The organism is Pseudomonas sp. Z1-14 (genome assembly GCF_051132005.1).
Classification (GTDB): domain Bacteria; phylum Pseudomonadota; class Gammaproteobacteria; order Pseudomonadales; family Pseudomonadaceae; genus Aquipseudomonas.
This window is the reverse complement of record NZ_CP071646.1, coordinates 5,546,702-5,604,372: the sequence shown is the minus strand read 5'-3', so window position 1 is coordinate 5,604,372 and position 57,671 is coordinate 5,546,702. Positions and strand designations below refer to the sequence as shown.

General features: G+C 61.8%; 47 protein-coding genes and 2 tRNA genes (2 of these 49 running past the window's edge). 34 read left to right on the top strand and 15 right to left on the bottom strand.

The features are described from left to right. Both parC and J3P89_RS25760 read left to right on the top strand, forming a co-directional pair. Window positions 1-1,526, top strand: the 3' portion of a protein-coding gene (gene parC, locus J3P89_RS25765; RefSeq protein WP_305497226.1) for a DNA topoisomerase IV subunit A. The gene continues 739 nt to the left of window position 1, outside the view; the window shows 1,526 of its 2,265 coding nt (coding positions 740-2,265); the start codon falls outside the window, past its left edge; it ends in the stop codon at window positions 1,524-1,526. 177 nt (window positions 1,527-1,703) lie between these two features. After that, the gene (locus J3P89_RS25760) at window positions 1,704-2,408 is read left to right on the top strand and encodes a PqiC family protein (protein ID WP_305497225.1); all 705 of its coding nucleotides are present in this window, start codon (window positions 1,704-1,706) and stop codon (window positions 2,406-2,408) included. A gap of 445 nt (window positions 2,409-2,853) precedes the next feature. Here J3P89_RS25760 and J3P89_RS25755 read toward each other — a convergent pair whose 3' ends face one another. Then, on the bottom strand, window positions 2,854-4,371 hold the full coding sequence (locus J3P89_RS25755) for an AhpA/YtjB family protein (protein ID WP_434696050.1): 1,518 nt from the start codon (window positions 4,369-4,371) through the stop codon (window positions 2,854-2,856). 133 nt (window positions 4,372-4,504) lie between these two features. Between J3P89_RS25755 and serB the strand changes: the two genes are divergently transcribed. Beyond that, entirely contained in the window at window positions 4,505-5,719 is a 1,215-nt protein-coding gene (gene serB, locus J3P89_RS25750; protein ID WP_434696049.1) for a phosphoserine phosphatase SerB, read from the top strand. Window positions 5,720-5,795: 76 nt separating this feature from the next. Here serB and J3P89_RS25745 read toward each other — a convergent pair whose 3' ends face one another. The 4 genes from J3P89_RS25745 to J3P89_RS25730 all read right to left on the bottom strand — a co-directional run bounded on the left by J3P89_RS25745 (window position 5,796) and on the right by J3P89_RS25730 (window position 10,959). Beyond that, on the bottom strand, window positions 5,796-7,556 hold the full coding sequence (locus tag J3P89_RS25745; protein WP_434696048.1) for a molecular chaperone: 1,761 nt from the start codon (window positions 7,554-7,556) through the stop codon (window positions 5,796-5,798). Between the two features lie 126 nt (window positions 7,557-7,682). Then, complete coding sequence (asd, locus tag J3P89_RS25740; RefSeq protein WP_434696047.1) at window positions 7,683-8,543, bottom strand: archaetidylserine decarboxylase; 861 nt, start codon at window positions 8,541-8,543, stop codon at window positions 7,683-7,685. A gap of 19 nt (window positions 8,544-8,562) precedes the next feature. Continuing rightward, window positions 8,563-9,378: a rhodanese-like domain-containing protein gene (locus tag J3P89_RS25735; RefSeq protein WP_434696046.1), complete on the bottom strand. Its 816-nt coding sequence runs from the start codon at window positions 9,376-9,378 to the stop codon at window positions 8,563-8,565. A gap of 42 nt (window positions 9,379-9,420) precedes the next feature. Then, window positions 9,421-10,959: an HDOD domain-containing protein gene (locus tag J3P89_RS25730; RefSeq protein ID WP_434696045.1), complete on the bottom strand. Its 1,539-nt coding sequence runs from the start codon at window positions 10,957-10,959 to the stop codon at window positions 9,421-9,423. A gap of 167 nt (window positions 10,960-11,126) precedes the next feature. Between J3P89_RS25730 and motA the strand changes: the two genes are divergently transcribed. Together motA and motB are read left to right on the top strand one after the other, a co-directional pair. Continuing rightward, window positions 11,127-11,978, top strand: a complete 852-nt coding sequence (gene motA / locus J3P89_RS25725; protein WP_305497215.1) for a flagellar motor stator protein MotA — start codon at window positions 11,127-11,129, stop codon at window positions 11,976-11,978. 3 nt (window positions 11,979-11,981) lie between these two features. Next, window positions 11,982-13,028, top strand: a complete 1,047-nt coding sequence (gene motB, locus J3P89_RS25720) for a flagellar motor protein MotB (protein WP_434696044.1) — start codon at window positions 11,982-11,984, stop codon at window positions 13,026-13,028. 219 nt (window positions 13,029-13,247) lie between these two features. On the opposite strand, the gene rsgA is transcribed toward motB, so the two are convergent. Then, window positions 13,248-14,279: a small ribosomal subunit biogenesis GTPase RsgA gene (rsgA, locus tag J3P89_RS25715; RefSeq protein ID WP_217861119.1), complete on the bottom strand. Its 1,032-nt coding sequence runs from the start codon at window positions 14,277-14,279 to the stop codon at window positions 13,248-13,250. Window positions 14,280-14,388: 109 nt separating this feature from the next. Between rsgA and orn the strand changes: the two genes are divergently transcribed. Beyond that, on the top strand, window positions 14,389-14,931 hold the full coding sequence (gene orn, locus J3P89_RS25710) for an oligoribonuclease (protein ID WP_305497212.1): 543 nt from the start codon (window positions 14,389-14,391) through the stop codon (window positions 14,929-14,931). A gap of 244 nt (window positions 14,932-15,175) precedes the next feature. Further along, window positions 15,176-15,787 carry a trimeric intracellular cation channel family protein gene (locus J3P89_RS25705; protein ID WP_305497211.1) on the top strand — a complete coding sequence of 204 codons (612 nt, stop codon included), beginning with the start codon at window positions 15,176-15,178 and terminating at the stop codon, window positions 15,785-15,787. On the opposite strand, the gene queG is transcribed toward J3P89_RS25705, so the two are convergent. Next, window positions 15,769-16,848: a tRNA epoxyqueuosine(34) reductase QueG gene (gene queG, locus J3P89_RS25700; RefSeq protein WP_434696043.1), complete on the bottom strand. Its 1,080-nt coding sequence runs from the start codon at window positions 16,846-16,848 to the stop codon at window positions 15,769-15,771. The two genes, J3P89_RS25705 and queG, sit on opposite strands and share 19 nt — an antisense overlap. A gap of 63 nt (window positions 16,849-16,911) precedes the next feature. Between queG and J3P89_RS25695 the strand changes: the two genes are divergently transcribed. The 12 genes from J3P89_RS25695 to J3P89_RS25640 all read left to right on the top strand — a co-directional run bounded on the left by J3P89_RS25695 (window position 16,912) and on the right by J3P89_RS25640 (window position 31,919). Further along, window positions 16,912-18,411, top strand: a complete 1,500-nt coding sequence (locus J3P89_RS25695) for an NAD(P)H-hydrate dehydratase (RefSeq protein ID WP_434696042.1) — start codon at window positions 16,912-16,914, stop codon at window positions 18,409-18,411. Beyond that, window positions 18,399-18,866 (top strand): tRNA (adenosine(37)-N6)-threonylcarbamoyltransferase complex ATPase subunit type 1 TsaE, encoded by a 468-nt coding sequence (gene tsaE / locus J3P89_RS25690; RefSeq protein WP_434602654.1) that lies wholly within the window; start codon window positions 18,399-18,401, stop codon window positions 18,864-18,866. Before J3P89_RS25695 ends, tsaE begins: the two co-directional genes overlap by 13 nt. A gap of 3 nt (window positions 18,867-18,869) precedes the next feature. Beyond that, window positions 18,870-20,300 carry an N-acetylmuramoyl-L-alanine amidase gene (locus tag J3P89_RS25685; RefSeq protein WP_370871022.1) on the top strand — a complete coding sequence of 477 codons (1,431 nt, stop codon included), beginning with the start codon at window positions 18,870-18,872 and terminating at the stop codon, window positions 20,298-20,300. Then, on the top strand, window positions 20,297-22,210 hold the full coding sequence (gene mutL / locus J3P89_RS25680) for a DNA mismatch repair endonuclease MutL (RefSeq protein ID WP_434696041.1): 1,914 nt from the start codon (window positions 20,297-20,299) through the stop codon (window positions 22,208-22,210). The genes J3P89_RS25685 and mutL overlap by 4 nt, the downstream gene beginning before the upstream one ends. Continuing rightward, the gene (miaA, locus tag J3P89_RS25675) at window positions 22,210-23,181 is read left to right on the top strand and encodes a tRNA (adenosine(37)-N6)-dimethylallyltransferase MiaA (RefSeq protein WP_434696040.1); all 972 of its coding nucleotides are present in this window, start codon (window positions 22,210-22,212) and stop codon (window positions 23,179-23,181) included. Before mutL ends, miaA begins: the two co-directional genes overlap by 1 nt. Before the next feature lie 91 nt (window positions 23,182-23,272). Beyond that, window positions 23,273-23,533 (top strand): RNA chaperone Hfq, encoded by a 261-nt coding sequence (hfq, locus tag J3P89_RS25670; RefSeq protein ID WP_058546527.1) that lies wholly within the window; start codon window positions 23,273-23,275, stop codon window positions 23,531-23,533. 12 nt (window positions 23,534-23,545) lie between these two features. Beyond that, on the top strand, window positions 23,546-24,847 hold the full coding sequence (hflX, locus tag J3P89_RS25665) for a ribosome rescue GTPase HflX (RefSeq protein ID WP_434696039.1): 1,302 nt from the start codon (window positions 23,546-23,548) through the stop codon (window positions 24,845-24,847). An 85-nt stretch (window positions 24,848-24,932) separates the two neighbouring features. Next, window positions 24,933-26,108 carry an FtsH protease activity modulator HflK gene (gene hflK, locus J3P89_RS25660; protein WP_434570002.1) on the top strand — a complete coding sequence of 392 codons (1,176 nt, stop codon included), beginning with the start codon at window positions 24,933-24,935 and terminating at the stop codon, window positions 26,106-26,108. Next, window positions 26,108-26,977, top strand: coding sequence for a protease modulator HflC (gene hflC / locus J3P89_RS25655; protein ID WP_305497195.1), 870 nt, complete (start codon window positions 26,108-26,110; stop codon window positions 26,975-26,977). The genes hflK and hflC overlap by 1 nt, the downstream gene beginning before the upstream one ends. Before the next feature lie 321 nt (window positions 26,978-27,298). Further along, a complete protein-coding gene (locus tag J3P89_RS25650) occupies window positions 27,299-28,486 on the top strand; it encodes an ATP phosphoribosyltransferase regulatory subunit (RefSeq protein ID WP_434696038.1) in 1,188 nt (395 codons plus the stop codon). A 54-nt stretch (window positions 28,487-28,540) separates the two neighbouring features. Further along, the gene (locus tag J3P89_RS25645; protein ID WP_003186407.1) at window positions 28,541-29,833 is read left to right on the top strand and encodes an adenylosuccinate synthase; all 1,293 of its coding nucleotides are present in this window, start codon (window positions 28,541-28,543) and stop codon (window positions 29,831-29,833) included. A gap of 151 nt (window positions 29,834-29,984) precedes the next feature. Next, complete coding sequence (locus J3P89_RS25640; protein ID WP_434570000.1) at window positions 29,985-31,919, top strand: methyl-accepting chemotaxis protein; 1,935 nt, start codon at window positions 29,985-29,987, stop codon at window positions 31,917-31,919. A gap of 395 nt (window positions 31,920-32,314) precedes the next feature. Here the strand turns inward: J3P89_RS25640 and J3P89_RS25635 are convergent, their stop codons facing one another. The 4 genes from J3P89_RS25635 to J3P89_RS25620 form a co-directional block, all read right to left on the bottom strand. Beyond that, entirely contained in the window at window positions 32,315-33,880 is a 1,566-nt protein-coding gene (locus tag J3P89_RS25635; RefSeq protein ID WP_434696036.1) for an ABC transporter permease, read from the bottom strand. Next, window positions 33,880-34,890, bottom strand: a complete 1,011-nt coding sequence (locus tag J3P89_RS25630) for an extracellular solute-binding protein (RefSeq protein ID WP_434696035.1) — start codon at window positions 34,888-34,890, stop codon at window positions 33,880-33,882. Before J3P89_RS25630 ends, J3P89_RS25635 begins: the two co-directional genes overlap by 1 nt. A 285-nt stretch (window positions 34,891-35,175) precedes the next feature. Further along, a tRNA-Leu gene (locus tag J3P89_RS25625) sits at window positions 35,176-35,262 on the bottom strand. Between the two features lie 175 nt (window positions 35,263-35,437). Next, window positions 35,438-35,524, bottom strand: a tRNA-Leu gene (locus J3P89_RS25620). Window positions 35,525-35,750: 226 nt separating this feature from the next. Between J3P89_RS25620 and rnr the strand changes: the two genes are divergently transcribed. The 14 genes from rnr (at window position 35,751) to J3P89_RS25550 (ending at window position 54,784) form a co-directional block, all read left to right on the top strand. Further along, entirely contained in the window at window positions 35,751-38,369 is a 2,619-nt protein-coding gene (gene rnr / locus J3P89_RS25615) for a ribonuclease R (RefSeq protein ID WP_434696034.1), read from the top strand. After that, entirely contained in the window at window positions 38,366-39,127 is a 762-nt protein-coding gene (gene rlmB, locus J3P89_RS25610; RefSeq protein ID WP_434569997.1) for a 23S rRNA (guanosine(2251)-2'-O)-methyltransferase RlmB, read from the top strand. The genes rnr and rlmB overlap by 4 nt, the downstream gene beginning before the upstream one ends. Window positions 39,128-39,430: 303 nt before the next feature. Continuing rightward, on the top strand, window positions 39,431-39,859 hold the full coding sequence (gene rpsF, locus J3P89_RS25605; protein ID WP_003186395.1) for a 30S ribosomal protein S6: 429 nt from the start codon (window positions 39,431-39,433) through the stop codon (window positions 39,857-39,859). 28 nt (window positions 39,860-39,887) lie between these two features. Further along, window positions 39,888-40,118, top strand: a complete 231-nt coding sequence (gene rpsR / locus J3P89_RS25600) for a 30S ribosomal protein S18 (RefSeq protein ID WP_002551829.1) — start codon at window positions 39,888-39,890, stop codon at window positions 40,116-40,118. A 36-nt stretch (window positions 40,119-40,154) separates the two neighbouring features. Next, window positions 40,155-41,048, top strand: coding sequence for a hypothetical protein (locus tag J3P89_RS25595; RefSeq protein ID WP_434696033.1), 894 nt, complete (start codon window positions 40,155-40,157; stop codon window positions 41,046-41,048). 18 nt (window positions 41,049-41,066) lie between these two features. Next, window positions 41,067-41,513, top strand: a complete 447-nt coding sequence (gene rplI, locus J3P89_RS25590; protein ID WP_003186385.1) for a 50S ribosomal protein L9 — start codon at window positions 41,067-41,069, stop codon at window positions 41,511-41,513. A gap of 117 nt (window positions 41,514-41,630) precedes the next feature. Beyond that, window positions 41,631-43,028 carry a replicative DNA helicase gene (gene dnaB / locus J3P89_RS25585; RefSeq protein ID WP_014336312.1) on the top strand — a complete coding sequence of 466 codons (1,398 nt, stop codon included), beginning with the start codon at window positions 41,631-41,633 and terminating at the stop codon, window positions 43,026-43,028. Between the two features lie 206 nt (window positions 43,029-43,234). After that, window positions 43,235-45,535: a YgiQ family radical SAM protein gene (locus tag J3P89_RS25580; RefSeq protein ID WP_434696032.1), complete on the top strand. Its 2,301-nt coding sequence runs from the start codon at window positions 43,235-43,237 to the stop codon at window positions 45,533-45,535. Window positions 45,536-45,837: 302 nt separating this feature from the next. Beyond that, window positions 45,838-46,758 (top strand): NAD synthetase, encoded by a 921-nt coding sequence (locus tag J3P89_RS25575; RefSeq protein WP_434696031.1) that lies wholly within the window; start codon window positions 45,838-45,840, stop codon window positions 46,756-46,758. Further along, the gene (locus J3P89_RS25570) at window positions 46,755-47,216 is read left to right on the top strand and encodes a hypothetical protein (protein ID WP_434696030.1); all 462 of its coding nucleotides are present in this window, start codon (window positions 46,755-46,757) and stop codon (window positions 47,214-47,216) included. Before J3P89_RS25575 ends, J3P89_RS25570 begins: the two co-directional genes overlap by 4 nt. A gap of 175 nt (window positions 47,217-47,391) precedes the next feature. Then, complete coding sequence (locus J3P89_RS25565) at window positions 47,392-50,685, top strand: DUF2126 domain-containing protein (protein ID WP_434696029.1); 3,294 nt, start codon at window positions 47,392-47,394, stop codon at window positions 50,683-50,685. 208 nt (window positions 50,686-50,893) lie between these two features. Further along, window positions 50,894-53,380: a circularly permuted type 2 ATP-grasp protein gene (locus J3P89_RS25560; protein WP_434696028.1), complete on the top strand. Its 2,487-nt coding sequence runs from the start codon at window positions 50,894-50,896 to the stop codon at window positions 53,378-53,380. Further along, window positions 53,380-54,273, top strand: a complete 894-nt coding sequence (locus J3P89_RS25555; RefSeq protein ID WP_434696027.1) for a transglutaminase family protein — start codon at window positions 53,380-53,382, stop codon at window positions 54,271-54,273. Before J3P89_RS25560 ends, J3P89_RS25555 begins: the two co-directional genes overlap by 1 nt. Before the next feature lie 133 nt (window positions 54,274-54,406). Beyond that, the gene (locus J3P89_RS25550; RefSeq protein ID WP_434626361.1) at window positions 54,407-54,784 is read left to right on the top strand and encodes an NUDIX hydrolase; all 378 of its coding nucleotides are present in this window, start codon (window positions 54,407-54,409) and stop codon (window positions 54,782-54,784) included. A gap of 73 nt (window positions 54,785-54,857) precedes the next feature. On the opposite strand, the gene J3P89_RS25545 is transcribed toward J3P89_RS25550, so the two are convergent. Both J3P89_RS25545 and J3P89_RS25540 read right to left on the bottom strand, forming a co-directional pair. After that, window positions 54,858-55,043, bottom strand: coding sequence for a hypothetical protein (locus J3P89_RS25545; protein WP_434569990.1), 186 nt, complete (start codon window positions 55,041-55,043; stop codon window positions 54,858-54,860). Window positions 55,044-55,111: 68 nt separating this feature from the next. Then, a complete protein-coding gene (locus J3P89_RS25540; protein ID WP_434696026.1) occupies window positions 55,112-55,699 on the bottom strand; it encodes a TIGR00730 family Rossman fold protein in 588 nt (195 codons plus the stop codon). 341 nt (window positions 55,700-56,040) lie between these two features. Between J3P89_RS25540 and azu the strand changes: the two genes are divergently transcribed. Continuing rightward, a complete protein-coding gene (gene azu, locus J3P89_RS25535; RefSeq protein WP_434696025.1) occupies window positions 56,041-56,487 on the top strand; it encodes an azurin in 447 nt (148 codons plus the stop codon). Between the two features lie 184 nt (window positions 56,488-56,671). On the opposite strand, the gene nadE is transcribed toward azu, so the two are convergent. After that, complete coding sequence (gene nadE / locus J3P89_RS25530; protein WP_434626359.1) at window positions 56,672-57,499, bottom strand: ammonia-dependent NAD(+) synthetase; 828 nt, start codon at window positions 57,497-57,499, stop codon at window positions 56,672-56,674. A gap of 4 nt (window positions 57,500-57,503) precedes the next feature. Then, window positions 57,504-57,671, bottom strand: the final stretch of a protein-coding gene (pncB, locus tag J3P89_RS25525) for a nicotinate phosphoribosyltransferase (protein ID WP_434696024.1). 1,059 nt of this gene lie beyond the right edge of the window; only the last 168 of its 1,227 coding nucleotides appear in the window; its start codon lies beyond the right edge, outside the window; the stop codon is at window positions 57,504-57,506.

The window sequence follows — 57,671 nt, the reverse complement described above, 5'->3', positions numbered from 1 at the left end:
GCATGCGCGCCGTCTATCACGTTGAAGACGGTGACATTATCGTCACCGCGCTGCCGCATCAGGTTTCCGGGGCAAAAGTCCTGGAGCAGATTGCTGCGATGATGCAGGCAAAACCGTCGAAAGCGCCGCAGGTTGCTGACTTGCGCGACGAATCCGATCACGAGAATCCCTGCCGCATCGTGATCATTCCGGTGAACAGCCGGGTCGATCACGATGCGCTGATGCAGCACTTGTTCGCCAGCACCGATCTGGAATCCAGCTATCGGGTGAACATCAACATCATCGGCCTGGACGGCAAGCCGCAGCTGAAAAACCTGCGGGCATTGCTCGTGGAATGGCTCGAATTCCGGGTTAAGACGGTGCGTCGGCGCCTGCAATTTCGCCTGGACAAGGTCGAGCGTCGCCTGCATCTGTTGGACGGCTTGCTGATTGCCTACCTCAACCTCGATGAAGTGATCCACATCATCCGCACCGAGGAGCATCCCAAGGCCAGCCTGATCGAGCGCTTCGCCCTCAGTGAAATCCAGGCCGACTACATCCTCGACACGCGCCTGCGCCAACTGGCCCGCCTGGAAGAAATGAAGCTGCGTGCCGAGCAGGATGAATTGCTCAAGGAACAGGCCAAGCTGCAAGCCTTGCTGGGCAGCGAAGCCAAACTGAAGAAACTGGTACGCACCGAGTTGCTCAAGGACGCCGAAACCTACGGCGATGACCGTCGTTCGCCGATTGTCGAGCGTGCCGAGGCCAAGGCCTTGAGCGAGCACGATCTGTTGCCGAACGAGAAAGTCACCGTTGTACTGTCGGAAAAAGGCTGGGTGCGCTCCGCCAAGGGCCATGACATCGACGCTGCCGGGCTTTCCTACAAGGCCGGGGACGGCTTCAAGGCCTTGGCGCCGGGGCGCTCGAACCAGTTCGCGGTGTTCATCGACTCCACTGGGCGCAGCTATTCGGTGCCGGCCCACACCTTGCCATCGGCGCGTGGCCAGGGTGAACCGCTGACCGGACGATTAACACCTCCGCCGGGTGCAACTTTTGAATGTGTGCTGATGCCTGATGATGACGGGCTGTACGTTATCGCGTCGGACGCCGGCTACGGGTTCGTCGTCAAGGGTGAAGACCTGCAAGCCAAGAACAAGGCGGGCAAGGCGTTGTTGAGCCTGCCGAACAACGCCAAGGTCATTGCCCCGCGCCCGGTCAGCGATCGCGATAACAACTGGCTGGCTTCGGTGACGACCGAAGGTCGGTTGCTGGTCTTCAAGATCAGCGACCTGCCACAGCTTGGGAAAGGCAAAGGCAACAAGATCATCGGGATTCCTGGCGAACGGGTGGCGAGTCGCGAAGAATTTGTCACGGATATTGCAGTGTTACCTGAAGGTGCCACGCTTGTGCTGCAGGCTGGAAAGCGTACGCTTTCACTGAAAGCGGACGATCTTGAGCATTACAAAGGTGAACGCGGTCGGCGGGGCAACAAGCTTCCAAGGGGTTTTCAACGGGTGGATGCACTGCTCGTCGAAAACCTCAATTGACCGTGCTAGAGGGCTCGGTCTGCGATTAAAAGCCGCAGATCGGAACTTTGGCGCTGGAGTCGGAACGCATATTCACGGATGATAGGCCCTTTCAAGCGCCGGCGTAGCCGAGCGTTCTTCATAATGACCGAGTATTTTCACTGTGGTAAGCCTTGTGGCTGCCACCTGGACGGGACGATGACTGCTCTGCGCCTACCTATTTTGTGGCTCGCCGGCCTGCTTGGCCTGGCGGGCTGCAGCATGCACCAGCCGGTGTCGCTGTATCAGCTGGACAGCGGTACCCCGGCCCAGCCTGCGCAAAGCACAGGCATGGCGGTTTTGCTGGGCCCTGTATTGATTGCCGACTACCTGCAACGCGAAACTCTCCTCCAACGCCAACCGGACGGCAGCCTGCAAGCCGCCACGGACGGTCGTTGGGCCGGCAGCCTGTCCTCGGACATCGACCAGCTGCTGCTGCGCCAGGTCGCCGGTCACCTGGACAGTCAGCGCGTGGTGCTGGCGCCGGCTACCCAAGGCTTCACCCCGGATGTGCAGGTCCTGCTGTCGATTACCCGCCTGGACTCGGGTGAATCACAACCGGCGGTACTCGATGCCCAATGGCGGTTGATTGACCGTCGCGGCAAGGTGCGCGAGAACCGCATCGTTCATCTGCAAGAGCAACACGCCGGCACCACGGCGGCGCAGGTTCAGGCCCAGGGTGTGCTGCTGCAACGACTGGCCGAACAGCTGTCCGTCTCGCTCAAGCCGCTGGCCAACCAGCCTCCTATCGCTGAAGTTCCACGCAAGCCCGCTCCCGCCCCGGCCAAGCCGGCAGGAAAGGAAAAGGACAAGATTCCGATGGCCCTGCCGATTCGGACGGACATGGAAGTGTTCCGGTTCTGACGGTTGGTATGGATGCAAGACAAAGCCCGCGTTGATGCGGGCTTTGTTGTTTCTGCTCTTTGGATTCGTGGCGCCTTTCCCGGCCCTTTCGCGAGCAGGCTCGCTCCCACAGGGGGAGGGCGGCAAGCCACAGATCCACTGTGGGAGCGAGCCTGCTCGCGAAGAGGCCATCGAAGCCAACAAAAAAGCCCGCTGACAATCACTCATCACCCACAGGGGGAGGGCGGCAAGCCACAGATCCAGTGTGGGAGCGAGCTTGCTCGCGAAGAGGTCACCGAAGCCAACAAAAAGCCCGCAGACAATCATTCATCTCCCACAGGGGGAGGGCGGCAAGCCACAGATCCAGTGTGGGAGCGAGCCTGCTCGCGAAGAGGCCATCGAAGCCAATAAAAAGCCCGCAGACAATCACTCATCTGCGGGCTTCGTTTATGCCTGGCAACGGAACTCAGGTCTGGCGCTCATGCATTCGCGCCAGTTGCCGTTCCAGCATCGACGGATATGGCTCCATCAGTCGTTCCACACAGCAGGCGCCCTCGGGGCTGGCGATCGGACGGATGCGTGCGCGTTGGCGGATCAGCGCATCGTCATTGATCTTGCGTTCCACCAGCAGCAGGTTGCGGCTGTGTTGGGAAAGGGCCAGGGCGTCCTGGGCGGTTTCGGTCAGCAGCAGGTCGATCTGGCTCAGGCCGAACAAGCCATCGCCCAAGCTCAGGCCCAGCTGCAGTTGCAGAGTGATGCCGCTGTCGGCGACTTCGATCTGCAATTGATGACCCAGCGCCCGCAGCAATTCGCCGCAGCAGATGGCGTTGGTCAGGTAGTCGTCGCCGCTGTCCTCGGTGTGGAACAGCATCAGCGTGCTGCCGTCGTTCAGGGTGTGCAGTTCGCCCTGATAAAGCGATGCGGCCTGGTCGAGGCAGTCGCGATAGCGTTCGAGCAGTTCTTTCAGGCGAGCCTGGGGCAGGCGCCGCAATTGGTCCTGGGCGCCCAGTTGCACGGCCAGTACGGCGCTGTGCTGAGGCTGGTTCGAGGCGACAGGGCGGGCGAGCGGTTGTGGTTCGCCGACAATCGAATCGTCGCGCAAGTCGGCAAAGGCCTCGTCGTCATCGTCGTCTTCGACAGTGCGCACCACATGTCGCGGCGCGGGGCGGGCAGCGGGCAGCGGCGCGCTTTCGTCGAACCCCGGGTCGCGCAGGTTGCGCACCTCGAAGCCCGGCTCCGCATCGTCCTCGTCAACGTAGTCGATGTCTTCAGGTTCCGGCACGGGTTCCGGCTCCGGCGCGAAGCTGGCGTGCAGCTGCCGGGCCAGGTCGCCGATTTCATCCTGGCGCTGGGTGGCTGGCGTGTGTTCGTCGATGTCTCGCAGCCAGACGCGCAACTGCAACAGCGGCGTGGATATATGCCGCCCCAGGCGCAAGCTCAACGCCAGGGCCAATGCCAGCAGGATCGCGCTGAGGATGCCCATGCTTTGCAGGCTGATGGTCATGGGTTGCTGGAACTGGTCCATGTCCAGGCTGATGCGCAGTTGGCCGGCGGTCACGTCCTGGAAGGTGATCTTGCTCTGGTACATGCCGCCGGTTTCGCCGAGCAAGCCTGGCTTGGGACGCTGGCCGGCCTCGGCGAGGATGCGGTTGTCCACGCTGTAGATGGCAGCGTGGGCCACCAGCTTGTTCTTGGTCAGGTTGTTGAGCAGCACATTGAGACTGAGGATGTCGTTGGACACCAGCAGCTCGGTGGCGGACGTGGCGGTCTGGGTGGTCAGGCTTTCGCCCAGGGCATCCGCCTGCTCGTGCATGGCCTGCTTGAATTGCAGGCCCATCACGCAGGCATAGATGACCAGGGCCAAGGCGACCAGGATCACGTTATGGCTGGCAATGCGCAATGCGATCGGCACGCGGCGATGGCGCAATGCACGGAAGATCAGCAGGAAGAAGTTGTCGGTTTTGACTGGCGTGGGCCGGTTCACTGAGCTCGGCTCTTTGTCCGTGAAATTGACGCGCAGTATAGCGACAGCCCCATGACCGGCAAAGCACTGGCGGTGCCCGATGGTCACTGAATGTGGGTAGAATGCGGTTTTTTTCCACCTGCGGGGGTGCGCCTTGCGCGAAATCGTCCTGATAAACATCACTGGCAGCGACCGTCCGGGTCTGACTGCGGCCATTACCGGCGTTCTGGCCCAGGGTGGTGTGAACATTCTCGACATCGGTCAGGCGGTGATCCACGACACGCTGTCGTTTGGCATCCTGGTTGAAATCCCGGACGCCGAACACAGCAAATCGGTGCTCAAGGACATCCTGTTCACCGCATACAAGCTTGATCAGCAGGTGCGTTTCACCCCGGTGTCCGAGGAAGATTACCAACAGTGGGTGGCTGGCCAGGGCAAGAAACGCCATATCGTGACGCTGTTGACCCGCAAGGTGACCGCCGAGCAGTTGCAGCGTGTCAGTTCGATCACCGCCCAATACGGCTTGAATATCGATCACATCGACCGACTGTCCGGGCGCATGCCGCTGGATACTCCGGCCGATCAAGGCAAGGGCTGCATCGAGTTTTCCGTGCGCGGCGAACCCGCCGATCCCCAGGCTTTGCGCGCCGAGTTCCTCAGTGTGGCGCAGGAGCTGAACGTTGACATCGCCTTCCAGGAGGATTCGCTGTTTCGCCGCAACCGTCGCCTGGCGGTGTTCGACATGGACTCGACGTTGATCGAAGCCGAGGTCATCGATGAGTTGGCCAAGGCTGCCGGCGTGGGCGACAAGGTGTCGGCGATTACCGAGCGGGCGATGGCCGGCGAGCTGGATTTCCGCGCCAGCTTCAAGGAGCGCCTGGCGTTGCTCAAAGGCCTGGATGTCAGTGTGCTCGACTCGATCGGTGCCTCGTTGCGCCTGACCGAAGGCGCCGAAACCTTGTTCGCCGAGCTCAAGCGCCTGGGTTACAAGACCGCCATCCTGTCCGGCGGCTTCACTTATTTTGCCAAACAGCTGCAGGCCAGACTCGGCATCGACTACGTGTTCGCCAACGAACTGGAAGTGGTGGATGGCAAGGTCACCGGCGTGGCTGTCGAGCCGATCGTCGATGCCCAGCGCAAGGCGGACTTGCTGCGTGAGCTGGCCGCGAAAGAAGGCCTTCGACTGGAGCAGGCCATCGCGGTCGGTGACGGCGCCAACGACTTGCCGATGCTTGCGATCGCCGGGCTGGGCGTGGCGTTCCGGGCCAAACCGCTGGTCAAGCAATCAGCCAGGCAGGCCATTTCGACCCTGGGGTTGGATGGGGTGCTGTATTTGCTGGGCTTCAGGGATCGCGACGGGCAGGTTTGAGCCCTGCATCGATTTCCCAGGCATACGCTCTTGTGGGGAGGGAGCAAGCTCCCTCGCCACGGGAGCTGGTCGCTTCCTAGAGTGACTTCCACAGCGAATCAAAATCGCCTTCCTTGTCACTGCCATCCCCGCCGGTGCCTGAGTCTTCGGGGTGATAAGCAAACTGATTGAAGCTGTGGGTGCTGGTCACGCGCCGATCCAGCGAGGCTCGTCTTTCCTGTCCGTTGGTATTGATCAACACTCGCTGGCCTTCCTGGAAGGGCAGGCGCGGAGCGATCATCGTGGGCGGCAGGTCGATCGCGCTGATTTCCGGCAGCAGCAGCCCCCGCAAGTAGTGGCCTTGCTCGTTCTGCTCGCGCGCCAATTGCACGCCGCAAGGCTGGGCATGGGGAGCTACCAGTTCAATGCCCATTTGCATCGCACCGTTGCGCACCTGCCGGATCCAGCGGACCACGGCGATACTCCAGGCCTGGTCGCTGGTGTCACGAATCCCGACCATCTCCCCGGCCTGCAATTGCTCCGGCACTTCCTTCGGCCAGCCGAGGCAGTACCCACCCGGGCTGTGATTGATGATCGGCAGCTCAAAGGTCGGGAAATGATGCTGGTTGTCGGAACTGGCGCCGTCGTCATCGGCCGGGTTGACCGGATACTCGATTTCCTCGTAGGGCAAGAGGTCGCTGTCGCCAGCTGGCGCGGCGTCGAACGCCTGGTTCCAGGTGTCGTTGGTTTTGGTCGGCGAGGCCTCGAACCGGGCCTTGCGCATGGCCGGGTTCTTCAGGATTTCGCTGAAGGAACGTTCGCCCCCAAGGTAATAGTGCAGCGCGCTCATGCCCACGCACAGGGTCAGCGTGCCGTTGCCTTCGGTGCGTTGGAAGCTGCGTTCGGCAGCTTCGCCCCAGGCCGCTTGCAGATGATGCAAGGTGTCGGCACTCATGCCGGCAGGTACCGCCAGGGACGAGTCGCCAGGTTGCGCCAGGTGAGCGCTGATGGCACGTACCAGGGGCTGGGGATCGAACCCCTGCAGGCTGGGTTGCTGTTCGGCGCGAAATTTGGAGCGATAGCGCGGCCCTACATCCAGTTGTGGTGCGACGGCAAACAGGCTGGCGGCGGTGACGGCCGGGTCGAGCTTGACGCTCTGGCTCCACGGCTCCAGCACCTCGGCCAGCCGGGCGATCTGGCTCTGGCGTAACTGGTTGCTGCGCGACGCGCCCAGCAGCAGGGCGACGACGTAGGTCTGCTCGGCATCCAATTGAGGGACCTGGCTGGCCAGCTCATCGCCCACGCTGAGGTGTTGCAACCGATGCTGGCAGGCGATCCGGTACAGCTGGTGCAAATCGAGCCATAAACCTTCAGGCACGGGGCTGTATAGCTGGCTGGCTCGCAACAGCGTGCCGTCGAGGGCATGTATCGCCCGTTGCAGCGCTGTCGCCAGCAGGCGCGCCCGGTCCTTGGTGAATTTTGGCGAGATGCGCGCAACGATTTGTTTGTATCCCATCGCCAAATGAGTCTGCAGGGCCTGGCTCAGGTTGACGATCTTGCGCGAGCGCTCATCCAGCACGATGGCCTGTTGCAGGAAGTGTCGCTCCAGGTGCTTGCAGACGTAATAAACCTCGGGCCGCAACAGTTCGAGCAGTTGCAGGCGGTTTTCACTCGGGGTGAGCAACTGGTTCAGTTCACCGAGGGCCTGGTACAGCAGGCGCGCGGTTTCACCGATGTTGGCCTTGGGCAGGTTGCCGATCCAGCGCTTGAGATCGCGTGGCGTGGCATCGCAGAAGGACAGGCGCGACTGGGTCGGTGTCGAGACGCGCAGTAACTGGAGAGGGCTGGTCTCATTCATGCCGTGGATGGGCTCCGGCGGGAAATGAAGGGAATGTTTCCAACTCTAGCAGGTGTGGGCGAAAGATCATGCTGCGGCGACACCTGGCGCCGGCGATGGCAGCGACCGAATTCGCTGCCTCGGTGATCAAGCCTTGGGTAATGCCAGTCCTTGACCCATCTTCACCGGCGAGCCGGCTACAAGGTCGTCGGCCCACTTCACTTGATCCGGCCCGAACAGCACGATAGCGGTCGAACCCAGTTTGAAGCGGCCCAGCTCGGCACCCTTCGCCAGGTGAATCGGCGCACGGGCGGCTTCGTCATAACGGAAGGTCTTGAGTTCGCGCTTGGGCGGTGTCACCAGGCCGGCCCAGACCGTCTCGATGGACGCCACGATCATTGCACCCACCAGCACCACGGCCATCGGCCCGCGTTCGGTGTCGAAAATGCACGCTACGCGTTCGTTGCGGGCGAACAGCTCCGGAACGTTTTCGGCTGTGGTCTGGTTGACCGAGAAAATGCGCCCCGGGATATAGACCATTTCCCGCAGCGTGCCGGCCAACGGCATGTGCACGCGGTGGTAATCCTTGGGCGACAGGTAAATCGTCGCGAAGTCGCCGCCCATGAATGGCGCCGCGTTGGCCGCATCGCCGCCGAGCAGTTCCAGCACGCTGAAGCTGTGGCCCTTGGCCTGGAACACGCGGCCATGCTCGATCGGGCCGAGCTGGCTGACGGCGCCGTCGGCGGGGCTCAGAATCGCGCCTGGGGTTTGATCCAGGGGGCGGGCACCGTCTTTCAGCGCGCGGGTGAAGAAAGCGTTGAAGTGCTCATAGGCGCTCAGGTCTTCCACCAGGGCCTGGGACATATCCACTTGGTAGCGCTTGGCGAACCAGGCCGTAAAGGCGTTCTTGAACCAGCGCACGCGGCATTCGGCGATGCAGCCGGCGAGGCGCGACAGCAAGTGGTGCGGCAGCAGGTATTGGGAAAGGATGAACAAGCGGTTCTTCATTAAATGTCCTTAGGAATCTTCAAAGCTCGATCGGGGTGTCAGGGTGGTTGCCCCATTCGCCCCAGGAACCGGCGTAGCCTTTGACTCGCGGATAACCGAGCGCCTTGGCCACCAGATAGGTGAAGCCAGAGCGGTGATGAGTCTGGCAGTGGGTAACGATTTCCTTGTCGGGTGTAATACCCAACTGTTCGAGGATCTCGGGCATGTCCTTGCGAATGCGCAGGTTGCGCGTCGGGTCCATGCCGGCGGTCCATTCGAAGTTCACCGCGCCGGGAATATGGCCGCCCCTGGCCGCGACGACTTTTTCGCCGGAGTACTCCAGCGGGCCGCGTGCATCCCAGATGGCCAGGTCGGCAGCGCCGAGGCGGCCTTGCAGGTATTCGCGGGTGGCAGTGGGTTCGTCGTGCAGCACAAGGCTCACCGGGCCTGCGCCGGGCGCGGGCATTTCAGTGGACACCGGCAGGCCCTCATCCAGCCAGGACAGCAAGCCACCGTCGAGGTAGTGGTAATTCGAATGACCGATCACGTCCAACAGCCAGATGAAGCGCCCGGCCCAACCACCGCCTTCATCGTCATACACCACGTAGACGGCGTTGGGGTTGTGTCCGAGTTCGCCGAACAGCGCCTCAAGGTCGGCTTTTGCCGGCAACAGGCCTGGGGCCGGAGGCTGACCCAGTTGCGTGCGCTTGGGATCGACGAAACGCGCGCCGGGGATGTGCCCGTTGCTGTAGCGGGCCGCGCTGGTGAGGTCCACCAGAATCAGCTCGGGAGCATCGAGGCGCGGCCGCAGTTCGCTCGGTTCGATTACCAGCGGCAAGCCAGAGAAGTCAGGCATGTGAGGCCTCCTGGGGCGCAAAGGGAAAGGATTGTAGCAAGTTCAGCGGCCGCGGTTGGTGAAGCTGTGCAGGGCGCGCTCGATGCACTGCACGGTTTTACCGAAAGCTTGTACCGTCACATCCGAAAACGGTCCGCCGCCCTGGTCTACCGCCACCAGCATAATCACTCGACCGTTACAGGCCAGAGAGCGCAGCAGCAAGTGTTCGCCGCGAAACAGGCTGCGCAGGCCCGCTGGCAGCAATGCCGAATATTGGGCGTTGTTTTGCGGGGTCAGGCGAACCTGGGCCTGCTGGGCAAGTAATCGTTGCAAAATTTTGCTTTGGCTGATGGAGAAGCTCATGGCCGCCGCTTCCTTGGGCAAACCGGCAGTCTGATGCACGCGTACGCTGGTCTGGCTGCGGTCGGCCATCAAGATCATGACCCGGCGCATGCCACATGCCGCTAGCGCATCCCGTGCCGAGGTGGTCAGGTGCATGGCGTTGCGGAACGGGCTCGGCTCCACCAGCAACGCGGCGCATTGTCTGCGCCATTGGCTCAGGTCCTGGGCGCTGGGCGGGGCGGCGGGCAGCAAACCTGGGTGGACCCGCTTGCTGCCCGGCGGCCAGATCAGCGCCACGGCGGGATGCCAGAGGTCCGGCATGGCGTGCTGGCGCGCGCTGTTGGCGGCCTGTTGATGAAGCTGTTGCTGAATGTCGTCCATCGGCATCTGCAGATACAGGCTGGTGAGGTATTGCCAGCGGGCACTGTGCGGGCTGTCCCACGCCTGCTGTGCCGAAAGTGCCAGGCCGTTGGCCAGCAGCACGGTGTTGGCTGGCTGATTGAGCCAGCGCCGCAGGGTCGGGTCGTCGTCCAGGCGATTCTGTTGGCGCAGTGGATGCTCACTGTCGCGCGCAATGCGCAGCACTTTGACCAGTTCGCGACGCTCGTTGAGCAGCAGGCGATAGCCCTGCGCTACCCAGATCGGCAGGCGCCAGGTCTCCACCAATGCCAGGCAGATTTTCAGCAGGCTGACGCCGAACAGTTCACGCTCCACTTCGCCGGCTGGCTGGCCTTTATGAACGACGCGCAGCTCCCATTCCCCGAGCAATCGTGGATGAGTCAGGGCCAGCGGCCAGAGCGGTGACAGGAACAGCAGGCTGCCCCAATGGATGTCTTGCCACAGCCGCGCCAGGCGGCTGGCAAAAAAACCGTTGGCCTGTTGCGTGGCGTGCTGGCTGATCAATTGCAACTGGCGCAGGGCCAAGGGAATCTGCTGCCCCGGCAGTGAGGGCAGGCGAGCAAGCAGTTCTTCGGTGCGCTTGAGGCCGAGGCGGTTGATGGCCACCTCAAGGTTTTCCGCCGGTTCCGCCAGGGTACCGTGCGTGTGGTGGTTGGCTTCGCGGATGACGCTCAGGGCCAGCGCGGGGCTGTCCTGCATCAGTTCGGCGATGTCACGCAGCGAGCGGCGACTGTCGCCAATCGCCTTGCAGACCAGGTCGTGGCTGGCCTGGGGTACCGGCAGGTGCACGCCCTCGAGCAGCTTTACCCAGCCTTCGAGGGTGGTCGGTCTTGGAGTTGGGACGTTCGTTTCGTTAGCCATGGTTGGACGTGATCATCGCATGGGGTATCTACGCCCGGAACGGGGCAAAATTGGCTTTTCGCCGGAACTGGCTATAGTCTGGCGCAGTTTTGCCGATAAGTAGAAGAAGAGATTTTTCAGCTTCCGAATATGACCTTGAACCCGACTTAAATAAGTACTTTCTATCTATGGCTAAAATTATCGGCATCATCGTCGTGTTCGCGAGCGTGCTCGGCGGATACGTGCTCTCCCATGGCAAGATTGCCGCGCTGGTCCAGCCTTTCGAGGTGTTGATCATCGGCGGTGCCGCCCTTGGTGCATTCCTGCAGGCCAACCCTGGCTATATGACAATGCATGTGCTCAAGAAATCCTTGAGCATGTTCGGCTCGCGTTTCAGCCACACCTTCTATCTCGAGGTGCTGGGGCTGGTCTACGAGATCCTCAACAAAAGCCGCCGCGAAGGCATGATGGCGATCGAGGGTGACATCGAAGACGCCGCCGCCAGCCCGATCTTCGCCAAGTACCCCTCGGTGCTGAAAGACGAGCGCATGACGGCGTTCATCTGTGACTACCTGCGCATCATGTCGTCCGGCAACATGGCCCCCCACGAGCTTGAAGGTTTGTTCGACATGGAGCTGTACAGCCTCAAGGAAGACCTTGAACACCCGTCTCATGCAGTCAACGGCATCGCCGACGGCATGCCCGGCTTCGGTATCGTTGCGGCGGTATTGGGCATCGTGGTGACCATGGCATCCCTGGGTGAAGGCGATCAGGCGTCCATCGGCCTGCACGTGGGCGCGGCATTGGTGGGTACTTTCTTCGGTATTCTGGCGGCGTACGGTTTCTTCGGCCCGCTGGCCCATTCCCTGGCGCATGACGCCAAGGAAGAACTCAACGTCTATGAGGCCATCAAGGCCTCCCTGGTGGCTTCGGCCTCGGGCATGCCGCCGTCCCTGGCGGTGGAGTTCGGTCGCAAGGTCCTGTACCCGGCGCACCGTCCAAGCTTCGCCGAGCTGGAACAAGCGGTTCGCGGTCGTTAAGCCATGGAAAATAACCAGCCCATTATAGTCAAGCGCGTCAAGCGCATTGCCGGCGGGCACCACGGGGGCGCCTGGAAAATTGCCTTCGCCGACTTCGCCACGGCGATGATGGCGTTCTTCCTGGTGCTGTGGCTGCTGTCCACCGCGACCCCGGAACAGAAAATCGCCATTGCCGGTTACTTCAAGGATCCGATCGGTTTTTCCGAGAGCGGCACACCGTACATCATCGACCTGGGCGGCTCGCCGGTCCTGGCGCCGGAAAATACCCTCAACCCCGAGGTCAAATCCCAGCCTCAGCCTGACAAGGCGACTGTCGACGCCAATGAGGCCGAGGGCATGGCCGAGCAGGTCGAGCGCGAACGCCTGGAATTGCTCCTGCAGGAATTGCAGAACAAGGTTGAAGAGAACCCGGAACTGCAGAAATTCAAGGACCAGATCCTTTTCGAGATCACACCGAACGGCCTGCGCATCCAGATCATGGACGCTGATAACCGTCCGATGTTCGACTCTGGCAGTGCGCGCCTGAAGCCGTATTTCGAAGACATCCTGCTGGCCATGGCCGATACCATCAAAGCGGTGCCGAACAAGATCAGCATCAGTGGCCACACCGATGCCAAGCCTTACGTCGGCAAAGGCGACTTCGGTAACTGGGAACTGTCGGCCAACCGGGCCAACGCGGCACGGCGTGCCCTGGTGGCGGGCAGCTATCCGGATGAGCAGGTGGCGCGGGTCGTCGGTTATGCGTCTTCGGCACTGTTCGATCGCAAGGATCCGTTCAACCCGGTCAACCGCCGCATCGACATCGTGGTGTTGACCAAGAAAGCCCAGAAAGCCATCGAAGGTTCGCAAACCGACGATCCGGTTCCAGACCCGGCCCCGGGCGAGGGAGCGCCGGGCGAAGTGCCTACATCGCCCGCCACGCCTGGCGCGGCCGCCGATCCGAACGCGCTGCCGGCGGACCAGCAACCAGTGCCGGCCCATGAGTTGCGCGAGCGCCTGAACCTGTTCGACGACGCCGCGCCGAAACCGGCGGAGCCGCCAGCGCAGTGACCCAATAAAAAGCCGACATCATTGTCGGCTTTTTTATGAGCACTGTTCAGTTGAGACTTGCTTGCTTTTTGTGGCGAGGGAGCTTGCTCCCGCTCGGCTGCGCAGCAGTCGCAAAACCGGCCGATCCGGTCTGTCTGAAGAACAGCCGGGCCTGCTTCGCAGGCCAGCGGGAGCAAGCTCCCTCGCCACAGGAGAGATCAGCCTTGCATTGCCTGCAGGTCAGTAACTGCTTTCCGGCAAGCTCGCGATGATCGAGCGGTAGCTGTTCATCCGTTGTTGATGCACGCGGCCTTCTTCCAGCGCCTTGAGCAAGGCGCAGCCGGGTTCGCGGTCGTGCTTGCAGTCGCGGAAGCGGCAGGTGCCGATCAGGTCGTTGAACTCGATGAACCCGGCTTCGACATCCGCCCGGCTGACGTGGCCCAGGCCAAACTCGCGGATGCCCGGCGAGTCGATCAGCTCACCGCCGCCGGGAAAGTGGAACAGCCGCGCGGTGGTGGTGGTGTGGGTGCCCTGGCCGGACAGCTCGGACAACGGCCCGACGCGGGTCTCGACTTCCGGCAGCAGGCTGTTGACCAATGAAGACTTGCCGACCCCGGACTGGCCGACGAACACGCTGATGCGCCCGTCGAGTTGCTGCTGCAATTGCTCCATGCCGTTGCCGTGGTGGGCCGAGACTTCCAGCACCGGGTAACCCAGATCCCGATAGACCGACAGCAGGGCGTTCAGCGCCGGGGCGTTGTGTTCGTCGATCAGGTCGAACTTGTTGAGCAACAGCAACGGGCGGATGCCGGCGTGTTCGGCCGCCACCAGGTAACGGTCGATCAGGTTGGCGTGGGGCTCAGGCAGCGGGGCGAAGACAATCACGATCATGTCGACGTTGGCCGCCACCGGCTTGAGCTGGCCCCGGCTGTCCGGGCGGCACAGCTCGGTGTGGCGCGGCAGTTGCGCGACGATCACGCCGATGCCCTGGTTGCCGGCCCGCCAGACCACCTGGTCGCCGGTCACCAGCGCCGGCAGGTTGGCCCGCAAATGGCAACGGAATACCTGGCCGGCCAACTCGCCTTCCTGGGCCTCGACCTCGACCTGGACGCCGAAATGCGCGATCACCAGTCCCGTCTGCTCAGGGCCCAGGTCTCCGCCCTCCAGGGCCTCGACGGCACTGGATTCACGTTTGGCTGCGCGGGCGGCGCGCTCGCCCTGGATCTTTTCGATGCGCCAGTTCTGACGACGATTGAGTTGGCGTTTGGCCATGGGTGTTCCGTATGAAGAAATGCAGCGAATAGGGTAAAACGGCGGCGAGTTTAGCACGCCCGACCGGTTGCCTAGGCTAAACTGCGCAGCTAAGCCGAGGAGCTCCCCCATGCAAAACCCGCAGAACCTGATCTGGATCGACCTGGAAATGACCGGTCTGAACCCTGACACCGACGTCATCATCGAAATGGCCACCATCGTCACCGACAGCGATCTCAACACCCTGGCCGAGGGCCCGGTGATTGCGATCCACCACAGTGATGAGGTGCTGGCCGGCATGGACGAGTGGAACACCCGCCAGCACGGCGGCTCGGGCCTGACCCAACGGGTGCGCGAGAGCAGGATCAGCATGGCCGAGGCCGAAGCTCAGACCATCGCCTTCCTGGAACAATGGGTGCCAAGGGGCAAGTCGCCGATCTGTGGCAACAGCATCTGCCAGGACCGTCGCTTCCTTTATACCCACATGAAATCCCTGGAAAGCTACTTCCATTACCGCAACCTGGATGTCTCCACGCTCAAGGAGCTGGCCGCCCGCTGGGCGCCAGAGGTGCGTGACAGTTTCCAGAAGGGCAGCACCCATCTGGCCCTGGATGACATCCGCGAATCCATCGCCGAGTTGCAGCATTATCGCAAGCACTTCATCAAGTTCTGATCGAAAGCGCTCTTGTGGCAAGGGCCCGCTCTTGTGGCGAGGGAGCTTGCTCCCGCTGGCCTGCGAAGCAGGCCCCAACCATTTTCAGGTAAGCCGAGTTGTCCGGTTTGCGACTGCTGCGCAGCCGAGCGGGAGCAAGCTCCCTCGCCACAGGGGATCCTCTTAGCCAGGGTCGGCGCCGCGCCCTCTTTTGGTGCCTGCCCAAACTGGCTAGACTGCGCGCCTTCCCGCAAGGACTGCCACCATGTTGCTGATGCTGTATCTGATCGCCATTACCGCCGAAGCCATGACCGGCGCCTTGTCTGCCGGGCGGCGTGGCATGGACTGGTTCGGCGTGGTGCTGATCGCCTGTATCACGGCGCTGGGTGGCGGCTCGGTGCGCGACGTGCTGCTGGGGCATTACCCGCTGACCTGGGTCAAGCATCCGGAATACCTGGTGCTGACGACCGCGGCGGCCATGTTGACGGTATTCCTCGCGCGCTGGATGCGTCACCTGCGCTCGCTGTTCCTGGTGCTCGATGCCGTCGGGCTGGTGGCGTTTACCTTGATCGGCTGCATGACCGCGCTGGAAATGGGCCATGGCATGTTGGTGGCCTCGGTCAGTGGGGTGATTACCGGGGTTTTTGGCGGCATTCTCCGGGATATCTTCTGTAACGACATCCCGTTGATTTTCCGTCGCGAACTCTATGCCAGCGTCTCGTTCGCCGCTGCGTGGTGCTACCTGCTGTGTGTCTACCTGCAATTACCCAGCGAGCAGGCGATTCTGATCACCCTGTTTGGTGGTTTCCTGCTGCGGCTCCTGGCGATCCGGTTTCACTGGGAAATGCCCAAGTTCGTCTATAACGACGAAGTCTGACGCTCGGCATGTTGGCGCAGCGCCCATTGCACATGTTCCTGCACCAGGGCTGACGGATAATCCTGTCGAGCCTTCAACGCCTCCAGCACGGGAATTGTCGTCGGCGCGTTGCCAAGCCCCACCGCCAGGTTACGCAGCCAGCGCTCATAACCGGCGCGGCGTAATGGCGAACCTTCGGTGCTGCTGAGAAACCTGTTCTCATCCCACATGAACAGCTCGGCCAGTTCGGCATTGTCCAAGTTGTGGCGTGGCTTGAAGTCGCCTTCCGCGGAGGGCCGGGCGAAGCGATTCCACGGACAGACGATCTGGCAGTCATCGCAACCGAACACCCGATTGCCGATCAGCGGCCGCAGCTCCTCGGGGATAGCGCTTTTCAGTTCGATCGTGAGGTAGGAGATGCAACGCCGGGCATCCAATACGTAGGGACCAACGAAGGCGTTGGTCGGGCAGATGTCCAGGCAGGCGGTGCATTTTCCGCAATGCTCGGTGCCGTGGGGCGGGTCCACCGGCAACGGCAGGTCGATGAACAGTTCGCTGAGGAAGAAATAGCTCCCGGCCTTGCGGTTCAACACCAGGGTGTTTTTGCCGATCCAGCCCAGCCCTGCCTGTTCGGCTATGGCTTTTTCCAGCACTGGTGCGCTGTCGACGAACGCGCGATAGCCGAAGGGGCCGATGGCTGCCTGGATTTTTTCTGCCAATTGCTGCACGCGTTTACGGATCAATTTGTGGTAATCGCGGCCCAACGCATAACGCGAGACGTAGGCTTTTTCCGGTTCGCCAAGCAATTGCGCCATTCGGGTGTCGCCCGGCAGGTAGTCCATGCGCAGGGACACCACCCGCAGTGTGCCCGGAACCAGTTCTTCCGGGTGCGAGCGTTTGCTGCCGTGGGCGCCCATGTAATCCATTTCGCCGTGGTAGCCGGCTTCGAGCCAGCGTTGCAAGTGCTGCTCATGCTCGCCAAGGTCCAGGCCGCTGATGCCGACTTGCTGGAAACCCAGCTCGCGGCCCCAGTCCTTGATGGATTGGGCGAGGGCGGGGAGGTCTGTGGGAATGGCAGGCATGAGGCGAGAGAAACCGGAGCTGAGATGCGTATAATTCTGCCAGACATCGGAGCCCGAAGACGCATGCCGCAGACTAAAGATGAATTTCCCGACGCGCTGTACAGTGCCGCGCAAGTCCGGGCCCTCGACGCACAACTGATCGCGGCGGGCACCAGCGGCTTCGAATTGATGCAGCGCGCCGCCCGCGCCACCTGGCGAGCGATCGTCCGGCGCTGGCCTGAAGCCGGCGAGTTGACCGTCTTCGCCGGCCATGGCAACAACGCCGGCGATGGCTACCTGGTGGCGACTCTTGCCCGGCGTGCCGGCTGGGCGGTCCGGGTACTGGCGGTAGGCGAGCCCCGGCGGTTGCTGGGTGATGCCGCCAATGCCCATGCCGAAGCCGTGGCGGTCGGTGTGCCGGTGGAACCTTGGTCGGATGATTGCGAATTGCGCGGTGTTCTGCTCGACGCGTTGCTCGGCACCGGGGCGAGCGGTGACATTCGAGAACCGTATGTCCGGGCAATCGACACCATCAATGTCAGTGGGTTACCGGTCGCTGCGGTGGATATCCCTTCCGGGTTGTGTGCCGACACCGGTCGGGTGCTGGGTACCGCAGTGACGGCGGACCTGACCGTGACCTTCATTGGCCTGAAGCTCGGTCTGTTCACCGGCGATGCGGCGGATCGGGTGGGAGAGTTGGTATTCAACGACCTGCACGCGGACCCGGACCTCGTTGACGCGGCGCCGGCCAACGCTCGATTGCTCTTGCCGCATAATTTGCCGCGTCTGCCGCCCCGTGCGCCTTCAGCCCACAAGGGCAGGTTTGGTCATGTGCTGTTGATTGGCGGCGACCGCGGTTTTGGCGGCGCCATCCAGATGAGCGCCGAAAGCGCCTTGCGCAGCGGTGCGGGGATGGTTTCGATGGCGACCCGCAGCGAGCATGTGGCCGCCGCGCTGGTGCGTTTGCCCGAGGTGATGGTGCAAGGCACCCATTCGGCTAACCAGTTGATGGGGCTGCTCAAACAGGCCAGCGTGCTGGTGGTGGGGCCGGGCCTGGGCCAGGCCGCTTGGGGGCGCAGCCTGTTGTCGGCGGCGGCCAATGCGTCGCTGCCGCAGGTGTGGGATGCCGATGCGCTGAATTTGTTGAGCCATGGCGTGGTCAGTCTGCCGGAACAGTGCATCATCACCCCGCATCCAGGCGAGGCCGCGCGACTGCTGGGGATTTCCACCGTGCAGGTGCAGGCCGATCGTCCAGCGGCGGCCCACGCATTGAGCAAAAAATACCGAGCCAGCGTGATTCTCAAAGGCGCCGGTAGCCTGATCGCCGGCCCGGACGGGCGCCTGGCGGTTTGCGGTCAGGGTCATCCGGCGATGGCCACCGCTGGCCTGGGGGATGTACTCGCTGGCGTGGCCGGCGCTTTGCTGGCCCAGGGAATGGAAGGATTCGAAGCCGCGTGCCTGGCCGTCTGGCTGCATGCCAATGCCGGGGTCCAGGTCGGTCGCTCGGGCCGCGGATTGGCCGCGACCGATCTGATTCCGGCCATTCGTCAGTTGTTGGAGGAGCACTCACCGTGTCTGAAGTAACCCTGTACGTGGCGGACGAACAAGCCATGACACAATTTGGCGCCCGCATCGCGCAGATCACCGCAGGCCATGGTCTGATTTTTCTCGAAGGTGACCTCGGCGCGGGGAAAACCACCCTGTCCCGTGGCATCATTCGCGGCCTCGGGCATGTCGGCTCGGTCAAGAGCCCCACGTTCACGTTGGTCGAGCCCTACGAGATCGGTGATACCCGCGCCTTCCATTTCGACTTGTATCGACTGGTCGATCCTGAGGAGCTGGAGTTTCTCGGGATCCGTGATTATTTCGAAGATGACGCCTTGTGCCTGATCGAATGGCCTCAGAAGGGTGCAGGCTTTTTGCCAAAGCCCGACCTGACCATTACCATTGGCGCGCAGAACGGCGGGCGTTCGCTGAAACTGACGCCGCAAGGCTCGCGTGGCGAGTCGTGGTGTGCCGCTCTGGCACTGGAAAACTAATTGATGATGGGGTTTGGTATGCGCTTTCGCGCGGTGGTTGCTGTCGTAGGACTGTTGCTTACGGCACTGGCCGTCGATGCTGTGGCTGAGACAAAGGTCAACAGTGTTCGCCTCTGGCGGGCGCCGGACAACACCCGGCTGGTGTTCGACCTGACAGGCCCGGTGCAGCACAGCGTGTTCACCCTCGCGGCCCCGGATCGCCTGGTGATCGACATCAACGGTGCATCCCTGGGCGCGCCGCTGAACGTGCCCACGGCCAACACGCCGATTACCGCGATGCGTTCGGCCCAGCGCACGCCCACCGACCTGCGAGTGGTCATCGACCTGAAACAGGCCGTGACCCCGAAGAGTTTCACCCTCGCGCCCAATGCCCAGTACGGTAACCGGTTGGTGGTGGATCTGTTCGATAACCCGGCCGACGCCGCGCCTGCGCCACCGCCCCCGACCAAGGTCGCGACGGTGCCTGCCGTGCCGGTCACACCCACCGAGCCTGCGCTCAAGCTGCCACCGGCGCCAGCCGGCAAACGCGACATCATCGTGGTCATCGATGCCGGCCACGGCGGCGAAGACCCTGGCGCCTCGGGCTCGCGCGGTCAGCGTGAGAAAGACGTGGTGCTGGCCATCGCCCGGGAGTTGCAGCGCCAGGTCAACGGCATGAAGGGCTTTCGCGCCGAGCTGACCCGCACCGGCGACTACTTCATTCCGTTGCGTGGCCGCACCGAGATCGCCCGCAAGAAAGGTGCGGACCTGTTCGTCTCGATCCACGCCGACGCCGCGCCTTCGAAGGCTGCGTTCGGCGCCTCGGTATTCGCCTTGTCCGATCGTGGCGCCACCTCCGAGACCGCGCGCTGGCTGGCCGACAGTGAAAACCGCTCCGACCTGATCGGCGGCGCCGGCAACGTCAGCCTCGACGACAAGGACCGGATGCTCGCCGGCGTGTTGCTGGATCTGTCGATGACCGCCTCGTTGACGTCAAGCCTCAACGTTGGGCAAAAGGTCCTGAGCAACATCGGCCGCGTTACCCCGCTGCACAAGCAACGCGTCGAACAGGCCGGATTCATGGTGCTCAAGTCGCCGGACATCCCGTCGATCCTCGTGGAAACCGGGTTTATCTCCAACGCCAACGAAGCCTCGAAACTGTCCTCGGCGAGCCACCAGCAGGCCCTGGCCCGTTCCATCAGCAGCGGTGTGCGGCAGTTCTTCCAGCAGAACCCGCCGCCGGGTACCTACATCGCCTGGCTGCGCGATTCGGGCAAGATTGCCCAGGGACCGCGGGATCATCGCGTCAGTCCTGGCGAAACCCTGGCGATGATCGCGGTGCGCTACCAGGTGTCGCCCGCTACCTTGCGCAGCGCCAATAACCTGCAGAGTGACGAGCTGAAGATCGGCCAGACCCTGACCATTCCCGGCAACGAAGTGGCGGTCAAGCAATGACGGATGAAGTGATTGGCGGCAACGCTCGCATCGAACTGCTCAGCCCGCGACTGGCGAACCAGATTGCTGCCGGTGAGGTGGTCGAGCGCCCGGCGTCGGTCATCAAGGAGCTGCTGGAAAACAGCCTCGACTCCGGTGCCAAGCGCATCGACGTCGATGTCGAGCAAGGTGGCGTCAAGTTGCTGCGGGTGCGCGATGACGGTCGCGGCATTCCCGCCGACGACCTGCCGCTGGCGCTGGCGCGTCACGCCACCAGCAAGATCCGCGACCTGGAAGACCTTGAGCGGGTCATGAGCCTGGGGTTTCGTGGCGAGGCGCTGGCGTCCATCAGCTCGGTGTCGCGCCTGACGCTGACGTCCCGCACCCGCGATGCCGACCAGGCCTGGCAGGTCGAGACCGAAGGCCGCGACATGGCTTCTCGAGTCCAGCCCGCCGCCCATCCGGTGGGCACCTCGGTGGAAGTGCGCGACCTGTTCTTCAATACCCCGGCCCGGCGCAAGTTCCTCAAGGCCGAGAAAACCGAGTTCGATCATTTGCAGGAAGTCATCAAGCGCCTGGCCCTGGCGCGTTTTGACGTGGCGTTCCATTTGCGCCATAACGGCAAGACCATCCTCAGCCTGCACGAGGCCCACGATGATGCGGCCCGTGCCCGACGCGTGGGCGCGGTGTGCGGTGCGGGTTTCCTCGAGCAGGCATTGCCCATCGAGGTGGAGCGCAATGGCCTGCACCTGTGGGGCTGGGTCGGCTTGCCGACGTTCTCCCGCAGCCAGGCGGACTTGCAGTATTTCTATGTGAATGGCCGCGCGGTGCGCGACAAGCTCGTGGCCCACGCGGTGCGCCAGGCTTATCGCGATGTGCTGTTCAACGGTCGGCATCCGACCTTCGTGCTGTTTTTCGAGGTCGACCCTTCGGTGGTGGACGTCAACGTGCACCCGACCAAGCACGAAGTGCGGTTCCGTGACGGGCGCATGGTCCATGACTTCCTTTACGGCACTTTGCATCGCGCCCTGGGCGACGTGCGTCCTGAAGATCAATTGGCGGCCCCGGCGGCGGTGGCCGGCATGGTCCGGCCAAGCGGACTGGAAGCTGGCGAATTCGGTCCCCAGGGCGAAATGCGCCTGGCGGCCAACGCGCTGCTTGAGCAGTCTCAGCCCCAGCCGGTCTATAACACGGCCGGCAACGGCGCCGGCAGCGGCTATCAATACCAATACACGCCGCGTCCTCAGTCGAATGTGCCGGCGGCGGAGGCCCAGGCTGCCTATCGCGAGTTTTTCAAGCCGCTGCCGGAGGCCGGTGCGGCGGCATTGCCCGATGGCCAGGGCGATATCCCGCCGCTAGGCTATGCCCTGGCGCAGCTCAAAGGCATCTACATTCTTTCCGAAAACGCCCAGGGCCTGGTCCTGGTGGACATGCATGCCGCCCATGAGCGGATCATGTACGAGCGGCTGAAGATCGCCATGGCCAGCGAAGGCTTGAGCGGGCAACCGCTGCTGGTGCCCGAGTCCCTGGCTGTCAGTCAGCGCGAAGCCGATTGCGCCGATGAGCATGTGAGCTGGTTCCAGCGCCTGGGCTTCGAGTTGCAGCGCCTGGGCCCGGAGACCCTGGCGATCCGGCAGATCCCGGCCTTGCTGAAACAGGCCGAGGCCAATCGCCTGGTCAGCGACGTGCTGGCGGACCTGATGGAGTATGGCACCAGTGACCGGATCCAGGCGCATCTGAACGAACTGCTCGGCACCATGGCCTGCCACGGCGCAATCCGCGCCAACCGGCGCCTGGCCCTGCCGGAAATGAACGGTCTGCTGCGGGACATGGAAAACACCGAACGCAGCGGTCAATGCAACCATGGCCGGCCGACCTGGACCCAATTGGGCCTGGACGACCTGGACAAACTGTTCCTGCGCGGTCGCTGATGAGCCAGCTCCCTCCAGCGATCTTCCTGATGGGGCCGACGGCTGCCGGCAAGACCGACCTGGCCATCGAACTGACCAAGGTGCTGCCCTGCGAGTTGATCAGCGTCGACTCGGCGTTGGTCTATCGGGGCATGGACATCGGCACCGCCAAGCCATCGAAACAACTGCTGGCCGAATTTCCCCACCGCCTGATCGATATCCTCGACCCGGCCGACGCTTACTCGGCAGCCGATTTCCGGCGTGATGCGCTCCAGGCCATGGCCGAGATCACCGCGCGGGGCAAGATTCCGCTGCTGGTGGGCGGCACCATGCTCTATTACAAGGCTTTGGTCGACGGGCTGGCGGACATGCCGGCGGCCGATCCCGAGGTGCGCGCGCAGATCGAAGAAGAGGCTGCGCGCCTTGGCTGGCAAGCGCTTCACGAGCAATTGGCGCTGATCGATCCCGAGTCGGCGGCGCGTATTCACCCCAACGACCCGCAGCGGCTCAGCCGAGCGCTGGAGGTTTATCGGGTCAGCGGCCAGAGCATGACGGCCCTGCGCCAGCGACAATCTGCGCAAAGTACTGAAGCAGCCGCTTCGGGACTGCAACAATTGCCCTATACTGTCGCGAATCTGGCCATCGCTCCGGCGAACCGGCAAGTGTTGCATCAGCGTATTGAACAAAGATTCACATTGATGTTGGAACAGGGGTTCATAGACGAGGTCGTAGCCCTGCGTGAGCGAAGTGACCTGCATGCCGGGTTGCCGTCTATACGTGCGGTAGGTTATCGACAAGTCTGGGATTACCTGGACGGCAAGCTGACGTCAGCCGAGATGCGCGAGCGTGGGATTATCGCCACGCGCCAATTGGCGAAGCGCCAGTTCACCTGGTTGCGCAGCTGGACTGACTTGCATTGGCTCGACAGCCTTGATTGCGACAATCTGCCACGCGCCTTGAAATACCTTGGGACCATCTCCATATTGAGCTGAGTCCTTGCAATTGCCGTCTATCCTTGGGGGTGTGACGGCCCAAGCCATCTGATTCCGATTTTTATAATTGATCCTTAAAGGAGTGCGGCACATGTCAAAAGGGCATTCGCTACAAGACCCTTACTTGAACACTTTACGTAAAGAAAAAGTTGGGGTGTCCATCTATCTGGTCAACGGGATCAAACTGCAAGGCACGATCGAGTCTTTCGACCAGTTCGTCATCCTGCTGAAAAACACCGTCAGCCAGATGGTCTACAAACACGCTATCTCGACGGTAGTGCCGGTTCGTCCAATTCGTCTGCCTAGCGCAACCGAATCCGAAGGCGCTGACGCTGAGCCGGGTAACGCTTGATAGGAGCCTCCTTTGTTCTTTGAGCGCCACGGTGGTGGTGAACGGACTATTCTCGTTCACTTGGAAGGACAGGACCCTGAGGCGCGCGAAGATCCGCAGGAGTTTCAGGAATTGGCAATTTCGGCCGGCGCCGAGACCGTCGCGTTTGTCAACGTGCCGCGTCATCGGCCAACCGCCAAATTCCTGATCGGCAGTGGCAAGGTCGAGGAGTTGCGCGACCTGGTCAAGGCCGAGCACATCGATCTGGTGATTTTCAATCACATCCTTACGCCCAGTCAGGAACGTAACCTCGAACGTGTCTTCGAGTGTCGCGTGATCGACCGCACCGGGCTGATTCTCGATATCTTTGCCCAACGCGCGCGTACCCATGAAGGCAAGCTCCAGGTCGAACTGGCCCAGCTTGAGCACATGAGCACACGGCTGGTTCGCGGCTGGACTCACCTCGAGCGCCAGAAAGGCGGTATCGGCCTGCGTGGCCCGGGTGAAACCCAACTGGAAACCGACCGGCGCCTGCTGCGGGTTCGCCTGCGCCAGATCAAGGGGCGGCTGGAGAAGGTCCGCAGCCAGCGCGAGCAGTCGCGACGCGGCCGCAAGCGGGCGGACATCCCGACGGTTTCACTGGTGGGGTATACCAACGCCGGCAAATCGACGCTGTTCAATCACGTTACCCACTCCGACGTCTACGCGGCCGACCAGTTGTTCGCCACGCTCGACCCGACCCTGCGCCGGCTCGATCTGGACGACCTCGGGCCGATCGTGCTGGCCGACACCGTGGGCTTCATCCGGCACCTGCCGCATAAACTGGTCGAGGCTTTCCGGGCTACGCTCGAAGAGTCGAGCAACTCCGACCTGCTGCTGCATGTGATCGATGCTGCCGAGCCGGACCGGATGCTGCAGATCGAGCAGGTCATGGTGGTGCTGGGCGAGATCGGGGCGCAGGACTTGCCGATCCTCGAGGTATACAACAAACTCGATTTGCTCGAGGGCGTGGAACCGCAGATCCAGCGCGATGCCGACGGCAAGCCGCAGCGGGTCTGGCTGTCGGCGCGTGATGGCAGCGGCTTGGACCTGCTCAAGCAGGCCGTGGCGGAGCTGCTGGGCGACGACCTGTTTGTCGGCACCCTGAAGCTGCCACAGCGTTTTGCCCGGCTGCGTGCCCAGTTCTTCGAGCTGGGGGCGGTGCAGAAAGAAGAACACGACGAAGACGGTGTCTGCCTGCTGGCCGTTCGCCTGCCTCGGTCGGAACTGAACCGGCTGGTCAGTCGTGAAGGGCTGCAACCGATGGAATTCATCGAGCAACACACTTTGCAATAAAAGCCTGAGAAAGCTGTGTCAGGCATTCTGTAGCATTGGCCGGCGCGCCGTGGGTGCGTCTTTGCTTTATCAGATGGAGAGCGCTATGGCTTGGAATGAGCCGGGTGGCAACTCGAACAACCAGGATCCCTGGGGCGGCAAGCGTCGTAACAACGGCGACCGCAAGGGACCACCGGATCTCGACGAGGCCTTCCGCAAGCTGCAGGAAAGCCTGAACGGTTTGTTCGGTGGTGGTAAGAAACGCGGTGACGATGGCGGCAGCCGTCCGGGCAGAGGCGGTGGTTTCGGCCTGCTCGGCATCGGTCTTGTCGTGCTTGCGGCTGTCTGGCTGTACAGCGCGGTGTATGTCGTGGACGAGCAGGAGCAAGCCGTGGTGCTGCGCTTCGGCAAGTACTACGAAACCGTCGGCCCGGGCTTGAACATCTATTTCCCGCCGATCGACCAGAAGTACATGGAGAACGTCACGCGTGAGCGTGCCTACACCAAGCAGGGCCAGATGCTCACCGAGGACGAGAACATCGTCGAAGTGCCGCTGACCGTGCAGTACAAGATCACCAACCTGCAGGACTTCGTGCTGAACGTCGACCAGCCGGAAATCAGCCTGCAACACGCGACTGAGAGTGCCTTGCGCCATGTGGTGGGCTCCACCGCCATGGACCAGGTGCTGACCGAAGGTCGCGAGCTGATGGCCAGCGAAATCAAGGAGCGTCTGCAACGCTTCCTCGACACCTATCGCACCGGTATCACCGTCACCCAGGTCAACGTGCAGAGCGCAGCGGCACCGCGTGAAGTCCAGGAAGCCTTCGACGACGTGATCCGTGCCCGTGAAGACGAGCAGCGTTCGCGCAACCAGGCCGAAACCTACGCCAACGGCGTCGTGCCGGAAGCTCGTGGCCAGGCCCAGCGCATCATCGAGGATGCCAACGGCTATCGCGACGAAGTGGTTTCCCGCGCCAAGGGTGAGGCTGATCGCTTCACCAAGCTGGTGGCCGAGTATCGCAAGGCTCCTGAAGTGACCCGCCAGCGTCTGTACCTGGACACCATGCAGGAAGTCTTCAGTAACACCAGCAAGGTCCTCGTGACCGGCAACAAGAATGGCCAGAGCAATCTGCTGTACCTGCCGCTGGACAAGATGGTCGAGAGCGGTCGCAACACCGGCACGCCGTCAACCGGCGCGGCGGCAGCCGCCAGCAATGAAGCCAATGCCCGCGCGGCGGCGGACCTGCAGCAACAGCAAGCACGTACCAGGGAGAGTCGCTGATGAGCAATAAATCGCTGATCGCCCTTATTGTCGGTGTCGTCGTGGCGATCGCTGCCTGGAACTGCTTCTACATCGTGGCTCAGACCGAGCGTGCGGTGTTGCTGCAGTTCGGTCGCGTGGTCCAGGCTGATGTCCAGCCGGGGCTGCATGTGAAAGTGCCGTACGTCAACAAGGTGCGCAAGTTCGACGCCCGCCTGATGACGCTGGACGCGCCGACGCAACGCTTCCTGACGCTGGAAAAGAAAGCCGTGATGGTCGATGCCTATGCCAAGTGGCGCGTGAAAGATGCCGAGCGCTTCTACACTGCTACGTCCGGCCTCAAGCAGATCGCTGACGAACGTCTGTCCCGTCGCCTGGAATCGGGTCTGCGTGACCAGTTCGGTAAGCGTACCCTGCATGAAGTGGTCTCCGGTGAGCGCGATGCGCTCATGTCCGACATCACCCGTTCGCTGAACACGATGGCGGAAAAAGAGCTGGGTATCGAAGTGGTCGATGTCCGCGTCAAGGCCATCGACCTGCCGAAGGAAGTGAACCGCAGCGTGTTCGAGCGCATGAGCACCGAGCGTGAGCGTGAAGCCCGCGAGCACCGTGCCAAGGGTAACGAGCTGGCTGAAGGCATCCGTGCCGACGCCGATCGCCAACGCCGTGTGCTGCTGGCCGAAGCCTATCGCGAATCGGAAGAAGTCCGTGGTGATGGCGATGCCCAGGCCGCTGCGATCTACGCCAAGGCCTACGGCCAGGACCAGGAGTTCTACGCGTTCTATCGTAGCCTGCGCGCCTACCGTGAAAGCTTCGCGAACAAGTCCGACGTTCTGGTCCTGGACCCAAGCAGCGACTTTTTCCACTACCTGGAAAAGGCCAAGCCTTGATGCGACGTTGACCTGAAGCACTCCGCCCGGCGGCTAAAACGTCGGGCGGGGTGATCCTTTGGGAAAACGTGTGTATGATGCGGCAGCCGGGAAATTCCCGGCTTTTTTGCGTCTGCACGTTCGATTGTGGTGTTGGTTGCAGGCGTCGGGTGAAATGACCCGACAGGTTTTTCGAGGAAAGTGCCTGGCGAGGCCGATTCAAGGCCATTCGTCACGTCGCCCTTGCGCGTGGTTTGCGGTTTTTCGCATGGCGCGGGCATTTTCTGCTTCACTCAAGGCCAGCCCGAAAGTTGGCCGCCCGGATCATAGGGGAATGGCGTAATGGCAACGGTAGACCGCTGGCTGCTGCCAGATGGCATCGAAGAAGTACTGCCACCGGAGGCCGCGCGTATCGAAGTAGCGCGTCGGCAGGTGTTGGATCTGTTCCAGAGCTGGGGTTACGAGTTTGTCGTGACCCCGCATATCGAGTACCTGGAATCCCTGCTGACCGGCGCGGGCCAGGACCTGGATCTGCGCACCTTCAAGGTCATCGATCCGCAGTCGGGTCGGCAGATGGGCTTTCGGGCCGACATCACGCCACAAGTGGCGCGCATCGATGCCCACACCCTGCGTCGTGAAGGTCCGAGCCGCCTGTGCTATGCCGGCAGTGTCCTGCATGCCTTGGCGCGTGCCTTGTCGTCTTCGCGCAGCCCGATCCAGCTGGGCGCCGAGCTGTACGGCGACGCGAGCCCGAGCAGCGACGTGGAAGTCATCAGCCTGATGCTGGCCATGCTGCAACTGGCTGACGTGCCGGATGTCCACATGGACCTGGGCCATGTAGGCATCTACCGCGGCCTGGCGCGTGCGGCCGGCCTGTCCGGCGAAGTGGAACAGCAGTTGTTCGATGCGTTGCAGCGCAAGGCCATCGACGAAGTCATCAGCCTGACCGAAGGCCTGCCGACACAATTATCCGGCATGCTGCGGGCATTGGTGGATCTGTGTGGCGGCCGTGAGGTGCTGGGCGCCGCTCGCGAGCGTCTGGCCGGTGCGCCGGCCCCTGTGCTGGCGGCCCTTGATGACTTGTTGGCGATTGCTGAGCGTCTGTCGGTGCGTTTCCCGGAGCTGCCGTTGTATTTCGACCTGGGTGAACTGCGCGGTTATCACTACCACACCGGCGTGGTGTTCGCGGTGTTCGTACCGGGCGTTGGCCAGTCCATCGCCCAAGGCGGTCGCTACGACGACATCGGTGCCGATTTCGGTCGTGCCCGTCCGGCGACCGGCTTCTCTACCGATTTGAAAACCCTGGTGACCCTGGGGCGTGCTGAGATCGAGTTACCGTCTGGCGGTATCTGGATGCCTGACAGTACGGATGCGGCACTCTGGCAGATCGTCTGCCAGTTGCGCGGTGAGGGTCAGCGTGTCGTCCAGGCATTGCCTGGGCAACCTTTGGCCGCCGCCCGTGAAGCGGACTGCGACCGGCAATTGATTCAGCAGAACGGGCTTTGGCAAGTATTGCCGCTGGCTTCTTGAGTTTTCCTGCCGGCCATCGCCGGCACCAAGTTTGCGCGAATGAGGACAAGTGTTATGGGTAAGAATGTCGTAGTCCTGGGCACCCAGTGGGGTGATGAGGGCAAAGGCAAGATCGTTGATCTGCTGACCGAACATGCTGCCGCCGTAGTGCGCTACCAGGGTGGCCACAACGCAGGTCACACCTTGGTGATCGACGGTGAGAAAACCGTTCTGCACCTGATCCCCTCGGGCGTGCTGCGCGAAGGCGTGCAGTGTCTGATCGGCAACGGCGTGGTGGTTGCCCCCGACGCCCTGCTGCGGGAAATCATCAAGCTGGAAGAGAAGGGTGTACCGGTGCGCGAGCGCCTGCGCATCAGCCCGTCCTGCCCGCTGATCCTGTCCTATCACGTTGCGCTGGACCAGGCCCGTGAAAAGGCCCGTGGCGAGCTGAAGATCGGCACCACCGGTCGCGGCATCGGCCCGGCCTATGAAGACAAGGTCGCCCGTCGCGGCCTGCGCATTGGCGACCTGTTCCACCGCGAACGTTTCGCCGCCAAGCTGGGCGAGTTGCTGGACTACCACAACTTTGTCCTGGTCAATTACTACAAAGAGCCGGCCATCGACTTCCAGAAGACCCTGGACGAGTGCATGGAATACGCCGAGCTGCTCAAGCCAATGATGCTCGACGTTACCGCCGAGCTGCACGAGCTGCGCCGTGCCGGCAAGGACATCATGTTCGAAGGCGCCCAGGGTTCGCTGCTGGATATCGACCACGGCACCTACCCGTACGTCACCAGCTCCAACACCACCGCTGGCGGCATCGCCACCGGTTCGGGTTTTGGCCCGATGTACCTGGACTACATCCTCGGCATCACCAAGGCCTACACCACCCGCGTCGGTTCGGGCCCGTTCCCGACCGAGCTGTTCGACGACGTCGGTGCCTTCCTGGCCAAGCGCGGCCACGAGTTCGGTGCCACCACCGGCCGTGCCCGTCGTTGCGGCTGGTTCGATGCCGTCATCCTGCGTCGCGCCATTGACGTCAACAGCATCTCGGGCCTGTGCCTGACCAAGCTGGACGTGCTGGACGGCCTGGAAACCATCAACATCTGCGTGGGCTACAAGAACCAGGACGGCGCCGTCATCGACGCACCGACCGATGCAGACAGCTACATTGGCCTGGAGCCGGTGTACGAGCAGATGCCAGGCTGGACCGAATCGACCGTGGGCGCCAAGACCCTGGAAGAGCTGCCCGTGGCGGCCCGCAACTACATCAAGCGCGTCGAAGAGCTGGTCGGTGCGCCGATCGACATTATTTCGACGGGGCCGGACCGCAACGAAACCATCGTTCTGCGTCATCCTTTCGCCTGATAAGTCGTTGATGTAACACACAAAGGACCCTCGTTTGGGTCCTTTGTCGTCTCTGTCTGTCAGACGGCACGACCTTTGCTACGCACCTTTGATAATAAGTACTTCTTGTGAAGTGCCATCAATTTACTGGCGTTAGTAGAGGGATTCCCCTGTGTCGGCCGTTCTCTCACTGTTACAAAGCCGTTTGCTGCGGCCTGTTTTCGTTACGCTCGGTATCGCCCTTTTGGTGCAGGTACTGGTCGCCGTTGCGCTGACCCGAAGCACGGTCACTGCGCTGGAGGCCGACCTGAACGCGCGCCTGGGGGCTGACAGCCAGAAACTCGCCGGTGAGCTGGAGCAGGCCGGGCGTGAAGTCACCTCCAGCCTCGATAGCCTTTCCGCCAGCACCCGCCAACGGTTAAACGCCGGTTTGTCCTCGCGGCTGAAGGAGGAACAGGCCCATCTGCGTGCGACTCTGGAAAAAGACCTGAGGGATTCCGCCAATGATATGGCGCAGCTTTTGGCCTCGGTCGCGCCTCGCGCCATGTGGGACAGCGACGTGCCGACCCTTTCCGAATTCGCCCGCCGCGCCCAGCGCAATCCCAACGTGTTGTTCGTCATCTATGACGACGCTGCCGGCGAACACCTGACTCGTTATCTGAACCGGGAAAACCCGATCAACAAGGCCCTGCTGGAAAAAGGCAAGGGCGAGCGGGCACTGGACAAGGTGCTGGACGCGGCGAAGAACGACCCGTCGGTCTATTACCTCGAAGCGTCGATCAACCCTAACGGTGTGGAAATTGGCAAAGTGCTGATGGGCGTTTCTACCGCCTCGGTGGAAACCGATCTGAAAGCGCTGGACCAACGCTTCTCCGCATTGATCGCCAGCAGTGACCAATTGGTCGGTGACAGCCTCAAGGGCGCAGCCGCCGACAGCGCCACCGCCATGCGTGGCCGCCTGGGCTCGGCGCAGGCAACCGCCACGCAAATGCAGACCAATACCGCCGCCACCGTGCAGGAGGCTGCGGGAACGTTGCGCTGGCGCATCGGCCTGGGCCTGGCGCTGGTCGGGTTCGGCGTGCTGGCATTGCTGGCCGTGGTGCTGGGGCGGCGAGTGGTCAATCGCTTGAAGCTGTTGATTGCAGCGATGAACGACCTGGCGGCGGGCGAGGGCGATCTGACCAAGCGTGTACAGATCAGCAGCAAGGATGAAATTGGCGACATGGCTTCGGCGGTCAATCGTTTTGTCGACAAGTTGCAACCTATCGTGCGTGAAGCGGGTGACGTGGCCCAGCGCACCGGCCAGGAAATCGGTGCGATGACCCTGCGCAACTCCGGCGCCGACGCGGCGGCCGGCATGCAGCGCGACGAGGTGGCCGAGAGCCTGCGGGCCCTGTCGCAGATGGCTGATGAGGCGCAATCGGAAAGCCAGGCGATGCAAGCAGCCTTGCAGCAGGTCGTGGAGATTCGACAGGCCACCGATGAAACGACCCGCACCGCGGCCAAGGTCGGCGGCTTGATCGAAGCGCTGGCCGGACAGGTCGACACCGGGGCGAAGGTCATCGAGCGGTTGGCCCAGCAGAGCGAGCAGATCGAAGTGGTCCTGACGGTTATCCATGGCATCGCCGAGCAAACCAACCTGCTGGCGTTGAACGCGGCCATCGAAGCGGCGCGGGCAGGCGAAACCGGGCGCGGATTTGCGGTGGTGGCGGACGAGGTGCGGGCACTGGCCAGCAAGACCCAGAGTTCGACCGGCGACATCCAGGCGCATATCGTCGCCTTGCAACAAGGTGCGCGCGAAGCGGTGGCTGCGATCGGCCAGGCTGGACGACAAGCGAACGAGGGTCTGGCGGTGCTGCGAGACAGCGCGCGCCTGCAGCAATCAGTGCAGGCTTCGGTCGAGCAGGTCCATGCGGCCATCGGCCTGGCGACCCAGGCAGCGGCGCATCAGGCCCAGGGCGCCCAAGCGGTGCGCGGACGGGTGGAAACCATCCACGCCCAGGCCGAAAAAGCCGCCCAGGCGGTGGTCGAGACCACTGCCAGCGGTAAGGTGTTAGACAGTCTGGCGGCGCAGTTGAAGGCGAGCCTGGGGCAGTTCAGGGCCTGATCAGGTGGAGGCGATGACGGGCTGACAGTTTGACCGGGTACATATCCGTTGCTGTAGTAACGGCTGCTTAGGGTTCCGCCCTGACGGCGGCTCACTTTTATGAAGCGCAAAAGTAAGCAAAACGCTTTTGCCCCACCACTCGGTGCCTCGCTTGGGCTCGGCATGCCCTCACTCCGGCATTGCTCCGTGGGCCCGCCGCGAAGGGCCGTCCCTGGCCCAGCGCGGCTATCCCGGCATCCATGCCGGGATGCCCACTGCGCAATACCTGCGTTCGGCCAGCGTGGTTAACGGGGCGCCGAGATCAACATCCACGGCGAGGCGGCCTGACAGCCGACCTGGCTCTTCGGTTGTATTCCAATCCCATTGTGGGAGCGAGCCTGCTCGCGAAAGCGATTTCAGCGGCTCAGATACATCCGCGTCGTCAGCAAATAGACCGGCAACCCCGACACCAGGATAAGCAGCGCCGCGTAAGGCGCCGCTGCCGCAAATTCGACGTTCGAGGTATGTGCCCAGACCGCTGTCGCCAGGGTGTTGAGCCCGGTCGGGCTGAGCAGCAAAGTAGCAGTCAGTTCTTTCATCGCGTCCAGGAACACCAGTGCAAATGCCGCCCCCAGCGCCGGGAAGATAATCGGCAAGGTCACCCGGCAAAACGCACTGAAAGACGAAGCCCCCAGCGTGCGAGCCGCCTCTTCCAGCTGCGGCGCGGCCTTGTTCAGCGCCGTGCGCACCGGCGCCTGGGCCAGCGGCAGGAACAGCAGCGCGTAGGCAATCAGCAGCAAACCCGAGGTCTGATAGAGCGCCGGCACATAGTGCAGCGCGAAATACACCAGGCTCAGGGCAATCACCAGGCCTGGCAGTGCATGCAGCAAATACGGCAGGCGTTCTGCCCATAGCGCCAGGCGCCCCTTGTGACGGACCACCAGCAGGCCGACCGGCACCGCGAGTACAAGGCACAGCGCGGCGCCGCCCAGTGACAGCGCCAGGGATGACAGCAGGGCTTCGCCGATCTCGCCCACCGGGAAGGCGGCGGAAGTGCCCACCGCCAGCCAATACACCAGCATCCCCAGCGGAATACCGCTGCCAATGACCGTCAATGCCGCGCAATACAGCTGGCCGAGGAACGCCCAGGGGCCGAGCCGTACCTGTTCCGGGCGGCGTGCCGCGCCTTGTCCGGTGCGTACGTGGCGGCCCTTGCCGCGCACGCGCAATTCCAGCCACAACAGTGCCAGGCAAAGCACCAACAGCACCGCTGACAGCATGGCGGCATTGGCGTTGCTGAACTCCAGCTCGAATTGTTGATAGATCGCGGTGGTAAACGTTTGCAGTCCGATGATCGACAACGCGCCGAACTCCACCAGCATGTGCAAGGCAATCAACAGTGAGCCGGCCAGCAGCGAGGGCCAGAGCAATGGCAGGGTGACGCGAAAAAACACGCCCCAGCGATTTTGCCCCAGGGTTCGTGCGGATTCCTCAAGAGAGGGATCGAGATTGCGTAGCGTTGCCGCCACCGGCAGGAAAATCAGCGGATATTTGGACAGCGTCATGACCAGGATGGCCCCGCCCAGTCCTTCGAATTGAGCGCTGAGCGATACCCAGGTGAAGCTGCTGACAAACGCCGGCACTGCGAATGGCAGGCAGAGGATCACGCCCCAGACCCTGCGTCTCGGCAGATTGCTGCGCTCCAAAAGCCAGGCCAGGGACAGGCCGATCACGCCACAGGCCAGCGTGACACCGATCATCAGCGCCAAGGTGTTGCGCAGCAGGCCGAATACATAAGGCCGCCAGAGCAAGTGCAATGCTTCTGTCCAGCCGGCCTGCCAGGCCTTCGCGATGACATACAGGAGCGGCAACGCGCTCAGCAGCACCAGCAGCAGAACCGGGAGCAGCAGACCGATCGACGGGCGCTTGCGCCGGGGAATATAGCTCCCCGCGACAGGGGGCGCGTTCAGCGACGGTGTCATCAGTTCAGGCCGACTTCACGTTCCAGCTCCAGGGCTTCTTCAGCATTGCCGAGGTCGGCCGGAGTGACTTTTGGCGGTTCAAGTTCACTGAACGGCTTGAGGCCGCGGTCCGACACCATGCCTTTGTGCAGGGGGTACTCGGCGGACGTTTGGGTAATCACGCGCTGGCCTTCTTCACTGGCCATATAGGCGAGCAGTTGTTGGGCTTCCTTGGGGTGCTTGCTGGATTTCAAAGCGGCAGCGCTGGACACGGTCACCAGGCCGCCGGCATCACCTCCGGTGAAATAGTGCAGCCTGGAGTCGAGCTGGCCTTTCTCTCGCTGCAGCGCGAACCAGTAGTAATTGTTCACCAGGACCGTCGCCACTTCGCCGTTTTCCACGGCCTTGAGGGCAACCATGTTGTTGCTGTAGACCTTGCCGAACGCGCGTAGCCCGGTGAGCCATTCCTCGGCGGCGTCCATCCCGTGCAACTTGATGATGGCGACGGCTTGCTCCTGGAACGCGCCGCTGGTTGGTACAAAGCCGACCTTGCCCTGCCATTGCGGCTGGGCGAAATCGAGGACGGTTTTCGGCAGATCTTTCTCGTCGATCAGTTTGGGGTTGTAGGCAACCACACGCACGCGGGCGGTCACGCCCATCCAGGTGCCATTGCTCGCAACATAATCCTTGGGTAGTACGTTGAGCGTGGCGTCGTCGATCTCCGCCAGCAGCCCTTGCTCGCCGAGCTTGTTCAAGGGCGGCGACTCTTCGGTGTAGATCACGTCGGCAGGGGAGCGCTCGCCTTCTTCGACAACCTGGCTGGCGAGCTGGTTGCTGCTGCCCTTGCGCACGTTGACGTGGATGCCGGTCTTGGCCTCAAAGGCCTTGGCCAGTTCATCGCCAACTTCTTTGTGCTGGCCGTTGTAAAGAGTCAGTTCCACCTTGTCGGCGGCTTGGGTGAGGGGCGTTGCGAGGGTCAGGCCGAGCAGGGTGCAGGTCAGGGCGCGGCGCAGGGTGGTTCGAAACATCATTCGCGGGGGTTCCTCACTGTCGTGTAGCAAAAACTTGTAACAATGATAAACGATATTGTTTCTCATGTGCGTCTTGACGATAAGTGGGGGAGTCTGCGTGGCGAGGGAGCTTGTCCCCGCTGGGCTACGCAGCAGCATCCAGAGGTCTGAATGAATTGATGGGGAGGGCTATGCCCTCCAGCGGGAGCAAGCTCCCTCGCCACAGGGCATCTGGCCCGGAAATGCAAAAACCCGCTTTCGCGGGTTTTTGTGAGGTTCAAGGTACGTAAACCTTGAAGCTTGAATTGGTGCCCAGAAGAAGACTCGAACTTCCACGACCTTGCGGTCACCAGCACCTGAAGCTGGCGTGTCTACCAATTTCACCATCTGGGCAGTATCTTCAGCGTTGCCGCTGTTGATGTCGCGCACTATACGGAGCGCGTTTTGATCTGTAAACCCCTGTTTTTGTTTTGGTAATTGCCAAAACGAAACGGCGGGGGCAAAAATGCAAAAACCCGCTTTCGCGGGTTTCTGTGAAAGCTCGCAGACATTATCTGCTGCTTGAAATTGGTGCCCAGAAGAAGACTCGAACTTCCACGACCTTGCGGTCACCAGCACCTGAAGCTGGCGTGTCTACCAATTTCACCATCTGGGCAATATCGACAACGTGTGTGCGTCGTCGATGGCGCGCACTATACGGAGCGTGTTTTTAACTGTAAACCCCTCGGTGCAAAAAAAAAGCTAAATTTCACGAGCGGTGCAATCACAGGCTTTAAAGGCGTGTCAAAAGGCTTTAGAAAAGGCATCTGACGCTTGAAATTTCCCGTTTCATTACGCCTATGCCAAACTAACCCGCATATAGACAAGGTGAAAACTCTCTAATGGCCGATTGGCAGTCCCTCGATCCCGAGGCCGCTCGTGAAGCGGAAAAATATGAAAACCCTATTCCTAGCCGCGAACTGATCCTGGCGCATCTCGCCGATCGGGGTTCGCCTGCTAGCCGTGAGCAGTTGGTCGAAGAATTCGGTCTGACCACCGAGGACCAGCTCGAGGCCCTGCGCCGCCGTCTGCGCGCCATGGAGCGCGACGCTCAACTCATCTATACCCGTCGTGGCACTTATGCGCCGGTCGACAAGCTCGATCTGATCCTGGGTCGTATTGCCGGGCACCGCGACGGCTTCGGCTTCCTGATTCCGGATGACGGCAGTGACGACCTGTTCATGAGCCCGGCGCAGATGCGCCTGGTGTTCGACGGCGACCGCGCCCTGGCCCGTGTTTCCGGCCTGGATCGCCGTGGGCGTCGTGAGGGTGTGATCGTCGAAGTGGTGTCCCGTGCCCACGAGACCATTGTCGGTCGTTATTTCGAAGAGGGCGGCATCGGTTTTGTCGTCGCCGACAACCCGAAGATCCAGCAGGAAGTGCTGGTGACGCCGGGCCGCAACGCCAACGCCCAGGTCGGTCAGTTCGTCGAGGTGAAAATCACCCACTGGCCAACCCCGCGCTTCCAGCCGCAAGGCGACGTGGTGGAAGTGGTCGGCAACTACATGGCTCCGGGCATGGAAATCGACGTTGCCCTGCGCACTTATGACATCCCCCACGTCTGGCCTGAGGCGGTGCTCAAGGAAGCTGCCAAGCTCAAGCCGGAAGTCGAAGAGAAGGACAAAGAGAAGCGCATCGATCTGCGCCATCTGCCGTTCGTCACCATTGACGGCGAAGACGCCCGGGACTTCGACGACGCGGTCTACTGCGAAGCCAAGCCAGGCAAGTTGCGCTTGTTCTCCGGCGGCTGGAAGTTGTACGTGGCGATTGCCGACGTCTCCAGCTACGTAAAGCTCGGCTCTGCACTGGATGCCGAGGCCCAGGTGCGCGGCAACTCGGTGTATTTCCCCGAGCGCGTCGTGCCGATGCTGCCCGAGCAGTTGTCCAACGGCCTGTGTTCGCTCAATCCCCAGGTCGATCGCCTGGCCATGGTTTGCGAGATGGATATCTCCAAATCCGGCGAGATGACCAACTACTGCTTCTATGAAGCGGTGATCCATTCCCATGCCCGCCTGACCTACAACAAGGTCAGTGCGATGCTGGAAACGCCGAAACTCGCCGAATCGCGCAAGCTGCGCGGCGAGTACACCGACGTGGTGCCGCACCTCAAGCAGCTCTACGCGCTGTACAAGGTATTGCTGGCGGCGCGTCACGTGCGGGGCGCGATCGATTTCGAAACCCAGGAAACCCGGATCATCTTCGGTACCGAGCGCAAGATCGCCGAGATCCGTCCGACGATTCGCAACGACGCCCACAAGCTGATCGAGGAGTGCATGCTGGCGGCCAACGTGGCCACGGCCGAGTTCCTGAAGAAGCATGAAATTCCTGCGCTGTACCGCGTCCACGACGGTCCTCCGCCAGAGCGTCTGGAAAAATTGCGGGCATTCCTGGGCGAGCTTGGCCTGTCGTTGCACAAGGGCAAGGAAGGTCCGTCGCCGAAGGATTACCAGGCCTTGCTGGCAAGCATCAAGGATCGTCCGGATTTCCACCTGATCCAGACCGTGATGCTGCGTTCGCTGAGCCAGGCGGTGTACAGCGCCGACAACCAGGGCCACTTCGGCCTGAATTACGAAGCCTACACCCACTTCACTTCGCCGATCCGTCGCTACCCCGACCTGCTCACGCACCGGGCGATTCGCAGCGTGATCCACTCGAAGATGGACACCCCACACGTCAAGCGTGCCGGTGCGATGACCATCCCCAAGGCGCGTATCTACCCGTACGACGAGGCGGCCCTGGAGCAGCTCGGCGAGCAATGCTCGATGAGCGAGCGACGTGCCGACGAAGCGACCCGCGACGTGGTGAACTGGCTCAAGTGCGAGTACATGAAGGATCGCGTGGGTGAGTCTTTCCCGGGCGTGATCACCGCAGTGACCGGTTTCGGCCTGTTCGTCGAGCTGACCGATATCTACGTCGAAGGCCTGGTGCATGTCACCGCGCTGCCGGGCGACTACTACCACTTCGATCCTGTGCATCACCGCCTGGCGGGCGAGCGCACCGGTCGCAGCTTCCGTCTTGGCGATACCGTTGAAGTGCGGGTGATGCGCGTCGATCTGGACGAGCGCAAGATCGACTTCGAGATGGCCGAAAAAACCATCAGCGCGCCGATCGGTCGCAAGAAGCGCGGCACCGAAACGGCTGCGCCAGCAACCAAGACCGCCGCCGAGCCTGCCCCGGCCAAGTCGGGGCGCCGCGGTTCGGCCAAGGAGAAGGCTGTCGAGGCCTATCGCCCGAGCGATGCGGCGGCGAAAAACGCCGAGTTGCGCAAAAGCCGTGAAATGAAACAGGCGTTGCTGGCCGAAGCCAAGAACGGTGGTAAAGCGGCGTCTGGGGGAAAGACCGGAAGGTCGGCCCCGGACAAGGCGACCAGCAAACCGAGCAAGCACCGTAAGGGTCCGCCGAAAGCGGGCTCGTCCCCAGCCAAGAGTGGCGGGGCGCGTAAACCCAAGGGCAAGTCATGAGTCAGCTGGAAAAAATCTACGGCGTGCATGCCGTGGAGGCGCTGTTGCGTCATCACCCCAAGCGGGTCAAGCAGATCTGGTTGGCGGAGGGGCGCAGCGATCCGCGTGTCCAGACGTTGATCGAGTTGGCGGGCGAGAATCGCGTGGCGGTCGGCCAGGCCGAGCGACGCGAGATGGACGCTTGGGTTGAAGGCGTGCACCAGGGCGTCGTGGCTGAAGTCAGCCCGAGCCAGGTCTGGGGCGAGGCGATGCTCGACGAGCTGCTCGATCGTACCGAGGGCGCGCCCTTGCTACTGGTGCTGGACGGCGTGACCGACCCGCACAACCTCGGCGCCTGCCTGCGTTCGGCGGATGCCGCCGGGGCGTTGGCGGTGATCGTGCCAAAAGACAAGTCGGCCACCCTGACCCCGGTCGTGCGTAAAGTCGCCTGTGGCGCGGCGGAAGTGATCCCACTGGTGGCCGTGACCAACCTGGCGCGCACCCTGGAAAAACTCCAGCAGCGCGGCTTGTGGGTCGTTGGCACGGCGGGCGAGGCCGAGGTCAGCATCTATGACCAGGACCTGACCGGCCCGACCATCCTGATCATGGGCGCCGAAGGCAAGGGCATGCGCCGCCTGACCCGCGAGCATTGCGACTACTTGGTCAAGCTGCCGATGGCCGGCAGTGTCAGCAGTTTGAACGTCTCGGTTGCCACCGGCGTGTGCCTGTTCGAAGCCCAGCGCCAGCGTGGGGCCAAGGCAGCCGCCAAAAAGCCCTGATCGCAGTACACCCTTGTGGGAGCGAGCCTGCTCGCGAAAGCGGACTGACATTCGATAACTATGTTGAATGACGCACCGCTTTCGCGAGCAGGCTCGCTTCCACATTGGTCTGTGTGTAACTGAAAGCGATGACTGTTCAAATAATCGCCAATTGCCTTGCGCCGCCCTCGACCCTTCTCTACAATTGCGCCCCTTGCTGTGATGGCAGGCACTTATGTGTCTAGCGTCCTCAAGTCCATAAGTGTCATTCACTCCTTGTCTGACCGTTTTTGAGCGGCAGGCTACAACCCGTAAGGAGCATTCATGCGTCATTACGAAATCATCTTTTTGGTCCACCCGGATCAAAGCGAGCAAGTCGGCGGCATGGTTGAGCGTTACACCAAGCTGATCGAAGAAGACGGCGGCAAAATCCACCGTCTGGAAGATTGGGGCCGTCGTCAACTGGCCTACGCAATCAACAATGTTCACAAGGCTCACTACGTGATGCTGAACGTTGAGTGCACCGGCAAGGCCCTGGCCGAGCTGGAAGACAACTTCCGCTACAACGATGCAGTGATCCGTAACCTGGTCATCCGTCGCGAAGAAGCCGTCACCGGCCAATCCGAGATGCTCAAGGCTGAAGAAAACCGCAGTGAGCGCCGTGAGCGTCGCGACCGTCCTGAGCACTCTGACAGCGCCGATGGCGATGACAGCGATAGCGACAGCGACAACAGCGATAACGCTGACGAGTAATCCACGGACCTTTTAAGGAGCCAATCACATGGCACGTTTCTTCCGTCGTCGTAAATTCTGCCGCTTCACCGCTGAAGACGTGAAAGAGATCGATTACAAAGATCTCAACACTCTGAAAGCCTACGTATCCGAGACCGGCAAAATCGTTCCAAGCCGTATCACCGGTACCAAAGCACGTTATCAGCGTCAGCTGGCCACCGCTATCAAGCGCGCCCGCTTCCTGGCCCTGCTGGCCTACACCGACAGCCACGGCCGCTGAGACCGGGCAGTCGATACGTAGCAAAGGATTGAATGCATGCGCGCCTTAGCTGAGTTCATCATGCGCGGTCGTATGCAGGCCACTCTCGTAGTGGCTGGATGCGCGGCATTGCCGTTGTTGTATTGGTTGGGTGCTGCCGCGGTGAGTCTCGTACTCCTGCGGCGCGGATTGAGGGACGCCCTTGGCGTTCTTGCTCTGGGACTGCTGCCGGCCTTGCTCTGGTGGTTGTATTCCGCTGACCCGCGGGCACTGATGGTGCTGCTGGGGTCTTCGGCGCTGGCGTTGGTGTTGCGCGCTAGCGAATCCTGGAACCGCGTGCTGCTGGTCAGCATAGCGATGGGAGTGGTGTTTTCAGTGGTGCTCGGGGTGGCTTTCGCACCCCAGATCGAGATGCTCTCGCAGGCTTTGATAAAAATCCTGCCCGAGGCCCTCGGTAATCTCTACCAACAGATGTCGGCAGAGGAGCAGGCGCGTTTCGCGTCCCTGATCGCACCGGTCCTGACCGGCCTGATTGCGGCCTTGTTGCAAATCGTCAGTGTGCTGAGCCTGATTATCGGGCGCTACTGGCAAGCGTTGTTGTACAACCCGGGTGGTTTTGGTCGCGAATTTCGCGCCATTCGTTTCCCGCTCGGGCTGGCGATGTTACTGCTGGCGGGCATGCTCCTGGGGCCGAATTTCGGTCCGCAGATAGCCATGCTCACGCCGTTGTGCAGTGTACCGCTGGTGTTTGCCGCCCTGGCCCTGATTCACGGGCTTGTGGCGCAAAAGCGACTGGCCAGGTTCTGGCTGGTCGGGTTGTACGTCACGTTGTTGCTGTTCATGCAGCTGATCTATCCGTTGCTGGTGGTCCTGGCCATCGTCGACAGCCTGATTGATTTTCGCGGTCGTATGGCGCCGAAAGACGCCGACAACGCGAACGGTGAAGGTTAAAAGTTAGAGGATTTTCACATGCAACTGATCCTTCTGGAAAAAATCGCCAACCTGGGCAACCTGGGCGACAAAGTAAACGTTAAGGCCGGTTACGGCCGTAACTACCTGCTGCCTTTCGGCAAAGCCACCGCTGCGACCGCTGCCAACCTGGCTGCGTTCGAAGAGCGTCGCGCTGAGCTGGAAAAAGCCGCCGCAGACCGTAAGGCATCGGCTGAAAGCCGTGCTGCCCAACTGGCCGAGCTGGAAGTGACCATCACTGCCACCGCTGGCGACGAAGGCAAGCTGTTCGGTTCGATCGGTACTCACGACATTGCTGACGCACTTACCGCCTCCGGCGTTGAAGTTGCGAAAAGCGAAGTTCGTCTGCCGAACGGCACCATCCGCAACGTAGGTGAATTCGACGTAGCCGTGCACCTGCACGCCGAAGTTGAAGCCACCGTACGCGTTGTCGTGGTAGCAGCCTAAGCAACACCTGTCGGTTGGCACCCTCGGGCGCCAACCGGTAACATCGGGCACGATCCTGTCTACAGGTCGTGCCCTTTGTCTTTCTGCAATTCCTGATTTTCATAACCTGACGTGGCCATGAACGAAATCACCGCCCCCGAGCAATACGATCTGCAAACCGCTGCCTTGAAGGTGCCTCCGCATTCCATCGAGGCCGAACAGGCCGTGCTCGGTGGTCTGATGCTGGACAACAACGCCTGGGAACGCGTGCTTGATCAAGTCTCCGACGGCGATTTCTATCGGCATGACCACCGCCTGATTTTCCGCGCGATCGCCAAGTTGGCCGATCAGAACATGCCGATCGACGTCGTGACCCTGGCCGAGCAATTGGACAAGGAAGGTCAGACATCCCAGGTCGGCGGCCTCGGTTACCTCGGCGAACTGGCGAAAAACACGCCGTCGGTCGCCAACATCAAGGCTTACGCCCAGATCGTGCGCGAGCGGGCGACCTTGCGCCAGTTGATCGGCATCAGCACTGAGATTGCCGACAGTGCGTTCAACCCGGAAGGTCGCACCGCCGCTGAGATTCTCGACGAAGCCGAGCGGCAGATCTTCCAGATCGCCGAGGCGCGGCCGAAAACCGGCGGCCCGGTGAGCGTCAACGACCTGCTGACCAAGGCCATCGACCGCATCGACACCTTGTTCAACACTGACAACGCCATTACCGGCCTATCCACCGGCTACACCGACCTCGACGAGAAGACCAGCGGCCTGCAGCCGTCCGACTTGATCATCGTCGCCGGCCGTCCGTCCATGGGTAAGACCACCTTTGCGATGAACCTGGTGGAAAACGCCGTGCTACGCAGTGAAAAGGCTGTGTTGGTGTACTCCCTCGAGATGCCAGGCGAATCGCTGATCATGCGTATGCTTTCGTCCCTCGGGCGTATCGACCAGACCAAGGTCCGTTCCGGCCAGCTGGAAGACGACGATTGGCCGCGCCTCACCTCGGCGGTGAACCTGCTCAACGACCGCAAGCTGTTCATCGACGATACCGCAGGTATCAGCCCGTCGGAGATGCGCGCCCGAACCCGCCGCCTGGTGCGTGAGCACGGCGAGGTCGGGCTGATCATGATCGACTACCTGCAGTTGATGCAGATCCCCGGCTCTAGCGGCGACAACCGGACCAACGAGATTTCCGAGATCTCCCGTTCCCTCAAGGCCCTGGCCAAGGAATTCAACTGCCCAGTCGTTGCCCTTTCGCAGTTGAACCGTTCCCTGGAACAGCGCCCCAACAAGCGTCCGGTGAACTCGGACTTGCGTGAATCCGGAGCGATCGAGCAGGACGCCGACGTCATCATGTTCGTCTACCGTGACGAGGTGTATCACCCCGAGACGGAACACAAGGGCATCGCCGAAATCATCATCGGCAAGCAGCGGAACGGGCCGATCGGCTTCATCCGCCTGGCGTTTATCGGCAAATACACGCGCTTCGAAAACCTGGCGCCGGGTAGCTACAATTTTGATGATGACGAGTAAATCTGTTCGCTTGACCCGCCTTTGTGGCGAGGGAGCTTGCTCCCGCTGGGCTGCGTAGCAGCCCCCAGTTTGCACATGTAATCCAGATGTGCGGGGGATCCGGCTGCTGTGCAGCCGGGCGGGAGCAAGCTCCCTCGCCACAATTGGTTATTTTTTGTGCTATATTCCGCGCCCGCGATTTTTCATCTTCTATACCGGTCATCGACATGCAAGCAGCCAAGCCATTATTCGATTATCCCAAGTACTGGGCCGAATGTTTCGGACCGGCGCCGTTCCTGCCGATGAGCAGGGAGGAGATGGATCAGCTCGGCTGGGATTCGTGCGACATCATCATCGTGACCGGTGATGCCTACGTCGATCATCCGTCGTTCGGCATGGCGATCATTGGCCGCCTGCTGGAAGCCCAGGGCTTTCGCGTTGGCATCATTGCCCAGCCGAACTGGCAGTCCAAAGACGACTTCATGAAGCTCGGCGAGCCCAACCTGTTCTTCGGTGTCGCGGCCGGCAACATGGACTCGATGATCAACCGCTACACCGCCGACAAGAAAATCCGTTCCGATGACGCCTACACGCCGGGCGGTTTGGCGGGCAAGCGGCCGGACCGTGCGAGCCTGGTCTATAGCCAGCGTTGCAAGGAAGCCTACAAGCACGTGCCGATCGTCCTCGGCGGTATCGAAGCGTCCCTGCGCCGCATCGCCCACTACGATTACTGGCAGGACCGGGTGCGCAACTCGATCCTGATCGACGCCTGCGCCGACATCCTGCTCTATGGCAACGCCGAGCGGGCGATTGTCGAAGTGGCCCAGCGCCTGTCCTACGGCCACAAGATCGAAGACATCACCGACGTGCGCGGCACCGCATTCATTCGCCGCGACACGCCGCAAGGCTGGTACGAAGTCGATTCCACGCGCATCGACCGTCCGGGCAAGGTCGACAAGATCATCAACCCGTACGTGAATACCCAGGACACCGCTGCCTGCGCCATCGAGCAGGAAAAGGGCCCGGTCGAGGACCCGAGCGAAGCCAAGGTCGTACAGATCCTGGCGAGCCCGAGGATGACCCGCGACAAGACCGTGATTCGCCTGCCATCGGTAGAGAAGGTGCGCAACGACGCGGTGCTGTATGCCCACGCCAACCGCGTATTGCACCTGGAAACCAACCCGGGCAACGCCCGTGCCCTGGTGCAGAAGCACGGCGAAGTCGACGTCTGGTTCAACCCGCCGCCCATTCCGATGACTACTGAGGAAATGGACTACGTGTTTGGCATGCCTTACGCGCGTGTCCCGCATCCGGCGTATGGCAAGGAAAAAATCCCCGCTTACGAGATGATCCGCTTCTCGGTAAACATCATGCGTGGCTGCTTCGGTGGCTGCACCTTCTGCTCGATCACCGAGCACGAAGGCCGGATCATCCAGAACCGCTCGGAAGAATCGATCATTCGCGAGATCGAAGAGATCCGCGACAAGGTCCCTGGTTTCACCGGGGTCATTTCCGACCTCGGCGGCCCGACCGCGAACATGTATCGCATCGCCTGCAAAAGCCCGGAAATCGAGTCCGCGTGCCGCAAGCCGTCCTGCGTGTTCCCCGGCATCTGCCCGAACCTCAATACCGACCACTCGTCGCTGATCCAGCTGTACCGCAGCGCTCGTGCGTTGCCTGGGGTGAAGAAGATCCTCATTGCCTCCGGCCTGCGTTACGACCTGGCGGTCGAGTCGCCGGAGTACGTCAAGGAGCTGGTGACCCACCACGTCGGCGGTTACCTGAAGATCGCCCCGGAGCATACCGAGGAAGGTCCGCTCAACCAGATGATGAAGCCGGGCATCGGCAGCTATGACAAATTCAAGCGGATGTTCGAGAAGTACACCAAGGAAGCCGGGAAAGAGCAGTACCTGATTCCGTACTTCATCGCGGCTCACCCGGGCACTACCGACGAAGACATGATGAACCTGGCGCTGTGGCTCAAGGGCAACGGCTTCCGGGCCGACCAGGTGCAGGCGTTCTATCCGTCGCCGATGGCTACGGCCACCGCGATGTACCACTCGGGCAAGAACCCGCTGCGCAAGGTCACCTATAAGAGCGACGCGGTGACCATCGTCAAGAGCGAAGAGCAGCGCCGCCTGCACAAGGCGTTCTTGCGTTATCACGACCCGAAAGGCTGGCCGATGCTGCGCGAAGCGCTGACCCGCATGGGCCGCGCCGACCTGATCGGCCCGGGCAAGAACCAGTTGATTCCGTTGCACCAGCCTGCCACCGACAGCTACCAGAGTGCCCGTCGCAAGAACTCGACCCCGGCTGGCAGCCATAAGGTCGGTAAGGAGACCACCAAGATCCTGACCCAGCACACCGGCCTGCCGCCGCGGGCCAGTGACGGCGGCAATGCCTGGGATAAACGCGAGCAAGCCAAGGCCGCTGCGTTCGCCCGTAATCAGCAGGCTGCCAAGGAGCGCAAGGATGCGGCCAAGGGCAAGGGACCGAAGCCTGCGCGCAAGCCGGTTGTGCCGCGCTGATCGCCCCGCCCAATCGCAAGACGCCAGCCTGAGTGCTGGCGTTTTGCTTTCTAGCGGCAGTGCTGGCCGTTTGTTATCGTGGCGCCCGCCAACGGCGTAACGGCGGATAACATAGCCTTTGTAGCGAGGGAGCTTGCTCCCGCTGGGCTGCGAAGCGGCCCCAAACAACCCCATGCAATGTTCCCGGGCAGACCGTGCCGGCCGGTTTACGACGGCTTCGCCGCCGAGCTGGAGCAAGCTCCCTTGCCACAGGTGTTCAATGTGGATAAAGGCCCACTTTCCGATTCTCAAGGACGATTCATATGAGTACCCCTTTGCCGGGCATCGGCATGGATAACAGCATTTCCCAGCGAATGGCTCGCCAGCGCATCGAAAGCCAGATCAACCTGCCACGATTGTTTGCCGCCATTGACGCCGATCCCGGCATCGTCGGTGCTGGTGTGGTGTATATCGATGCTGAATTCAATGTAGTGACCCTGCGTGAGTTCAAGCCGATCTGCAGCATCAACCCCAAGCGGATTATCTTGCGTGAGGCGCAAAAGTACATTGCGCCGGCTCAGTTTGCTCAGCAGGTGCAGGACAATCCACGGGAATCACGACTGGTTGGCGAAGCGATCAATACCTCGTTGTCGTGCGCTGGGGCCGTTATCGGTTGGGTAGTGGTACTCAGCGGTTCCGTTGCTATTCCATTCTCTGCGGGGGCCAGCACTGCAATCGCTGTTCTGGGTTACACCGCCGCTGCGGCCAGCACGGCGCAGTGTTTTACCAGCGGTTATCGCATGCGCAATGAAATGGTTAACCCCGCCCGAAATGATCAGCTCGATAGTGAAGAGTGGTACCAGTACACCATGATCGCATTGGACGCTGCGTCGTTGGTTGGGGTTGGAGCATCGTCGCTGACGACGCTCAAACTGGTCAGATTGAACAAAGCTGCGACGGGCAAAAGTGTGCGGGAAGTACTTCGGGGATTGAATCGTCAGGAGCGAGCCAAACTCACCAAAGAATTGCTGAGTATCAATGACCCGCGCTTGACCTCCAAATTGCTCAAATTGAAACAACTGTCTGGCGAGCTACCCAAGCGTTTTACGTCTACTCAAATTAGGCATGCCACGGTCACGCAGATTCGGGATGCTTTGGGAGCTGCCATCGGCTTCACTGGAAGCGCGATTTCTGGGAATGTCCGGACTATTGCTGTAGGGCTGTATGAGGAGATTGAGGAGTGAGTGTCCAGCCCAGCATCCGCCAATTTCTATCGCAATATTTTCCGGTCTTCATGGGCGCGATATTCGCATCGATTTTTTCTTTGGTTTTTGCTGTTCCACTGTTTTTTGATAGCTATTTTGGGACGCTATCAATGGCGGATAACGTGAAGTGGTCTTTCTGGGGGGGCATCACGCTTACGCTTGTTGTGGTGCATTGCAACTTCATGATTGCGCGCGGACGCTCATTCTGGGTATGGCCCTTGGTAGGGGTGTCTGGGTTGTGTTTTTTATGTGTATTACCCACTATCGAATATCGACCTGATTCGCTGATCTACAGTTTGAGTTTATTTTTTCCATTGGTTGCTCTGTTGCTGCTCAACAGCAAACGCCACCGGGAAATGCGCCGCAAGCTCGTCGAGATCCGCCACCAGCGCGAACGCATCATCCAATCCGCCAAGGCCTCGCGCCCGCGCCGTTGAGTCGATTCGCTACCGCCCGCGCCGCATTTATGTGCGGCCTTTGCAGATCAATACAGGCATCGCGCGGTTTTAGTGCTCTACTGCCCTGAGTAGACGTAGAAAGTGTCCGACCTGCCTGCATGGCATAAGTCTTGCGCCGCTTTCGATAACGCCCAGGCTCCGCAGGAGGCACGCCGTGTCGATCCATGTCGCTTTGCACCATGTCACACACTATCGCTACGAGCGCGCTGTCGAACTCGGTCCGCAGATCGTGCGCCTGCGCCCGGCCGCCCACAGCCGTACACGCATTCTTTCATATGCGCTGAAAGTCTCGCCCGATCAGCACTTCATCAACTGGCAACAAGACCCTCAGGGCAATTACCTGGCGCGGCTGGTGTTCCCGGAAAAGACCGATGAGCTGCGGGTCGAGGTCGATCTGGTCGCCGAGATGGCGGTGTTCAATCCATTCGACTTTTTCCTTGAGCCCTACGCCGAGAAGATTCCGTTTGCCTATGCGGCCGACGAGAAACATGAACTGATGCCCTATCTGGAAAAGCTGCCGCTGACGCCGAAGTTCAAGGCTTATCTGGACGGCATCGACCGCACGCCGCTGCCGGCGGTGGACTTCCTGGTGGGGTTGAACCAGCGCCTGAGCGAAGACATCGGTTACCTGATCCGCATGGAGCCCGGCGTGCAGACGCCGGAGCACACCCTGGAGCATGCGTCCGGTTCCTGCCGGGATTCGGCCTGGCTGCTGGTGCAACTGTTGCGTCATCTGGGCCTGGCGGCGCGGTTTGTCTCCGGTTACCTGATCCAACTGACCGCCGATGTGAAAAGCCTCGACGGCCCGTCCGGTACGGAAGTGGACTTCACCGACCTGCATGCCTGGTGCGAGGTGTACCTGCCCGGCGCCGGCTGGATCGGCCTGGACGCCACGTCCGGGTTGTTCGCCGGTGAAGGGCATATCCCCTTGGCTTGTAGTCCCGATCCGTCCTCGGCAGCGCCGATCAGCGGCCTGGTGGAACCTTGCGAGTGCCAGTTCAGCCACGAGATGTCCGTCGAGCGAATCTGGGAGGCGCCACGGGTAACCAAGCCATACACCGAAGAGCAATGGCAGGCGATCCAGGCGTTGGGCCGGCAGATCGACAGCGACCTGCTGGAGGGCGACGTGCGCCTGACCATGGGCGGCGAGCCGACCTTCGTTTCCATCGACGATCCGGACGGCGCCGAGTGGAATACCGCAGCGCTCGGCCCGGACAAGCGTCGCCTCTCCGCCGAGTTGTTCCAGCGCATGCGCAAGCACTACGCGCCCGAGGGGTTGGTGCACTTCGGTCAGGGCAAGTGGTACCCCGGCGAGCAACTGCCGCGGTGGTCGCTCAACTGTTATTGGCGGCGTGACGGCGTGCCGATCTGGCGCGACAACGCGCTGATCGCCGATGAACAGCAGGACTACGGCGCCGATGGCGAACTGGCCGGGCGCTTCCTGGCGAGTGTCGCCGAACGCCTGAATATTCCTGCGCGGTTCGTCTTCGCTGCCTACGAAGATAATTTCCATTACCTCTGGCGCGAGGGTAATTTGCCTTCGAACGTGACAGCCGAGGACCCTAGGCTCGAGGATCCCCTGGAGCGGGCGCGGTTGCGCAAGGTGTTCAGCCAGGGCCTGGACAAAGTGGTCGGCCAGGTCTTGCCGCTGGCGCGCACCGCCAAGGGCGATCAATGGCAAAGCGGCCGCTGGTATTTGCGCGACAGCCATTGTCGGCTGGTGCCGGGCGATTCGCCGCTGGGCTATCGCTTGCCGCTGGCGGCGCAGCCATGGGTGACGGCAGCCGAGTATCCCTTCATCCATCCCACCGACCCGAACCAGGACTTGCCCGAGTTGCCCGGCACCGAGCAGCTCACCCATCACGGCGAGCCGGCCCTGGAACAGGAGCGCGCGCCGAAGATCGACGAATCGGCCGATTGGCTGACGCGCACTGCGTTCTGTGCCGAGGCCAGGGACGGGCGGCTCTATCTGTTCATGCCGCCGCTGGAGCGGGTCGAGGATTACCTGGAACTGGTCAGTGCCATCGAGGCAACAGCCGAAGAACTGGGCTGCCCTGTGCTGTTGGAAGGCTACGAGCCGCCGAGCGATCCGCGCCTGAGCAATTTTCGCATCACGCCTGACCCGGGCGTCATCGAGGTCAACGTGCAACCGTCGGCGACCTGGGATGAGCTGGTCGAGCGCACCGAGTTTCTTTACGAGCAGGCGCGGCTGAACCGGCTGACCACCGAAAAATTCATGATCGACGGTCGACACACCGGTACCGGTGGCGGTAACCATTTCGTCCTGGGCGGCGCGACGCCGGCTGACTCGCCCTTCCTGCGTCGTCCCGACTTGCTGCGCAGCCTGATCAGCTACTGGCATAACCATCCGTCGTTGTCCTACCTGTTTTCCGGACTGTTCATCGGCCCGACGTCCCAGGCGCCCCGCGTGGACGAGGCGCGCAACGACGCGTTATATGAACTGGAGATCGCCTTCGCGCAAATGCCCGAGCCCGGCGAAGCGTGCCCGCCCTGGCTGGTGGACCGATTGCTGCGCAACCTGTTGATCGACGTGACCGGTAATACCCACCGCGCCGAGTTCTGCATCGACAAGCTCTATTCACCGGACGGCGCCACCGGGCGTCTCGGCTTGCTGGAGCTGCGCGCTTTCGAAATGCCGCCCCACGCCCGCATGAGCCTGGCCCAGCAGTTACTGCTGCGGGCGCTGGTGGCGCGGTTCTGGCGTGAACCCTACGCGCCGGCGAAACTGGCGCGCTGGGGCACCGAGCTGCACGATCGCTTCTTGCTGCCGCATTTCATCGAGCAGGATTTTGCCGATGTCATCGACGATCTCAATGTCGCCGGTTATCCGCTGCGGGCCGAGTGGTTCGCCGCGCACCTGGAGTTCCGCTTTCCCAAGGTCGGCGATTACGCGGTCAATGGTATCGAGCTGCAGTTGCGTCAGGCGCTGGAACCCTGGCATGTGCTGGGAGAGGAGGGCACGGCGGGGGGCACCGTACGCTACGTGGACTCGTCCCTGGAGCGCTTGCAGGTCAAGCTCAGCGGCCTGGCGCCACAACGTTATCTGCTGACTTGCAACGGCGTACCGGTACCCTTGCAACCCACCGGTCGAGTCGGTGAGTTCGTCGCCGGGGTACGTTTCCGCGCCTGGCAACCGGCCAACTGCCTGCAACCGACCATCCCGGTCCATGCGCCGCTGGTATTCGATGTGCTCGACACCTGGATGCAACGTTCGCTGGGCGGCTGTCAGTACCACGTGGCGCATCCGGGCGGGCGCAACTATGACAGCCTGCCGGTCAACGCCAACGAAGCGGAGAGCCGGCGGATGGCGCGTTTCTTCCGGATCGGACACACGCCTGGGAAACTTCCGATACCGAACCTGGCAACGGATGACGAATTTCCCTTCACTCTCGATCTGCGACGCTTCCAAGGGGCATTGAAGCGATAGATTTACCCTGTGGCGAGGGAGCTTGCTCCCGCTGGGCTGCGCAGCAGCCCCAGGATTTTACGGTCGCTGCGCAACCGAGCGGGAGCAAGCTCCCTCGCCACGATGATTGCCCCTGAGGCCTCTTGCCGGATTCAGCTCAAACATACCTATCCGGGTGTCATCTGCCTGCGCTAGTCTCACCTTTCATTGCCGTCCTGCCGAGCTTTCCATGCCTGACCTGCTTGACCGTTACCCGTTGACGACGGGCACCTATCACGAATTGCTGGATGACAGCGGTGCGGTGCGTGCGCATTGGCGGCGGCTGTTCGACCAATTGCAGCGCAGCACGCCGGCTCAGTTGATCCAGCGCCAGGCATTGCTCGCCCGGCAGATCCAGGAAAATGGCGTCACCTATAACGTCTATGCAGACCCCAAGGGAGCTGATCGGCCTTGGGAGCTGGACCTGCTGCCCCATGTCATCGACGCTCGGGAATGGACGCAACTGTCGGCCGGCATTGCCCAGCGGGCACGCTTGCTCAATGCCGTTCTGGCCGACCTGTACGGGCCGCAGCGGTTGATCAGCGAGGGGCTGTTGCCGGCAGAGCTGGTGTTCGGGCACAACAATTTCCTTTGGCCCTGCCAGGGCATCACGCCGCCAGACGGCAACTTCCTGCACTTGTATGCCGTGGATCTGGCGCGCGCGCCCGACGGCCGCTGGTGGGTGACTGCGGATCGGACCCAGGCGCCCTCGGGCGCCGGTTATGCGTTGGAAAATCGCACGATCGTGTCGCGAGCCTTTCCCGACCTTTATCGCGACCTCAAGGTGCAACACCTGTCCGGTTTCTTCCGCACGTTGCAAGAAACCCTGGCGCGACAGGCTCCCAGCAACGGCGAGCCGCCGCTGGTGGTACTGCTGACGCCCGGTCGGTTCAACGAAAGCTACTTCGAACACCTCTACCTGGCGCGGCAACTCGGCTATCCGCTGGTGGAAGGCGGCGACCTGACCGTCCGCGACGCCACGGTCTATCTGAAGACGCTTAGCGGGCTGCGTCGGGTGCACGCGATCATGCGTCGGCTCGATGATGATTTCTGCGACCCGCTGGAGTTGCGCACCGATTCGGCCCTGGGCGTGCCCGGATTGCTGGAGGCGGTGCGTCAGGGGCGGGTGCTGGTGGCCAATGCCCTGGGTAGCGGAGTCCTGGAGTCTCCCGGGCTCTTGGGATTCCTGCCGAAAATAAGTCAGTTTCTTTTCGGTGAAGAGCTGATGCTGCCCTCCATCGCCACCTGGTGGTGCGGAGAGCCGCCGGTGCTGGCCCAGGCCCTGGAGAAACTGCCGCAGTTGTTGATCAAGCCGGCGTTTCCGTCCCAGAGCTTCACGCCGGTATTCGGTCGTGACCTGGACGAAGACCAGCGCGCTCGATTGGCCGCACGCATGCAGGCGCGGCCCTATGCCTATGTTGCTCAGGAACTGGCGCAACTGTCCCAGGCGCCGGTATGGCAGGCCGAAGACGGCCAGATCCAGCCTCGAGCCATTGGCATGCGGGTTTATGCGGTGTCCGGCAAAGACGATTATCGAGTGCTGCCGGGAGGCCTGACCCGCGTGGCCGCCGAGGCTGATGCCGAAGTGGTGTCGATGCAGCGCGGAGGCGCCAGCAAGGACACCTGGGTACTTGGCGAGCAGGCGCCCGGCGGTGAGCAATGGAAGGCCCAGCGAACCGTGGGCGTGCATGATCTGGTGCGCCGCGATCCCTATCTGCCGTCTCGTGTGGTGGAAAACCTGTTCTGGTTTGGCCGCTACTGCGAACGTTGCGACGACAGCGCCCGTCTGCTGCGGATCATGCTGGCGCGCTATGTCGATGGCGATGATCCGCAGGCCTTGCAATCGGCGGTCGCCCTGGGCGAGAGCCTGATGTTGTTGCCGGAGGAGGGCGAGTTGCCCGAGCGCCTGCTGGCGGCCATGCTCGGGGATGACTGGTCGTTCAGCCTGCGCTCCAATCTGCAGCGCTTGCAGTGGGCGGCCTCCCAGGTCCGTGGCAAGCTGTCCCGGGAGAACTGGCAGGCACTGGTGGAACTGCAACGCGAAGCCGTGGAACTGGAAACCAGCGAGCCGGACTTCGGTGAGTTGCTGGATTTTCTCAATCGACTGGTGATGTCCCTGGCCGCGTTGTCCGGGTTCGCCCTGGACGACATGACCCGCGACGAGGGCTGGCGTTTCCTGATGATCGGCCGGCGCCTGGAGCGTCTGCAATTTCTCAGCAGCAGCCTGGCGGCATTCCTGCGCGGCGAGGCGGTTTTCGATCAGGCCGGGCTGGAATGGTTGCTGGAGTTGGGCAATAGCAGCATCACCTACCGTTCGCGATACCTGGCGGTGGCGCAGCTGATCCCGGTGCTCGATCTTCTGTTGCTGGACGAACAGAACCCTCACGCAGTGCTCTTCCAGTTGAAACTGGTGGCGCGCACCGTCAAGCGTCTGAACGACGATTTTGGCGCGCCGAGAGAAACCGCCCTGCCGGAACTGGTGGCGCGACTGTCGCGCTTTGACCTGCGCTGCCTGGAGAGTCTTTTGTTTGGCGAAGCCAGCCTGCGCGCGGCGCTCGACGGGCTGGCCGATCTGCTGCAGGAAGTCGCCGATGTCAGCGGGCAGGTGTCCGATCGCCTGGCCTTGCGCCATTTCGCCCATGTTGACGACGTCAGCCAGCGCACGGTATCCGTCTGATGAATGCCCGTTACCAGATACTTCACGACACCCACTATCATTACGACAGCCCGGTGTCCCTCGCCCAGCAACTGGCGCATCTATGGCCGCGGCCCTGTGAATGGCAGCGCTGTACCGAACGACAACTGACCATCAGCCCGGAGCCCACGACCCGTCGCGATGAAGAGGATGTGTTCGGCAATCCGCTGACCCGCCTGGCCTTCGAGCGGCCCCATGATGAGCTGCTGGTCAATGCCCGCCTGAGCGTCGAGGTGCTGGCGCGCCCGCCACTGGATTTCGGTTCATCGCCCGCCTGGGAATCCACTCGTCATGCATTGACCTACAGCGGCCGGCCGCTGACGGCGCAGTTGCTGGATGCATGCCGCTATCGTTTCGAGTCACCCTATGTGCACCTCAAGCGCAGCTTCGTCGAGTTTTCCGAAAGTTGTTTCCCGGTTGGTCGTCCGTTGATGCTCGGCGTCCAGGCGCTGATGGAAAAAATCTTCGAGGAGTTCACTTTCGACGCGGAGGCCACCCAGGTCGCGACACCGCTGGTGGAAGTGCTGGAGCGACGCCGGGGCGTCTGCCAGGATTTTGCCCACCTGATGCTGGCCTGCGTACGTTCTCGCGGATTGGCGGCGCGTTACGTCAGCGGCTATCTGTTGACCCAGCCACCCCCCGGCCAGGCTCGATTGATTGGTGCCGATGCGTCTCACGCCTGGATTTCGGTGTTTTGCCCGGTGCTGGGATGGGTGGATTTCGATCCGACCAACAACGTGCAACCGTCCCTGGAGCACATCACCCTGGCCTGGGGCCGGGACTTTTCCGATGTGTCGCCTTTGCGCGGGGTGATCCTGGGGGGCGGTACCCATGACCCGGAGGTACGGGTGACGGTGATGCCGTTGGAGTCGTGAGTGCAGTGGGACCAATGTGGGAGCGAGCTTGCTCGCGATAGCGCAGGTTCAGTCAGCCTTGATTTGACTGATACACCGCTATCGCGAGCAAGCTCGCTCCCACAGGGTATGTATTGAATTGAGAGGAAAATGCATGTTCCCGGTTTCCATCAAAGGCGTACTGCAATCTCCCGACGGCCTGGTCGTGCTGATGCTCAACGAGCGTGACGAATGGGAGCTGCCCGGTGGGCGGATCGAGCTGGGCGAAACGCCGCCGCAGTGCCTGGCACGGGAAATCGCCGAGGAGCTGGCGGTCGAGGTCAGCGTGGGCGAACCGCTGGATTCGTATCTGTTCGAGGTGATTCCCGGCAAACACGTGTTCATCTCCACTTACCGCTGCCAGTTGCTGGGCGGTTTCGTGCCGACGATCAGTCATGAGCACAAGGAGATCGGGCTGTTCGAGCCAAGCCAGTTGCCAGCGAACATGCCGGCTGGTTATCGCTTGTCGATTATCAACGCGCTGGGGTTGTGAGGGCCGGCAGCGAGGCTGCCGGCCTTGGACACAAAACCGTGGGGCCGGATCGGATCATCGGGCCCTGGAGGAGTCAGGCGTCGGGGGCCTGGTCTTTCGGTGCATCTGCATCATCGTCTGCCGCCACTTCACCTTCAGCATCGGGGTTCAGTGCTGCTTCATCGGCGGTGGCTTTCTTGCGCTGGAGCTTTTCCTCTTTCTTCTGCTCCTTGGCTAGGTCTCTCTGACGTTTGGCGAAGGAATAATTGGGTTTGGCCATGGGCGATCCTCTGGGGTCGAAGGTGAGGTTGAGCGGCGCGTATTCTGCCCTGTATCGGGGTCGAGCCGTTAGCTGGGTTTTTGCTCGGCCCATTTCGGCGGCACCGAGGGTTGCCATTCATCCAGCGCATCGAGCAGGTCATGGGCCGAGTCGCTCACTTGCAGCATGTCACGATGCGGCGCCCGGACGAAGCCTTCACCGACGATGTGATCGAGAAAACCGGTGAGTTTGCTGTAGAAACCGTTCACTTCCAGCAGCCCCAGCGGTTTAGCGTGGTAGCCGAGCTGGCCCCAGGTCCACACTTCGAAAAGTTCTTCCAGGGTGCCGAGGCCGCCGGGAAGGGCGATGAAGGCGTCGCTGAGTTCAGCCATGCGGGCCTTGCGCGCATGCATGCCGTCCACCACTTCCAGGCGTGTCAGGCCGCTGTGGCCGATTTCCTTGTCTTTCAGGCTTTGCGGGATGATGCCAATCACTTCGCCGCCAGCCGCGAGGGCTGCATCGGCGACGATTCCCATCAGGCCGACCGCGCCGCCGCCGTAGACCAGGGTCAGTTTTCGCTCCGCCAGTGCCTGCCCCAGGGCCTGAGCCGCTTCGCGATAGGCGGGATGGCTGCCGGCGCTGGCGCCGCAAAATACACAAACAGACGCTATGGACATGCTTTACTCCGTGATCGCTAACTGGTCCAGAGTAAAGCCTGCCCCTTGTCGCGCAAAGAATTAAACCTCGCGCCGGGGTTTTTCGTAGGTGCCGCTGGCGCCGCAGGCGTAGGCGGCGAGCAGGCTGCATAACAGGCTGTTGAGGTTCATGACGGTTGCTCCAGAGAGGTGATGGAGCCGATCGTAACGGGCGAGTCATACTTGTGGCTGGTTGATTCTGTCCATCAGGCTGATAGTCTTAAGTTGTATACAATCTTTGACACAGGTCATAGGAACTTGCTGGAAAATCAGGCAGTCTTCCCTTTGACGGATTTTTGTTAACCATGCTTTGGAGATTCATGATGTTCGCCAAACTTGTAGCAGTATCCCTGTTGACGCTGGCCAGCAGCCAACTGATGGCAGCGGAATGCAAGACCACCATCGATTCCACCGATCAGATGTCCTTCAGTACCAAGGCCATCGAAATCGACAAGAGCTGCAAGACCTTCACCGTTGAGCTGACTCATTCCGGCAACCTGCCAAAAAACGTCATGGGTCATAACTGGGTGCTGAGCAAAGAGGCTGACATGCAGCCGATCGCCACCGACGGTCTGGCCGCTGGCATTGACAAGGATTACCTGAAGGAAGGTGATGCTCGCATCATCGCCCACACCAAAATCATCGGCGCCAAGGAAACCGACTCGGTGACCTTTGATGTTTCGAAATTGAGTGCTTCCGAGAAGTACGGTTTCTTCTGCTCGTTCCCGGGCCACATCTCGATGATGAAAGGCACGGTTACCCTGAAATAATCAATTTCAGACACAAAAAAAGAGCGCCCCAAGCAGGGCGCTTTTTTTATACCTGGTAAATACCCGACCCCTGTGGGAGCGAGCCTGCTCGCGAAGGCGGTGTGTCAGCCAGCATTGATGTAGCTGATGCGACGCCTTCGCGAGCAGGCTCGCTCCCACAGGTGATATCAGACCACCGCGGTGATCACGGAGCGTACGGCATCACTCGCTTGTGCTCGGTCTTGCGGTAGGTTTCGCAAATGATCCTGGCCGCCTCTTCGCGAATCGGTTGGCCATGCAGGAAGGCGTCGATCTCGCCGTAGGTCACACCATGGGCGGCTTCATCCGGCTTGCCCGGCGACAGGTCTTCCAGATCAGCGGTGGGGACTTTTTCCACCAGCGACTCCGGCGCGCCGAAATCCCGGGCGATGGCCCGGACCTGGTTTTTCACCAGGCCGCTCAGCGGGGCCAGGTCACAGGCGCCGTCACCGAACTTGGTGAAGAAACCCATGACCGCTTCGGCCGCGTGATCGGTGCCGATCACCAGACCTTGCTCCGCGCCGGCGATGGTGTATTGCGCCACCATGCGCATCCGCGCCTTGGTATTGCCCAACACGAAATCCCGCGAACCCGGCGCCTTGCCTTCGAATGCCAGGACTTCCTTCGCCAATGCCTTGACCGCCGGACCGATGTTGACGGTATGGCGCTCGTCCGGCTCGATGAAATCGACGCAGGCCTGGGCTTCGTGCTCATCGAACTGGGTTTCGTACGGCAGGCGCACGGCGATGAACCGGTACGCCGAATTGCCGGTTTTTTCCCGCAGCTCGCGCACGGCACGTTGGGCCAGCAGGCCGGCGGTCAACGAGTCGACCCCACCGCTGATTCCCAGCACCAGGCTCTTGAGACCCGAGTTGACGAGGCAGTCCTGAATGAAGCTCACCCGGCGCGCAATTTCGGCCTTGAGGGCGGCGTCATCGGCGAACGGTGGCTGGACCTTGAGCTGTTCAGCAATCTCACGCTGTACGGCTTGCATGAATTCACTCCTTGCTTGATGTGCCGGAAAGGGCGGCAGGTACTTGGAAAACATGTCGCATATAGGCGACGAAATTCGGGTCCTTGCAGTGGGTCTTGCCGGGCTCGTCTGAAATCTTGGCCACGGGTTGCCCGTCACAGCTGATCATTTTAAGCACGATGCTCATCGGCTC

Coding starts and splice junctions, on each gene's coding strand:
- J3P89_RS25760 (WP_305497225.1), top strand. CDS start 1,704: ATGACTGCTCTGCGCCTACCTATTTTGTGGCTCGCCGGCCTGCTTGGC.
- J3P89_RS25745 (WP_434696048.1), bottom strand. CDS start 7,556: ATGAATGAGACCAGCCCTCTCCAGTTACTGCGCGTCTCGACACCGACC.
- asd (WP_434696047.1), bottom strand. CDS start 8,543: ATGAAGAACCGCTTGTTCATCCTTTCCCAATACCTGCTGCCGCACCAC.
- J3P89_RS25735 (WP_434696046.1), bottom strand. CDS start 9,378: ATGCCTGACTTCTCTGGCTTGCCGCTGGTAATCGAACCGAGCGAACTG.
- J3P89_RS25730 (WP_434696045.1), bottom strand. CDS start 10,959: ATGGCTAACGAAACGAACGTCCCAACTCCAAGACCGACCACCCTCGAA.
- motA (WP_305497215.1), top strand. CDS start 11,127: ATGGCTAAAATTATCGGCATCATCGTCGTGTTCGCGAGCGTGCTCGGC.
- motB (WP_434696044.1), top strand. CDS start 11,982: ATGGAAAATAACCAGCCCATTATAGTCAAGCGCGTCAAGCGCATTGCC.
- rsgA (WP_217861119.1), bottom strand. CDS start 14,279: ATGGCCAAACGCCAACTCAATCGTCGTCAGAACTGGCGCATCGAAAAG.
- orn (WP_305497212.1), top strand. CDS start 14,389: ATGCAAAACCCGCAGAACCTGATCTGGATCGACCTGGAAATGACCGGT.
- J3P89_RS25705 (WP_305497211.1), top strand. CDS start 15,176: ATGTTGCTGATGCTGTATCTGATCGCCATTACCGCCGAAGCCATGACC.
- queG (WP_434696043.1), bottom strand. CDS start 16,848: ATGCCTGCCATTCCCACAGACCTCCCCGCCCTCGCCCAATCCATCAAG.
- J3P89_RS25695 (WP_434696042.1), top strand. CDS start 16,912: ATGCCGCAGACTAAAGATGAATTTCCCGACGCGCTGTACAGTGCCGCG.
- J3P89_RS25685 (WP_370871022.1), top strand. CDS start 18,870: ATGATGGGGTTTGGTATGCGCTTTCGCGCGGTGGTTGCTGTCGTAGGA.
- mutL (WP_434696041.1), top strand. CDS start 20,297: ATGACGGATGAAGTGATTGGCGGCAACGCTCGCATCGAACTGCTCAGC.
- miaA (WP_434696040.1), top strand. CDS start 22,210: ATGAGCCAGCTCCCTCCAGCGATCTTCCTGATGGGGCCGACGGCTGCC.
- hfq (WP_058546527.1), top strand. CDS start 23,273: ATGTCAAAAGGGCATTCGCTACAAGACCCTTACTTGAACACTTTACGT.
- hflK (WP_434570002.1), top strand. CDS start 24,933: ATGGCTTGGAATGAGCCGGGTGGCAACTCGAACAACCAGGATCCCTGG.
- hflC (WP_305497195.1), top strand. CDS start 26,108: ATGAGCAATAAATCGCTGATCGCCCTTATTGTCGGTGTCGTCGTGGCG.
- J3P89_RS25650 (WP_434696038.1), top strand. CDS start 27,299: ATGGCAACGGTAGACCGCTGGCTGCTGCCAGATGGCATCGAAGAAGTA.
- J3P89_RS25645 (WP_003186407.1), top strand. CDS start 28,541: ATGGGTAAGAATGTCGTAGTCCTGGGCACCCAGTGGGGTGATGAGGGC.
- J3P89_RS25635 (WP_434696036.1), bottom strand. CDS start 33,880: ATGACACCGTCGCTGAACGCGCCCCCTGTCGCGGGGAGCTATATTCCC.
- J3P89_RS25630 (WP_434696035.1), bottom strand. CDS start 34,890: ATGATGTTTCGAACCACCCTGCGCCGCGCCCTGACCTGCACCCTGCTC.
- rnr (WP_434696034.1), top strand. CDS start 35,751: ATGGCCGATTGGCAGTCCCTCGATCCCGAGGCCGCTCGTGAAGCGGAA.
- rlmB (WP_434569997.1), top strand. CDS start 38,366: ATGAGTCAGCTGGAAAAAATCTACGGCGTGCATGCCGTGGAGGCGCTG.
- rpsF (WP_003186395.1), top strand. CDS start 39,431: ATGCGTCATTACGAAATCATCTTTTTGGTCCACCCGGATCAAAGCGAG.
- rpsR (WP_002551829.1), top strand. CDS start 39,888: ATGGCACGTTTCTTCCGTCGTCGTAAATTCTGCCGCTTCACCGCTGAA.
- J3P89_RS25595 (WP_434696033.1), top strand. CDS start 40,155: ATGCGCGCCTTAGCTGAGTTCATCATGCGCGGTCGTATGCAGGCCACT.
- rplI (WP_003186385.1), top strand. CDS start 41,067: ATGCAACTGATCCTTCTGGAAAAAATCGCCAACCTGGGCAACCTGGGC.
- dnaB (WP_014336312.1), top strand. CDS start 41,631: ATGAACGAAATCACCGCCCCCGAGCAATACGATCTGCAAACCGCTGCC.
- J3P89_RS25580 (WP_434696032.1), top strand. CDS start 43,235: ATGCAAGCAGCCAAGCCATTATTCGATTATCCCAAGTACTGGGCCGAA.
- J3P89_RS25575 (WP_434696031.1), top strand. CDS start 45,838: ATGAGTACCCCTTTGCCGGGCATCGGCATGGATAACAGCATTTCCCAG.
- J3P89_RS25560 (WP_434696028.1), top strand. CDS start 50,894: ATGCCTGACCTGCTTGACCGTTACCCGTTGACGACGGGCACCTATCAC.
- J3P89_RS25555 (WP_434696027.1), top strand. CDS start 53,380: ATGAATGCCCGTTACCAGATACTTCACGACACCCACTATCATTACGAC.
- J3P89_RS25550 (WP_434626361.1), top strand. CDS start 54,407: ATGTTCCCGGTTTCCATCAAAGGCGTACTGCAATCTCCCGACGGCCTG.
- J3P89_RS25545 (WP_434569990.1), bottom strand. CDS start 55,043: ATGGCCAAACCCAATTATTCCTTCGCCAAACGTCAGAGAGACCTAGCC.
- J3P89_RS25540 (WP_434696026.1), bottom strand. CDS start 55,699: ATGTCCATAGCGTCTGTTTGTGTATTTTGCGGCGCCAGCGCCGGCAGC.
- azu (WP_434696025.1), top strand. CDS start 56,041: ATGTTCGCCAAACTTGTAGCAGTATCCCTGTTGACGCTGGCCAGCAGC.
- nadE (WP_434626359.1), bottom strand. CDS start 57,499: ATGCAAGCCGTACAGCGTGAGATTGCTGAACAGCTCAAGGTCCAGCCA.